The organism is Streptomyces sp. NPDC107522 (genome assembly GCF_055657525.1).
This window is the reverse complement of the sequence record NZ_JBVKAU010000011.1, coordinates 159203-216248: the sequence shown is the minus strand read 5'-3', so window position 1 is coordinate 216248 and position 57046 is coordinate 159203. Positions and strand designations below refer to the sequence as shown.

Below are 57046 nucleotides of genomic sequence, written 5' to 3'. Positions count from 1 at the left end.
GGGGCGGGTGCGCGGGATCCAGTGCTTCGCCGCGAGCGTGCGCCGGGTCAACTGCGGAACCCACGACTCCAGTTCGTCGTAGAGCCGCTCGGACAAAAACGCGTCCCCGAGGGGCGTGATGAGCTGCACGGGCGCGTGCGCGTACGCGTCCGTGCGCGGACGGCGCAGCCGGGCCCGTACGTTGTCGCGGTACAGCCATGCGCCGTGCGCCGCGTCCGTCGGCAGTGACGAGGTCGGGTAGCCGCCGCCGGGCACCTTCTCGAAGCGCTCCAGGAGCCTCGGCCAGCGCTTGCCCAGGGGACCGCGCCAGGCCAGTTCGGGCAGCACGGGTGTGTGCAGCAGATACACGTACCAGGACTTGGCGCCCTGGCCGAGCAGCTGGCCGACCCGGCGCGGCGTGGGGCGCTTGAGGCGCTGGTTGATCCAGTGCCCGAAGTGGTCGAGGGACGGGCCGGACATCGAGGTGAAGGAGGCGATCCGGCCCTCGGTGCGCTTGACGGTCACGAACTCCCAGGACTGCACCGAACCCCAGTCGTGCCCCACCAGATGCACCGGCCGGTCCGGGCTGACCGCGTCCGCGACGGCCAGGAAGTCGTCCGTCAGCTTCTCCAGCGTGAACCCGCCCCGCAGTGGCTTCGGTGCCGTGGACCGGCCGTGGCCCCTGACGTCGTACAGCACGACATGGAAGCGGTCGGCCAGCCGCGGCGCGACCTCGGACCACACCTCCTTGCTGTCCGGATAGCCGTGCACGAGGATCACCGTCGGCTGCCCCGGGTCACCCAGCTCGGCGACGCACAGCTCGACGCCGCCGGTCCGCACCCGGCGCTCACGCGCGCCCTGAAGAGTCACCGGCACCGTCACTTCTCCTCCGCCCAGCGCCGCACATGCGGCAGATCGTCGTCCAGCCAGAAGGCGCTCTCCTCGGGATCCGCGGAGTCGGTGACGACCAGGATCTCCTCGAACTTCGCGCCCGTACCCCGAAAGCCCAGATGTGGTTCGACCGCCCACAGGCCCGGCTGCGGCGGGTGGTCGGAGAAGCGGTACGGCGACCACAGCGGGGACCAGCCCTCGCGGTGACCGTGCAGCGCGTCGCTCGCCAGGCCCTTCAGGGACTGTGTGCCGAACCCGAACACATGCGGTGACCAGCGGCGCTCCTTGACCCGGTCGACCTTGTGCGCGATCACGCCGAAGGGGTAGGCGCGGTGCCGGTTGGCATAGCCCTGGCGGACCATGAGCCGGTCCACGTCCTCGTAGATCTCCCGCAGCGGCCGCCGCTCGCGCACCTCGCGCAGGATCAGCTCCCGGTGCGCCGCCAGGTCGGCCATCAGCTTGTCCTGCACGGGGTTGATGCCGAGCGAGCCCGAGTAGCCGATGTCGGCCGTGCAGCCGTCGTACACAGGGGCCATGTCCAGGATGAACGGCATCCCGGGCTCGAGGCGGCGGCCCGTGGGGAAGAACTGCAGCGGGATGCGGAAGTTCACGAACGCCGTGCGGTCCCCGAACCAGGCGAAGGGCAGGTGGAACCAGTCCCGCACCCCGCGCTCGCGCAGCCACTCGCGCTGCATGCGCGCCGCCTCACGCTCGGTAATGCCCGGCTCCAGCTGCGCCGCGACGGCCTCGGCGCACTCGTACGCCAGGCGCTGGACCGTCCTGAACCCCTGCAACTCCGCGGAGAGTTCGCGTGTCACCGCTGAAGTCATGCCACCGCCCACCTGTCCACACCGACTGCGGTACGTGCCCGTAACTTGACACTGGCGAATGTGACAGTTGTTAGAGGCTGCGTCAATAGGGCTGCCTCGGGCTGTGGACAACCACGCCGATGTGGAAAACCAGGGCCCTCGTTGTTCGACCTCAGGGTGACCCTTAGGGCCCCGTACACCTTGAGTCTGATCCCAAGACAGCTCTGCGGGGTGACGACCGGCGTGGTCCGCGTCACTACCTTCGAAGCGTGACTGTGATCGCGACCGAAAGCCTGAGCAAGCGGTTCCCCAGGGTGACCGCGCTTGACCGGCTCTCCGTGGACGTCGGGCCCGGTGTGACCGGACTCGTCGGAGCCAATGGGGCCGGCAAGTCCACACTGATCAAGATCCTGCTGGGTCTGTCCCCCGCCACCGAGGGCCGTGCCGAAGTGCTCGGACTCGATGTCGCCACCAAGGGCGCCGCCATCCGTGAGCGGGTCGGATACATGCCGGAGCACGACTGCCTGCCGCCCGACGTCTCGGCCACCGAGTTCGTCGTGCACATGGCCCGCATGTCCGGCCTGCCGCCCACCGCCGCGCGCGAGCGCACCGCGGACACGCTGCGCCACGTCGGTCTGTACGAGGAGCGCTACCGCCCTATCGGCGGCTACTCGACCGGCATGAAGCAGCGCGTGAAGCTGGCGCAGGCCCTGGTGCACGACCCTCAGCTGGTCTTCCTGGACGAGCCGACCAACGGCCTCGACCCGGTCGGCCGCGACGAGATGCTCGGCCTGATCCGCCGGATCCACACCGACTTCGGCATCTCGGTCCTGGTCACCTCGCACCTCCTGGGCGAGCTGGAGCGCACCTGCGACCACGTCGTCGTCATCGACGGCGGCAAGCTCCTGCGCTCCAGCTCCACCACCGACTTCACGCAGACCACGACCACGCTCGCGATCGAGGTCACCGACACCGACGAACACCCGGACGGCACCCGCGCGGTGCGCGACGCGCTCCACGCGCGCGGGGTGGACGTCCTCGACGGCAGCGGCGGCCTCCCCGGTGCCGGCCACATCCTGCTGCTCACCGCGCAGGGCGACGAGACGTACGACCTGGTGCGGGACGTGGTCGCCGACCTCGGCCTCGGCCTGGTGCGCATGGAACAGCGCCGGCACCACATCTCCGAGGTCTTCACGGACAGCGAGCAGGGCAGCGAGCAGAGCACCGACGCACAGCGGAAGGAGGCGGTCGGCCATGGCGGTTGAGCACCCCGTAGCGACGACATCGGGTGACCAGACCCGCATCCACAACATCGGCTACCGCACGTACGACGGCCCCCGCCTCGGCCGCTCCTACGCCACCCGCTCCCTCTACTCGCAGTCCCTGCGCGGCGCCTACGGCCTCGGCCGCTCGGTGAAGTCCAAGGTGCTGCCGATGCTCCTGTTCGTGGTGATGTGCGTGCCCGCGGCCATCATGGTCGCCGTCGCGGTCGCCACCAAGGCCAAGGACCTGCCCGTCGACTACACGCGCTACGCGATCATCATGCAGGCCGTGATCAGCCTGTACGTCGCCTCGCAGGCACCCCAGTCCGTCTCCCGCGACCTGCGCTTCAAGACCGTACCGCTGTACTTCTCGCGGCCCATCGAGACCGCCGACTACGTACGCGCGAAGTTCGCGGCGCTCGCCTCCGCCCTGTTCATCCTCACCGCGGCCCCGCTGCTCGTGCTGTATGTGGGCGCGCTGCTGGCCAAGCTGGACTTCGCCGACCAGACCAAGGGATTCGCGCAGGGACTCGTTTCCGTGGCACTGCTCTCCCTGCTCTTCGCCGGCATCGGCCTGGTCATCGCGTCGTTCACCCCGCGCCGCGGCTTCGGCATCGCGGCCGTGATCGCCGTCATGACCATCTCCTACGGCGCGGTCTCCACCCTCCAGGCCATCGCCGACGCGCAGTCCCTCGGCGACGGCGGGGGCAGCAGCGGCGCCATCGCCTGGATCGGCCTGTTCTCGCCGGTCACGCTCATCGACGGGGTGCAGTCCGCGTTCCTCGGCGCGAGCTCCGCGTTCCCCGGCGGGGTCGGCCCCAGCGACGGGGTGGGCGTGGTCTACGTCCTCGCCGTCCTCGGCCTGATCGCCGCGAGCTACGGCCTCCTGATGCGCCGCTACAAGAAGGTGGGAATGTGACCACGCTCCAGATCGACCACGTCTCCCGCTGGTTCGGCAACGTGGTCGCCGTCAACGACATCACCATGACGATCGGCCCCGGCGTCACCGGCCTGCTCGGCCCCAACGGCGCCGGAAAGTCCACCCTCATCAACATGATGGGCGGCTTCCTCGCCCCCTCCACCGGCACCGTCACCCTCGACGGACAACCGGTCTGGCGCAACGAGGCCATCTACAAGCACATCGGCATCGTCCCCGAGCGCGAGGCGATGTACGACTTCCTCACCGGCCGCGAATTCGTCGTCGCCAACGCCGAGTTGCACGGCCTGGGCGCCAAGGCCGCCCAGAAGGCGCTGGCCACGGTCGAGATGGAGTACGCCCAGGACCGCAAGATCTCGACGTACTCCAAGGGCATGCGGCAGCGCGTGAAGATGGCGAGCGCCCTGGTGCACGACCCGTCCCTCCTCCTGCTCGACGAGCCGTTCAACGGCATGGACCCGCGCCAGCGCATGCAGCTCATGGACCTGCTGCGCCGCATGGGCGACGAGGGCCGCACGGTGCTGTTCTCGTCCCACATCCTCGAAGAGGTCGAGCAACTCGCCTGGCACATCGAGGTCGTGGTCGCCGGACGGCACGCGGCCAGCGGCGACTTCCGCAAGATCCGCCGCCTGATGACCGACCGCCCGCACCGCTATCTGGTCCGCTCCAGCGACGACCGCACCCTCGCGGCCGCGCTGATCGCCGACCCGTCGACGTCCGGTATCGAGGTCGATCTGGCCGAGGGCGCGTTGCACATCCAGGCCGTCGACTTCGGCCGCTTCACCGCCCTGCTGCCCAAGGTGGCGCGCGACCACGGCATCCGCCTGCTCACGGTCTCGCCGTCCGACGAATCCCTCGAGTCCGTCTTCTCGTATCTGGTCGCGGCGTAGGAGGCCGAAAGATGTACGACCCCACAGTCGCCCGGCTCACCTACCGGGCCCTGCTCGGCCGTCGCCGGGCCCTCATCCTGGGCGCCCTGCCGCTGCTGCTCATCGCGATCTCCGTGGTGGTGCGCGGGCTGGCCGGAGCCGACGACCAGACCGCGTCCGACCTGCTCGGCGGGCTGGCGCTCGCCACCATGGTGCCGATCATCGGCGTCATCGCGGGCACGGGTGCGATCGGGCCGGAGATCGACGACGGCTCGGTGGTGTACCTGCTGTCCAAGCCGGTGAAACGGCCGACGATCATCTTCACCAAGCTGATCGTGGCGATCGCCGTGACGATGGTGTTCTCGGCGCTGCCCACCTTCATCGCCGGGTACATCCTCAACGGCAACGGCCAGCAGATCGCCGTCGCCTACACGGTGGCTGCGCTGGTCGCCTCCATCGCGTACGCCGCGATCTTCCTGCTGCTCGGCACGGTGTCCCGGCACGCGGTGGTCTTCGGGCTCGTCTACGCACTCGTCTGGGAGGCCCTGTTCGGCTCCCTGGTGGCGGGCGCGCGCACGCTGAGCGTTCAGCAGTGGTCGCTGGCGGTGGCGCAGAAGGTCGCCGGCGGAGACATGGTGACGTCGGACGTCGCACTGCCCACGGCGACGGTGCTGCTGGCGGTGGTCACCGTACTGGCGACCTGGTACGCGGGGCAGAAGCTGCGGTCGCTGACGCTGGCCGGTGAGGAGTAGACGCTGCGCTTACTGACAGGGACTTCACCTCTGTCCGTCCACACTGGGCAAAAGGGGACGCACAGTCAGGAGAGGTACGGCTAGGAGGACGGGGATGGCAGAGGACTGGGACGACCCGGTTCTGGACGAGGACTTCATACGGTCCGCCGAGACGAGCGAGCCGTCTGCCAGGGCCCGTATGCTCGCCGCCCGCTGGCGGCGTGAAGCGCCCGAGCCGCAGCCGTGGCGCTCGGACGAACCGCCTGCCGGCTGGTTCTTCAGCAAGGGGCGCCGACGCAGATGGCGCCGCCGGTAGCAGGCGTTCGCGGCCATTCCCGTTCCCTTTTAACCAGTGGCGTCCAACTCGTCGTACAGGCACAGTGGTTGTGTCCACACCGCCGGACGGTGAGTTCGGCGCCACGTTCTGGGAGAGGAGTTCGACGATGTCCATGCACGGCAGTACGTCGAGCTCCCGACAGGGCAGCCGGCGGCGGGCTCCGGAGTAATCGCTACCCCTCCGTAGAGTCCGCACCGCACGGGGAGCTGCCCGGGGCGGCCGCTTCGAGCACGCGATGTCGCTCTCGCGTGGGCCGCCCACCCGGAGGATTGGCCGAGAGGTAAGGCACCGGTTTGCTAAACCGTGGTCGGGTCTGAAAGCCCGCGCACGTTCGATTCGTGCATCCTCCGCGAGACGTTGCCACTTTGGCTGGCCGTGGTGCAGGGCTTGGAGTTGCTTGAGAAGGCGCCCGGTGCTGCAGGCCGTGCCCACCCGTTCCGCCCTGCGGAACGACTGCCCACGGCGGTAGCCGGCTGCGGCTGCCTGCGGCTGCCTGCGGCTACTGCTACGCGAGCCGCCCGCCGTCTGGCTGTCGCTGCGACAGCCGCCGACCGCAACGCCAGCCGAACAGCCGTCGGCCGAACCACCGGCGTCAGCCCAGCAACCGCTCCAGCACCACCGCGATCCCGTCCTCCTCATTGGAAGACGTCACCTCGTCCGCCACCGCCTTGAGCTCCTCGTGGGCGTTGGCCATCGCCACGCCCCGAGCCGCCCAGGCGAACATCGGGATGTCGTTGGGCATGTCGCCGAAGGCGAGCGTGTCGGCGGCCTTCAGGCCCAGCCGCCGAGCTGCCAGGGAGAGTCCCGTCGCCTTCGACAAGCCCAGCGGCAGCAGTTCCACGATGCCCTCGCCCGCCATCGCCACGGAGACAAAACCGCCCGCTGCCTGGCGGGCGGCCTCGGCCAACTCGTCGTCCGACAGGTCCGGATGCTGTATGTAGATCTTGTTCAGCGGGGCGGCCCACAGATCCGACGCGTCCGTGAACGGCGTCGATGGAAGCGCGCCCGTGACCGCGTAACCGGGGCCGACCATGACCTCGCCGTCCAGGCCGGCGCGGCTCGCCGCCAGGAACAGGGGCCCGACCTCGGCCTCGATCTTGGCCAGGGCCACGCCTGCCAGTTGGCGGTCCAGGGTCACCGCCGTCAGCAGGCGGTGCTCGCCGGCGTCGTACACCTGCGCACCCTGGGCGCACACCGCGAGGCCGTCGTAGCCGAGGTCGTCGAGGATGTGCCGGGTGTACGGGACCGCGCGGCCCGTGACGACGATGTGCGCCGCGCCCGCCACGGTGGCCGCGGCGAGGGCGTCGCGGGTGCGCTGCGAGACCGACTCGTCGGAGCGCAGGAGCGTTCCGTCGAGGTCGGTGGCGATCAGCTTGTACGGAAAGCCCCCGGCAGGGGACCCGGCGTCGGCGGCCTCGCTCACTTGGCCACCGGCTCCAGGACCTCCCGGCCACCCAGGTACGGACGCAGCACCTCGGGGACCCGGACGGAGCCGTCGGCCTGCTGGTGGTTCTCCAGGATCGCCACGATCGTGCGCGGGACGGCGCACAGCGTGCCGTTGAGCGTCGCCAGCGGCTTGACCTGCTTGCCGTCACGGACGCGGATCGACAGGCGGCGGGACTGGAACTCGGTGCAGTCCGAGGTCGACGTCAGCTCGCGGTACTTGCCCTGCGTCGGGATCCACGCCTCGCAGTCGAACTTGCGGGCGGCCGAGGAGCCGAGGTCGGCGGAGGCGACGTCGATGACGCGGAACGGCAGTTCCAGCGACGTCAGCCACTGCTTCTCCCACTCCAGCAGGCGCTGGTGCTCGGCCTGCGAGTCCTCGGGAGCGACGTACGAGAACATCTCGACCTTGTCGAACTGGTGCACGCGGAAGATGCCCCGGGTGTCCTTGCCGTGCGAGCCGGCCTCGCGGCGGAAGCAGGGGGAGAAGCCGGCGTAGCGCAGGGGGAGCTTGTCGGCGTCGAGGATCTCGTCCATGTGGTACGCCGCGAGCGGGACCTCGGAGGTGCCGACCAGGTAAAGGTCGTCCTTGTCGAGGTGGTAGACGTCCTGGGCGGCCTGGCCGAGGAAGCCGGTGCCGGCCATCGACTGGGGGCGGACCAGCGCCGGGGTCAGCATCGGCGTGAAGCCGGCCGCCGTGGCCTGGGCCATCGCCGCGTTGACCAGGGCGAGCTCCAGCAGGGCGCCGACGCCGGTCAGGAAGTAGAAGCGGGAGCCGGACACCTTGGCGCCGCGCTCGACGTCGATCGCGCCGAGGATCGTGCCGAGCTCCAGGTGGTCCTTCGGCTCGAAGCCCTCGGCCGCGAAGTCACGGATCTCGCCGTGCGTCTCCAGCGTGACGAAGTCCTCCTCGCCGCCGACCGGGACGTCGGGGTGCACGAGGTTGCCGAGCTGGAGGAGCAGCTCCTGGGTCTCGGCGTCCGCCGCGTCGCGCTCGGCGTCGGCTGCCTTGACGTCGGCGGCCAGCTGGCTCGCCTTCTTCAGCAGCTCGGCCTTCTCGTCGCCGGAGGCCTTGGGGATGAGCTTGCCGAGCTGCTTCTGCTCGGCGCGGAGCTCGTCGAAGCGGACGCCGGACGACCTGCGCCGCTCGTCGGCAGACAGGAGGGCGTCGACGAGCGCGACGTCCTCTCCACGGGCGCGCTGCGAGGCGCGCACTCGGTCGGGGTCCTCACGGAGCAGGCGAAGGTCAATCACGCGCTCAAGGCTACCGGGGAGGGGTGACACCCCACGACTCGCTATTCCGAACTGCGGCTTACATACCGTTATGGGGGAATTGCGAAACGTGTCAATAAAAAGTGTCTCACTCCCCGGGACGGGGCAGGGCAGCGGCGTCCAGTTGACTCGATTCCCTTGTGGGGAACGGGACTTGGCGTTCGGTTGTCCACAGCGATCCCCAGCCCTCCAAGAGTTATCCACAGGCTGTGTGGATGGACTGTGGACGTCGGAATTGATCACTCCGGAACCCGTCGAGCAAGTCGAGGATTCCCAGGACAAACCCTCCTCACCCCCACTTTCGAGTGGAAAGTGGTCGCCCCAAAGGATTGCTCAAAGGAAAAGAGTGGACGAAGGGTGACTTGCACGATGGTGGACGCCGAAGGGGTCTGGAGACCGATTTGTCGACAGACTCACCGTTGCTTGTCGACTTGTCCCCAGGTCGAGAAGCGGACCTGTGGATAACTTCTGTGGATAACGACAATATGCTGGTAGTACCGGTGGGCAACCGACACCGGACCCCATGGCGAACCGACACCGGAGCCGCTGTCAGAACCGCCCGTCCTGGCACCGCGCCACCCAGTCCGCCGCCGAGACGAACTCGTCGTCCGACGTCCCGGGGCGCGGGGGCTGTACATCGCCCGGCTTCATGTCCGCGCGCGGATACGAGCCCAGGAACCGCACCTCCAGGCAGATCCGCTTCAGCCCCATCAGCGCCTCGGCCACCCGGCGGTCGGAGATGTGCCCCTCGGCGTCGATGCAGAAGCAGTAGTTGCCGATGCCGGCGCCGGTCGGCCGGGACTGCAGCAGCATCAGGTTGATGCCGCGCGTGGCGAACTCGCCCAGGAGGTCGCGCAGGCCACCGGGGTGGTCGTCGCGCTGCCACAGCACGACGGACGTCTTGTCCGCGCCGGTCGGCGCCGCGGGCCGGGCGGGGCGGCCCACCAGCACGAACCGGGTCTGGGCGTTCTCCGCGTCATGGATCCCGGTCTCCAGGGCCTCGAGGCCGTACCGGGCGGCGGCGAACTCACCGGCGAAGGCGGCGTCGTACTGGCCCTCCTGGACCAGACGCGCGGCGTCCGCGTTCGAGGCGGCCGACTCCCAGTGGGCGTCCGGGAGGTTCTTGCGCAGCCAGTTGCGCACCTGCGGTTGGGCGGCCGGGTGGGCGGAGACCGTCTTGATGTCGGTCAGCTTGGTGCCGGGCCTGACCAGCAGTGCGAAGGTGATCGACAGCAACACCTCGCGGTAGATCATCAGCGGCGCGCCCGCGACGAGCTCGTCGAGCGTGGTCGTGATGCCGCCCTCGACGGAGTTCTCGATCGGCACGAACGCGGCCTCGGCCTCGCCGGCGCGCACCGCGTCGAGCGCGGACTGCACGGACACGTAGGGGATCAGCTCCCGGGTCGCGGCCTCGGGAAGCGTGCGCAGGGCGACTTCGGTGAAGGTGCCCTCGGGGCCGAGATAGGCGTAGCTCGCTGGCATGACCTCACCCTAATGGCCGTTGCCGAACACGGCGTACGAATCCCCGGCCCCTCCCGGCTCCGGCCACCCGCGAGGGCGACCTCGGTGTCGTACGGCTGTGCAGCACCCGTACGGCCCTGCCGGTGCCGTCACCCCTCCAGCAACGGCTGCCCCACGTACTCCCCCTCCGCGGCCCCACCCGGCACCGCGAACAACCCGCTCGCCTCGTGCCGGATGAACTTGGACAGCGCGTCGCCCCGGTCGAGCTTGCGCTGGATGGTGACGAAGCCGCGCAGCGGGTCGGCCTGCCAGCAGATGAAGAGCAGCCCGGCGTCGGGCACCCCGTCCGCGTCGATGCCGTCGTGGTACGAGAACGGGCGCCGCAGCATCGCCGCCCCGCCGTTCTGGTCGGGCCGGGTGATGCGCGCGTGGGCGTTGAGGGGGACGACCAGATTCCCGGCCTTGTCCGTCTTCTCCAGGTCCATCTCGGTCGTCTCGCTGCCCCCGGTCAGCGGCGCCCCGTCGGACTTGCGGCGGCCGATGACCTGCTCCTGCTCAGGGAGCGAGAGCTGCTCCCAGTCGTCGAGGAGCATGCGGATGCGGCGTACGACGGCGTAGGAGCCGTTGGCCATCCAGGAGGGGTCCTTCGAGCCGGACGCGGGTACGAAGATCCGCTGGTCGAAGTCGGCGTCCGTCGGCTTCGGATTGCGCGTGCCGTCCATCTGGCCCATGAGGTTGCGAGCCGTCATGGGGTGCGCGGTGGCGCCCGGCGACCGGTTGAAGCCGTTCATCTGCCACCGCACCTTGGCGGCCTGCCCCGCCTCCTTCTGGATCGCGCGCAGGGCATGGAAGGCGACCAGTGCGTCATGGGCGCCGATCTGCACCCACAGGTCGCCGTTGCTGCGTGCCTTGTCCAGTTGGTCGGAGGAGAAGTCGGGGAGCGGGTCCAGGGCGACCGGGCGCTGCTTCTCCAGACCGGTCCGTTCGAAGAAGCTGTGCCCGAAGCCGAAGGTGATGGTCAGCGACGACGGCCCCGCGTCCCGGGCGACATCCGTGTCGTCCTGCTTCATCGCCTCGCCCGCCATCAGCCGCCGAGCCGTCTCCGACCAGCGGCGCATCAGCGCGGCCGCCTCCTTGCGGCCCGCGCCCGCCGCCAGGTCGAAGGCGACGAGGTGGCCGCGCGCCTGGAGCCCCTGGAGGATGCCGGGCTGATGTTTCCCGTGAAACATCACCTGATCGGCGCCCACCGAGGAGAGCGGCGTCGCCTCGCTCGGCCGGGCGGCATATCCCACCGCCCCGCCCGCCGCACCGAGCACCAGCCCGGTGGCACCGGCGGTCCCGAGCAGCCGTCGCCGCGAGATGCCCTCCTTGGCGACGGCGCGTGCCTTGCCGGCGCTCTCCTTTACAGGGGCACCTTCAACCGAGGCGCCTTCGCGAACACCGCCATTAAGGGCCGCCTCGGGAGTTCCCGGCGTTCCGGGGGTCTCAGGAGTACGGGCCTCCGGAATGGACTGGTCAGCCATGGTGAGGTTCAGCCGATCTGCGCGTTCTTGGAGACGGTGGCCTGGTCGATGTCGGAGGTCCGCACGGTCACGGCGATCTTCCACTCGCCCGCCATGGGGATCTGCACCCCGCTCGCCGACCAGTGTCCGGTGGAGATGTGGTCGGGGACGACGGGCAGCGGCCCGATGTCCTGGGACTCGAGGGTGAAGGCGACCTTCACCTCGGGGATGTCGAAGGCGCGGCCATTGGGGCGCTGCACGTAGACGTGCATTTCGTTGCCGCCCACGCGCGCGGGATCGAGGTCGATCCGTACGACGCCCTTGCCGTCCTCGCCGCCGGTGTCGAAGGACATGTCCAGGGTCAGCGCCCCGGCCGACGCGTCGGCGGATGCGGACGCCGTGGCCGCCCTGGCCTCCTCCTCCGTGCGCCCCGGCTCGGTCGACGTCAGCATGGTGGTGACCGCGAGCAGGACGACGGCGACGCCGGCCTCGGCCAGCACCGAGCGGCGCAGTCCGAACCGGTTCGGGTCGGCGTCCCGCTGCTGCTTGCGCCGTGCCGTGTCGATCGCGTCCTGCTGCCGGGCGAGCTGGGCGGCGCGCCGGGAGTCGCCCTGGTCGGGTACGGCGGCCGAGACGCCCCCCTTCTTGCCGGAGGCGGAGGCAGAGGCGGAGGCGGAAGTGCCGGCCCGCGCGACGGCGTGCTCCTTCTCGCTGTCGCCGGCCGCCTTCTCGCCCTCCTGTGCCCCCTTCTCGCTCTCGTCGGCCTCTTTCTCGCCCTCCCGCGCTGGCTTCTCCGTCTCGCAGGCCTCCTTCTCGCCCGCGCCCGCGTCCTTCTCCTCCCGAGCCCTCACCACCGTGTCCGCCAGCCGTGCCGTCCACCGCCGCGAGATCCACGCGATCCCGACCAGCAGCACCACGAGCCCGATCTTCACCAGCAGCAACTGCCCGTACCGCGTGCCGGTGAACGCCGACCACGATCCGAGCTGCCGCCACGACTGGTAGATGCCGGTCGCGACCAGCGCCAGCACGCTGCCGAAGGCGAGGCGCGAGAACCGTCGTACGGCGGAGGCCTCGACCGGTGTGTCCGCGGGCGAGCAGTACAGCGCCACCAGCAGGGCGGTGAGCCCGCCGAGCCAGCCCGCGACGGCCAGCAGGTGAGCGACGTCGACCGGCATCGCGATCCCGGCCTGGAGCCCGGTCGAGGCGTGCTCGGACATCGCCCAGCTGGCGGCGAGCCCCGCCGCAACCACGATCCCGCCGATCGCGAGCCCGAAGGTGAGGTCCCGCTTCTCCTCGTCCTCGCGCTTGTCGTAGGCGCCGAAGAGCACGGCGATGAACAACGCCGCAGCGGCGAGCAGCAGCAGCCGGGACACCAGTGCCGCACCCGTCTTGGTCTGCAGCACCTGCCCGAGCAGGTCCAGGTCGAAGATGTCGCCGACCTTGCCGGTGCTGGTGTACGAGCCGCGCAGGAGCAGCAGCCCGAGCGTGGCGGCGGTCAGGGCCAGCCAGCCGGAGACGACGAGCCGCTGCAGCGCCCGCACTCCCGCCCCGCGCTGCCAGCAGGCGAGCACGAAGGCGGCGCCGCCCACGAGGACGATGAAGCCGGCGTACGACACGTACCGTCCGAAGCCGTATAGCCAGCCGACGACTCCGCCGCCCGCCTCCTGGCCGGAGACCGAGACGGTGGTCTGCGAGGGGGCGCCGATGGAGAAGGTGTAGGCGCCGGCGACCGGATGGCTGTCCTCGGAGACCACCTGGTAGGTGACGGTGTAGGTGCCGTCGGGCAGACCGCTGTGGAGTTTCACGGCGTACGTCGTGCCGCTGACGTTCGCCGGATCGCCGCGGTCGATGCGCTTGCCCTTGGGGTCGAGCACGCGCAGGGAGTCGTCGGACAGGGCGACCTTCTCGGAGAAGGTCAGTGAGACCTGCGTCGGGGCCTTGTCCACCACCGCCCCCTGCCGGGGATCGCTGCCGGTCAGTGCGGCGTGCGCGGAGACCGGCCCGGCACCGGCGAGGAGCAGGCCGGTGGCGGCCAGGAGCAGCAGCACCAGGGTCCGGACGCGCGGCAGCACCAGGGTCCGGACGCGCGGCAGCACCAGGGTCCGGTCGCGCGGGGCGATGGTCTGGGTCAAGGCGATCTCTCCCTCAGTGTCCGGTCTTCGGGTTGTACGTCGCGGACTTCACCGGCATCTCGACGGTGACCGTGCCGGACTCGGCGAAGTGGAGCTTCACGGTCACCTTCTCGCCCTGCTTCGGCTGTCGCTTCAGCTTCTCGAACATCAGATGGCTGCCGCCGCTCTTGAACACGAGTCGACCGTGCGCGGGGACGTCGAGTTCCTTGACCTCCCGCATCGACGAACCCACGGTCTCGTGCGCGGTGACCTCGCCGATGTCGCTGGTGACGGAGGTCAGCTCGTCCTTCGTACCGCCCTTGTTGGTGACCGTCAGGAAGCCGGCCGCCATGGAGTCGGAGACCGGCTGCGGCATGTAGGCGCCGCTGACGGCCAGTTCGGCCCGGGAATCGCCGGAGCCGGAGTCGGAGCCGCAGCCCGCCAGGACGAGGGCTCCGGCCATCACCGCCGTCACCACCGCGGTCCCCGGGGCGAGACGCCTCACGGCTTCTCCCCCTTGATCAGCTTGGGGAGGTCCTGGGTGTAGTCGTCGACCTGGGCGTCCTCGGTGTAGAGGACGTAGCCCTTGTCGGTCTTCGGCGAGAACGCCACGACCTGGGTGCCGTGGGTGGAGACCATCTTGCCGTTCTTGTCCTTGTGCGGCGGCTCGATGCTGATGCCGAGGGTGCGGGCGCCGGCCTGGATGGTGGCGAAGTCGCCGGTCAGGCCGACGACCTCCGGGTCGATGCCCTTGAGCCACTTGCCGAGCGCGGAGGCGGTGTCGCGCTCCGGGTCGGTGGTGACGAACACGACGCGCAGCTCGTCCTGTTCTGCCCTGGGCAGTTGCTTCTTGGCGACGGCGATGTTGCTCATCGTCAGCGGGCAGACGTCGGGGCAGTTGGTGTAGCCGAAGTAGATCAGCGTCGGCCTGCCCTGGGTCTCCTTGCGGAGGTCGTACTTCTTGCCGTTGGTGTCCGTGAGGACCAGGTCCGGCTTCTCGAACGGCTTGTCGAGGACGATGGCGGCCTTGTCCGAGCCGGTGTCCTCGGAGACCACGGAGACGGGCGAGTCGCTGCTGTCGGTGCCGCTGCCGCAGGCGGAGAGGGTCAGGGTGGCGGCGGCGACCAGGGCGGCCGCGGCGAAGGTCTTCTTACGCATAGAAAATGTCCCAGTTGTGAGAGCTCCGGCGCGCACCGGGGGCGTGCCCCGGCGCGCACCGTGAACCTGAGGAGCCGTCAGGCGTCCGCGCGCCGACGGCCGGCGCGTACGCCGTACGCCACGCCCAGTGCGCCGACGACGATGCCGACCACGCCGAGGACGCGGGCGGTGGTGTCGCTGCTGTCGGCGGGCTCGGCGGCGGCGGTCTTGGCGGACGCGGCCTCGGCGTCGTCGGAGTCGGAGGCCTTGTCGGAGGACGACGAGCCGTGGTGCCCGTCCTCGGCGGCGGACAGTGCGAGCACGGGCGCCGGGTTCTCGGGCTCGTCCTGACCCTCCTGCGGCACCTCGATCCAGCGCACGACCTCCTTGTTGTCGTACGTCTGGATCGCCTTGAAGACGAGCTGGTCGGCGTCCTCGGGGAGCTGGCCGATGGAGACGGGGAACTTCTCGAAGTAGCCCGGCTCGATGCCCTTGCCGTCCGCGGTCCAAGTGATCTTGGAGACGGCCTCGGAGATCTTCTCGCCGTGCATCTCGATCGGCTTGTCGAGCTCGGACTTGGTGACGTCGATCTTCCAGCCGGCCATCGGCTCCGGCATCGCGGAGGCCAGCGGATGGTCGGTGGGGAAGGTCACCTCGAGCTTGGTGGTCGAGGCGTTGTCGCGCTCGTTGGGCACCTTGAAGTCGACGACCGCATAGCCGCCCTTGGCTGCCGTGCCCTCCGGCTGCACGCTGACGTGGGCGAACGCGGGGACGGACAGGGCGAGCACGGCCGTACCGGCGAGCGCGCCCGTGGCGGCGATACGAGAGGCCTTCATGTTGAGCACTCCACTGTGAATGAGATGCGGATTCCGGTGGTGAAGAGGAGTACGCGTACGCAGGGGTGCCCGATCAGACGGAAAACGGTGGTCCCCGACCGGAGAACCCGGGTACGCGCGCGTGCCGCACGACAGCGGCCTCCTCTGCTGCACCCGGAGGTGTGGAGTGGTGGTCGCGTCGCGTCAGGCGGCGAGAACGAGGGCGGCGCCGGCCGGTGGGCCGCGCCTGATCACCGTGTGCTGGAGTGCGAGCGTGCGGGGCTCGGGCGGACCGAACCATCCGGCGCACAGGGCGCGCGGGCGCGCATCGGGTGTGCCCGGCAGCCCGGCACGCAGGGCGCACACCAGCGCGAGCGCCGCGCGCAGGGATCGTACGAACGCGCCCTCGGCCACCGAGTGCGCCGACAGGGCGGACATCTCGACGATGCGCAGCAGAGCCAGGTCCCCGCGCCGCAGCAGCCACCCGGCGACGACCGCCGCGAGGACGTGGGCGAGCACCATGGACAGGGACGGCAGCAGCGACGCGGAGGCGTCCGGGCCGGCGGGCATGGCGTCCGCCGACCGGTGCGAGGCGTGCGTTCCCGTGGCCGGTCGGAGCCGCGCCTCCGTCAGGAGACGTTGGGCCTGGGCGGGGCTGATGGCTGCCGCGGCGGTCCCGCAGACGAGCCGCGCGGCCTGCTGGACGAGCGCGGCGTCGGACAGGGAGCCGGACGCGGAGGAGCCTGCGGTGGCCGCCCCGGCACTCGCCCCGTGCTGACCGAGCCCGAACAGCGTGTGCAGGACGGTCTGGCCGACCGCGAGCAGCGCCGCGATCCCGGGCAGCGAACGCTCCCGGCCCGCGAACGGCACCGTGACCAGGAGCACACCCAGAAACCCGACGCCCAGCGTCCACAGCGGGATCGTGGCGCAGGAGCCCAGCGCGTGCCCGACCCCGGCCAGCACGACGCAGACCGCGGCGAACACCGCGGCCCGCAGTATCCGGAGATCTCTCCCGGAGCGCACCTTGCACGGGTGGGGGGCAGTCATGGCGGGCTCATCATCGCACTGGCCCTGTGACCGCCATACGGCAGGTCCGCAAGATGACATACGGGCGGTTCAGGATGTACGGGACGATAGAAGCCGTACAACCGGAAGATCACCTTCTGATGTGGGCCGCCACCACATACACCGATTCCAGCCTGGGCGCATCGACCATATGGGCGGCATCACGTCAATGATGTGCTTACTCCCGGGCACTCGTGGCAATACGTAACGGTATGTCGAGCCGCGGCCAGGAGGCTGGAGCATGAGCATCTGGTGGTCACTCCATCTGCGGCGGGAAGCCGCGAGCGTGCCGCTCGCCCGGCGGTTGCTGATCGGCACCATGGAGACCGCGGGCGTCGATCCGGATGTGTCCTACGACCTCTCCGTCGCCCTCAGCGAGGCCTGCGCGAACGCCGTCGAGCACGGCGGCGAGAACGCCCCCGAAGGTTCCTCCGAGGCGTACCGCGTGACGGCCTACCTGGACGGCGAGAAGTGCCACATCGAGGTCACCGACTCGGGCCCCGGCTTCAATGCCCCACCTCCCGCACCCCGCCCGGTGTCCACCGACGCCGAGCACGGCCGCGGCCTCTGCCTCATCCAGGAACTCGCCGACCACGTCCAGATCGGCAACAAGCCGGGGCGGGGCGGAGCGGTGGTGAGCTTCGACAAGATCCTCAAGTGGCGTGAGGACACACCGCTGGTGGCGGTGTAGCACCGGCGTCGCCGTGTACGGCCGGCACCGCGCTCCGGCTCAACCACCGCAAGCGGAGCGGATCCGGTAGAACCTGCTCAGGTACCGCGCGTGGTAGGACGCGCTGGTGATCCGCACGACCGCCTCGTCGGCCGACCGCAGCGACGACCCGGTCAGGTTGGCACTGCCCGTGTAGACCCGGGGCGTGCTGGCGCCGTTGTAGGAGCCGTCGATCAGCATCAGCTTGTTGTGCGGACGGACGTCGATGCCCGGGCCGTTGGGGATGCGGCAGGCGCGGTGCTGGATGCCGGCGGCGTTCAGGCGGCTGGTGATCGCGGAGTCGGTCTCGGTGTAGATGATGTCGATCCAACAGCCCCGCCCGCGCAGCTGGGCCAGCTTGTCGGCGACCTGGCGGCGCGAGCCGAGGAAGCTGTGCGTCACGATGCGGATGGCGGTTCGGTGGCGCAGCCCGTCCGCGCCCGTGTAGGCGCAGCTGATCTCGTCGAGCACGCCTACGACGGTGTCGGTGGCCGGGTTGTTGTACGAGCTGTCCCCGCGAGGGAAGAAGAAGCCCCGGTAGGTCGAGCCCGTCGGCGTGGAGAAGTACGCGTTGTTGTTGCCGCGTGCCAGGGTGCGGCCGCGCCGGAGCTGCTCGTGGTAGGAGGCGTACCCGCCGTACACGGCGCTGCTCCTGAAGGTGACGGCGTCGTTGAAGGACTCGACCTTGTACCAGTCGGAGAGGTTCGAGGAGGTCTGGAAGACGACCCTCGAGTAGCTGGTGCCGTCGTCGAACGGCCCGATTCTGGAGAAGATGAAGAACTTGTTGTGGTTGTACGCCGGTTGGGGCGGGGCCACGGCCAGACAGCCGCGCCGGACGTCGTCGACGCCGTCACGGTCCTCGAAGCGGTCGTCGCACACGACGATCCAGGAGCGGGCGGCGTCATTGGTTCCCAGCCCTGCCCTGAGGGTCCGGTAGGGCACGTTGGTGTACTCGGGGCCACCGGCGCCGTCCACGTAGGTCGAGTCGTCGACGATGATCCGGACGTTGACGCCGCGCCGGTGGGCGGCGAGCAGCGCGTTCGCGACCTCCTGGTCGTTGAACTCGTACATCGCACCGCGGATCGTCGCCCCGGCCGGCGTCGCGGCGATCAGCCGTACGAGCTGAGTGAAGATCGCCTTCCGCTGCGCCGCGGTGCCCAGCGGGTCGTTGAACACGGGCCCGTTGATGACCGGCTTGGTCAGTGCGGCGGCCGGCGTCGCACCACCGACGAGGAGCGCGGTCACCAGGGACAGGACAGCGGCGACGGCGGGCAGCACCGAACGGAGGAACCGGGCCGGACGTGGGCGTACGCGCGAACGGGTCATCGTCTTCGCTCTCCTGGGCGCGGAAGATCGCGGAAGGGACCAGTTCACTTTGCCCGGGAGGGGCGGAAAGTCTCCGGAAGCTGCGCGTTCGGGGGAACCAGTGGGCTCTACGGGTGATCACCGCACCAACGGGCGGGGCGCGGGGCCGGCGTTGCACCGGACCGCCGGCTCCGGCTTCCTCAGGACTCACAGCTGCAGCGCTTCCTCAGGACTCACAGCCGCAGCGCTTTCCCAGGACTCACAGCCGCAGCACAGCGCCACCCCAAGCTTCTGACGGGTGGCGTCCCTAACTTCCCGGCCGTGACGGGAAACCACAAGGACAAGTCCATCACCCGGCGCCGCGCGATCGCGGTGACCGGCGGAACGGTCGCGGCGGGCGGACTCGCCGTCGCCGGTTACCAGGCGGCCTTCGCCGACACCGCCACGACCACGACCGAGGCGACGGCCGCCACGACCACGACCGAGGCGACGGCCGCCACGACCGCCTCCGAGAGCGCCGGCAGCTGCATGACGCTGATGTCGAGCGTCACCGAAGGCCCCTACTACCTCGACGGCGCCCTGGTGAGAAAGGACATCACCGAGGGCAAGAGCGGCGTCCCGCTGACGCTGCGCCTCACCGTCGTCGACGCCACCGACGGCTGCACCCCGGTCCCCGGCGCGGCCGTGGAGATCTGGCACTGCGACGCCTGGGGCTACTACTCCGGCTACACGACGGCCAACCCGGGTGGCTCCGCGCCCGCCGAGAGCGAGGACGGCTCGACCGCCAACGACAACACCTATCTGCGCGGCTACCAGATCGCCAACGCCAACGGGGTCGTCAAGTTCGAGACGATCTTCCCGGGCTGGTACACCCCGCGCACCTGCCACATCCACCTCAAGGTGCACACGGGCGGCCAGAAGGAGGACGGCACCTACGAGGGCGGCAAGGTCAACTACACCGGCCAGCTGTTCTTCGCCGACGACATCGCCCAGGAGATCTTCACGCTGGAGCCCTACTCGAAGCACTCCGGCAGCTACACCACCCTCGACAACGACATGGTCTACGACGGCGGCGGCGCCTCCAGCGGCCTGCTGACCCTCAAGCCGGTCAAGAAGGCCGACCCGTCCAAGGGCTACAAGGGCTTCCTCACCCTCGGCATCGACCCCGACGCCGAGAACACCGGCGCCGGCAGCGGCGGCGGTGGCGGCGAGGGCGGTACGCCGCCGAGCGACGCGCCGACGGGCACCCCGCCCAGCGACGCCCCGTCGGCCTCGGCGTCCTCGTAGGGGGTACGGCCATGAGCAGCCGCGAGGACGAGGCGCTGGCGCTGGCCGCCGTGACCGCCCTGACCGGGCAGCTGGCCCTAGCGCCCAAGCCGGGCCTGCCCGACCCGCGCGATGTCGGCGCCCGTGCCACCCGCCGGGACCACCGCCTGCTGCGCTGGTCGGCCAAGGCGCTCGCACCGGGCCTTGCGGCGATGGCCGCCGCCGCCCGCCGCACGGGCGAGCCGACGCCCGGGCTCCGTACGGAACTCGGCGCGATCGGAAGGTGCACCGAGCACTCGGTGCACCTCGCGGGCGGCGGTCACCGGGGCGCGCTGTGGGCGCTCGGCCTGCTCGTCGCCGCAGCCGCGCTGGACCCCCGGGCCGGGGCGAGGGACGTCGCCGCGACCGCCAAGCGCATCGCCGCGCACACCGACAAACGCGCCCCGCGCAGGCCCTCCCGGGGCTCCTCGGTGTCCGCGAAGTACGGCGCCGCCGGCGCACGTGGCGAGGCCCGGGCCGGATTCCCGCACATACGGCGGGCGTTGGACGCGCTCGCCTCGGCACGCGCGCGTGGCGCCACGGAGGACCAGGCCCGCCTGGACGCCCTGCTCACCGTGATGTCCACCCTCCAGGACACCGAACTCCTCTACACCGCGGGCCCGATCGGCCTCCGGCACGTCCAGGCGGGCGCCCGCACAGTCCTGGAGGCGGGCGGTACGGCCACCGAGGCGGGCGCAGGGGCCCTGACGGCCCTCGATGCCGACCTGCACGCTCGCGCGTGGAGCCCGCGGGGGAGTGCGGGCCTGCTCGCGGGGGCGCTGTTCCTGGACGCACTGCCCACCACGACACGAGCGCGGCCCACCTGACCACCTCTCGGCCCGGCGACCGGCGCCGCATGCTTGACGGCTCCCGCTGCGGGGCCCTCTCAGCCGATGCCGAGAGGACGACCGCGCTCGGCCTGTCGGGCCTCCGGGCTCTCTTCCTCCCGGCATCGGCGCGCCCCTGCGGCTGCGCGCGCCGCCGGTCCCATGGCGTACGACGCGGCCAGCATCGCCCCGCCCAGCAGCAGCCATCCCGGCGTCCCCCACTCGACGAGGAGAGCCGTCAGCAGGAACGGGCCCAGGGTGCGGGCGACCGTGATGCCGGTCCCGAAGAGGCCCTGGTACTCGCCGACGCGGCCTTCCGGAGCGAGGTCGAACGACAGCTGCCAGGACCCCGCCGACTGCCCCATCTCGGCGACCACTTGAAGCACCGCGCCCACCACCAGGACCCCGACGGCCACCCACAGGGAGGCCCCCGCCGACAACGCGAACACCACGCACGCGGCCAGCATCACCCACCCCGCACGGCGCACCGCGCGCGTGGCGGTTCCGATCCCCGTGACGCGGCGCGCCGCCCTGACCTGGAACAGCATCACCGCACCGGTGTTGAGGACGAACAGCGCGGAGACCAGCCAGGCCGGAGCGTCGGTGCGGCGCGTGATCCACAGCGGCAGGACGAGGCTGAGCAGCGGAAGCCGCAGCAGCAACACGGTGTTCAGCAGCGCGACCACCGCATACGGGCGGTCCCGCAGCACGCCGAGCCCACCCCGCCGCCGACTCGGCACAGGCGTCACGGCGGGCAGCCGGAGCAGCAGCCCCGCGCACACCAGGAAGCTCACCGCGTCCAGCGCGAACACCGTCAGATACGCCGCCCGCGTCCCGGCATGCAGCGCGAGCCCGCCGAGCCCCGCACCCACCGCCAGGCCGGCATTGAGCGTCGACTGCAGATGCGCCAGCAACCCCGTCCGCTCCCCGGCGGACACCAGCCCCGCCAGCAGCGCCTGCCGGGCCGCCGCGAGCCCGGACTGCGCGGCGGCGTAGGCGCACGCGGCCAGCACGAACGGCACGAACCCCTGCACGACCGTGAAGGACGCCACCGCGAGCCCCGTCGCCAGGGCCAGCAGCACCGCCGTACCGCGCGGCCCGCGCCGATCGGCGAGCCGCCCCAACGGCACCCCCACCAGCGAGCCGACCGCCCACCCGATGGTCAGCCCGAGCCCCACGCGCGCGGGGGCGAGGCCGACGACCTGGGTGAAGTAGAGGGCGGACGTCGTGTAGTAGGCGCCGTCGCCCACCGAGTTGCTCAACTGGGCGAGGGCCAGGACGCGTTGCGGGCCGGCGGGCGGGACGGGGGAGTTCGTCATGCCGACGACATTAAGGACGCAGTGGAACCTTCATCAGACCCAATCAACGGCTCTTTTCCTGGCCCAATTCGCTGCCCGACCCGCTCTTTCCCCGGCCCGGTTCAGCCGCTCTCCAGCACCTTCCCCAGCACCGCCAAGGCCTCCGGATACACCCGCTCCCGAGGCGTCCCGTACCCCACGACCAGCCCCTGCGGCCGCCCCTCGCCGCCCGGCGCGTGCCAGTGCTCCCCCAGACAGCCCACCGCGAGCCCGGCCTCCACCGCCCGCGCCAGCACCCGCGCCTCGTCGTCGACCTCGATCAGCGCGTGCAGCCCGGCCGCGATCCCGCGCACGCCCCGACGCGCCCCCAGCCGATCCAGGAGCTGATCCCGGCGCCGCCGGTACCGCAGCCGACAGGCACGCACATGCCGGTCGTAGGCGTGGCTGTCGATCAGCTCGGCGAGCGCCAACTGCCCGATGGACTCGGTGTGATGGTCACTGTGCAGCTTGGCGTCGGCGACGGCGTCGACCAGGTGCGGCGGCAGCACCATCCACCCGAGCCGCAGCGCGGGCCCGAGCGTCTTCGAGGCGGTACCCAGGTACACGACCTGCCCCGGCGCCATCCCTTGCAACGCGCCGACGGGCTGGCGGTCGTAGCGGAACTCCCCGTCGTAGTCGTCCTCGACGATCAGCCCGCCACGCGCGCGTGCCCAGTCACCGAGCTCCCGCCGCCGCTCGGGGTGCAGCGTCACACCGGTCGGGTACTGATGGGCGGGCGTGACGACGACGGCCGCGCAGTCACCCAACTCCTCGGCACAGGCGCCCCTTTCATCGACCCCCATGGGCACGACGACGCCCCCGTTGCGCCGCACCACCTCCCGATGGAACGGCAGCCCCGGGTCCTCCATGGCTACGGCGCCGCCCTCCAGCACACGCGTGAGCAGTGCCAGCCCCTGCACATACCCCGAGGTGATCACGATCCGCTCCGGCGGCGCGATCACCCCACGCGCCCGCCCCAGATACCCGGACAACGCGGTCCGCAGCTCGATCCGCCCACGCGGATCGCCGTAGTCGTACGCCAACGACGGTGCCGTGGCGATGGCCCTGCGCAACGCCCGCAACCAGGCGGCCGTCGGGAACGCCCCCACGTCCGGACTCCCGGGCCGCAGATCGAACCGCGGCTCACGCGCGCGTGCGCAGGCCTCCGGCGCTTCGGGGTCGGAGGTGGGCAGTGAGGCGACGTGGGTCCCCGACCCCTGCCGAGCGCTCAAGTACCCCTCGGCGACGAGCTGGTCGTAGGCGGCCTTCACGGTGTTCCGCGAAATCCCGAGCTCGGAGGCGAGCCGCCGGGTGGCAGGCAACCGCTCCCCGGGAGCAAGCCGCCCGTCCCGCACGGCATCGCGCAGGGCCCTTTCCAGCCCCGTACGGCGCCCCTCAACGGCGGCGAGCTCTATATGCAGGTCCACTACAACTCCCTGAAAGGGGCGCGGGACTGTATCGGTATGCGGCTCCGCCGCGTGGGCGCGACCAGCCACAAACCACCCGCAGACCGCGACGATGGCCGGACACCCCTCCGGTGTCCGGCCATCAACCCAAACGTCAGCCCTTCAGAGAGGCCATCCAGGACTCGACCTCATCCGACCGCCGAGGAAGCGCGGCCGACAGATTCCGGTTCCCATCCTCCGTCACGAGAATGTCGTCCTCGATCCGCACACCGATCCCCCGGTACTCCTCCGGCACCGTCAGGTCGTCGGCCTGGAAGTACAGCCCCGGCTCGACGGTCAGCACCATGCCCGCCTCCAGCGTGCCGTCGACATACGACTCCACGCGCGCGGCCGCACAGTCGTGCACGTCCATCCCGAGCATGTGCCCGGTCCCGTGCAGCGTCCACCGCCGCTGCAGCCCGAGCTCCAGCACCCGCTCCACCGGTCCCTCGACGAGCCCCCATTCGACGAGCCTCTCGGCGAGCACGCGCTGCGCGGCGTCATGGAAGTCCCGGTACTTCGCCCCCGGCTTCACGGCCGCGATACCGGCCTCCTGGGCCTCGTACACGGCGTCGTAGATCTTCTTCTGGATCTCGCTGTACCGGCCGTTGACCGGCAGCGTGCGCGTGACGTCGGCGGTGTAGTACGTGTGCGTCTCGACGCCCGCGTCGAGCAGCAGCAGATCACCGGAGCGCACGGGCCCGTCGTTGCGCACCCAGTGCAGCGTGCAGGCGTGCGGACCGGCCGCGCAGATGGAGCCGTAGCCGACGTCGTTGCCCTCCACGCGCGCGCGGAGGAAGAACGTGCCCTCGATGTAGCGCTCGGAGGTCGCCTCGGCCTTGTCGAGGACCTTCACCACGTCCTCGAAGCCGCGCACGGTCGAGTCGACGGCCTTCTGCAGCTCGCCGATCTCGAAGTCGTCCTTGACCAGCCGGGCCTCGGACAGGAAGACGCGCAGCTCCTCGTCCCGCTCGGCGGTGACCTTGTCGGTCAGCGCGGCCTCGATGCCGGCGTCGTAGCCGCGTACGACGCGCACGGGACCCGTCGCCTCGCGGAGCCTGTCCGTCAGCTCACGCACGTCGGAGGCCGGGATGCCGTACAGCTTCTCCGCCTCGGTGAGCGAATGCCGGCGGCCGACCCACAGCTCGCCCTGGCCGGAGAGCCAGAACTCGCCGTTCTCGCGGTCGGAACGCGGCAGCAGGTAGATCGTCGCCTTGTGACCGTCGGCGACGGGCTCCAGGACGAGCACACCGTCCTCGGTCTGGTTGCCGGTGAGGTACGCGTACTCGACCGACGCCCGGAAGGGGTACTCGGTGTCGTTCGACCGCGTCTTCAGGTTGCCCGCGGGGATCACCAGACGCTCACCCGGGAAGCGCGCCGACAGCGCGGCACGCCGGGCAGCCGTCTCGACGGCCTGGGGGATCGGCCGCAGGTCGTGCAGCTCGGTGTCGGCCCAGCCGGACTTCATGTTCTCGGCAAGCTCGTCGGACACGCCCGGGTACAGGCCGTTCTTGCGCTGCTTGATCGGCTCCTCAGACTCAGCTTCCGGGGTCTCCGGGGTGAGCTCGTCGGCCACGGTCATCCTCCTCGATACGGCACTGGACCCCCTCCATCGTACGGACGTACAGGAGGGAACCCGGGGTCGAAAGGACCGTCACCGAGAGCTGCTATGCCGTGACCACGGAACCCGTTATGGCCGCCTACTCGAACCGAGCCGCCAGCAGCACCACATCCTCCTCGCTGTCCGCCACATCCAGACCGTTCGGCAGCACCGTCCGCAGGACATGCTCGACAACCGCGTCCGGATCGTGCCGCAGGGCCCTCGGCACCCCGGCCGCCGCCGCATGCAGCCGGGCGAAAGCGCGGTCGGTGGCGTCACCGGTGCGGTGCAGCAGCCCGTCGGTGTACAGCAGAACCGTCTCTCCGGCCTCGGCCGTCAGCTCCACGCTCGGCGCCTCCCAGCAGGCCAGCATGCCCAGCGGCGCGGACACGGACGTCTCCACGAACTCGGTGCGCCGCTCGCCGATCAGCAGCGGCGGGGTGTGTCCGGCACCGGCCAGCGTGATCTTGCGCAGGGAGGGCTCGCAGTAGGCGAACAGGGCGGTGGCGGAGCGGGCCGGCTCGGTGAGTCTGAGCAGCAGTTCCAGGTCGGACAGGACCGCGACCGGGTCCTCGCCCTCCATGACGGCGTACGCCCGCAGGCTGGCCCTCAGCCGGCCCATCGCGGCGACCGCGCTGGGCCCGGACCCGGTCACCGAGCCGACGGCCAGGCCGAGCGCGGCGTCCGGCAGCGGCAGCGCGTCGTACCAGTCGCCGCCCCCGCGCGGGCCGGTGCGGTGCCGGGCGGCGAGCTGCACGCCGGCCATGCGGGGCAGCCGGGAGGGGAGCAGTTCCTCGGCCATCGTCCGCATGCACGCGCGCGTGCGCTCGATTTCGAGGAGCCGGGCCAGGTGCTCGGTGGCGTAGCGGGTGTACAGGCCGACGAGGTGGCGTTGGCGTTCGGTGGGTTCGGCGGGCTCGTCGTACAGCCACACGGCGGCGCCGAGGCGGCCGGCGGACTCCGTGGACAGGGGGAGGGCGTAGCTCGCGGCGTAACCGAGGCGTGCGGCCACCTCGCGGTGGCGGGGGTCGAGGCCGTCCTCGGCGAAGAGGTCGGGCTCGGCGATCTCACCGTCGCCGCCCGGGAGGCCGTCGAGGATCCTGCCGTACGACAGGGAGCTGCGTGGCACGGTCTCGATGTGGCCGAGGTCGGCGCGGGCGAGGCCCAGGCCGATGGTCGTGTCCGGTCCCAGTCCGTCGGCCGGTTCCAGGACGACGAGACCGCGCCGGGCACCCACGAGGGCGGCTCCGGCACGCAGCAGCTCCTGGAGGGCTTCGGCGAGTCCGTCCGTACGGGCCAGGCGTTCGGTGAGTTCGTGGAGTGTCGTGAGGTCCGAGACCCAGCCGGCGAGCCGGTCCTGGAGGAGCACTCCCGGTGCGTTCGGTGGGGGGACCGCTGAGCCACCCGAGGCCGGGGACACGGGCGCGACAGTGTGTGCGGGCGAAGGAACCGTTGAATCGATTCCGGCCACTTTCGGAGGGTGAGGGGCGTTCATGGCGTCCGGCTTTCCGACCGGTGCGTATTGCTCAAAAGCATCGCAAACCCCCATGTCATTCTGCGCCGCTAGCAGTGTCTCCACATGTACACGCACTCGTGAGGGGATGTCCAGCATTGTCCTGCCGGGATTCCTGGTGTCCGTGGGTCACAGGAGGACTCCTTGCAGACCTCTTGCGCAAAGGAAAAGTTGGCTTAAAACTGCCTCAGTGAACGGGGTATTGCGGTCGACTGGTTTCGCTCCACGGAGCGTCACAGCGGTCGTGATGGGTACGTACTCGGTGAAGGCCAGGGGTGGTTGACGACCACCCGGAACCTGGTGACGGACCCGGGCGTCTTAGCCACCGACGACCGTGCCCCATCCTCCCGTGGCGGAGGCGAAGAGAAATACGCGCGACAGCAAAACGCCAGACTTCGCCACCCCACGCCACGCCCATGCTTTTGATAGACGCAGTATGGACGAGGCTGCCGCGGAAGCAGCCCACGCTCGGCCCATAGGGGTTTCCCTTGCCCATGGCAGGGGTGTGATGCGCCAACAGGTACGCACAGTGAAGTGATCGACACATGGTGTGATGTGGCCCACGGTGTTGCCAGCGGTGCAACGGAAAGGAACGAGCGCTCATGCGCGAGATCCTCGGAAGGCGACGCAGGCTCCTGCGCAGCGACGGGAAGCCTGAGTTGATCAGCGCGGCCCTGACCTTCGCGACGGAATGGCGCTGGCCGGTACTCCCTGGCGTGACGACGCACCCGCAGGGGCACTCCCGCTGCGGCTGCCCCGACCCGGAGTGCACGGTGCCCGGCGCCCACCCCTTCGACCCCGGCCTCCTCGCGGCCACCACCGACGAGCGCATGGTGCGCTGGTGGTGGGCCAACCGGCCCGCGGCCCCGATCATCCTCGCCACCGGCGGCCAGGCGCCCTGCGCGGTCAGCCTCCCCGCCCTGCCGGCCGCGCACGCCCTCACCGCACTCGACCGCATGGGCATGCGCCTCGGCCCGGTCGTCGCCTCGCCCGCCCGCTGGTCGATCCTGGTCAAGCCGTACTCCATGGAGCAGCTCGGCGAGCTGTTGTACGCCAAGGACTTCGTCCCCGGCTCCCTCCGCTTCCACGGCGAGGGCGGCTACATCGCCCTGCCGCCCTCCGAGACCGGCCAGGGCACCATCAGCTGGCAGCGCGCCCCGCTGCCCGGCTCGGCCTCCCCGTGGGTGCCCGATGTGGAGGCCGTCGTCGACGCCGTGGTTGAGGCCCTCACTCGTACGGGTGTGAGCGCGCCCGAGTTGTAGGGGTGTCCGGCGTGCGCGGAACGGCGCACGTGTGCGTGGTCGTTATCTTCCGGTATATGCCGCGTCACGCTGAGACACGCCGTCCAGGCTCAGGAAACATCCGTTTGTTCGCCCTCATCGGCGTCGTGGTGGGCGCGGTCGCGCTGCCGCTTGCCGTGGCGTCCGCAGGACCGGTGGCCGAGGAGGAACGCGCCCTCGGCCACACGTCGCGCAAGGCCGCGCGTCCTTCCGTACGTCCCTCCCCCGCCGCCGACCCCAAAGGGCCCGCCGCCGAGCCCGACGACTCCCCGCTGCTGCTCGGCCTCGGCCTCGCCACCGCCGCCCGCTGCGGCCCCGAGCTCACTTCCCCTGAGGGCATCGAGGCGCAGACCTGTGTCCTCACCCAGGGCGAGGACACCTGGGCGCGCACCTACTTCCGCAATGCGACCGGCGGCGCGCTGGAATCCGTACTGAGCCTCATGGGGCCCGGTGGGCGCACGGTGCAGATGCGCTGCGCCGGGGGCGTGGAGGACGAGCCGGGGACGTGCGAGACGCCCCGGCAGCGCACGCGGGGGAACCCGGACGCCTACACGGCGGTCGCGGAGTTCGCCGCGCGAGCCGCGAACGGTCCGCTGCTGCTGCGCTCCGCGAGCAACTCCTCGCCGGACAACTCTTAGGCTCGCCGGACAACTCTCAGGCGTCTACGGGCAGTTGACACGTGACGTCGTTCCGTAAAGGGCTGCGCACATGGAAAGACCCGGTTGCTGGCGACGGGGGATGCACCAGCAACCGGGCTAATGGAACGGTAACAAGAGATCGGCGGTTCGCAAATTCGATCCGGGCTTTCCAGTCACGGATTCCCTTGCTCCGCATGGGAGTTGTGAGCGGATTCACCTTTCGGCGACGGCCGGTTCGGCTGAACGGTCGGTCAGCCGAACCCGATCTCCGCGGCCCGCATCAGCTGAGCGTGACCTGCCGGTTGGTCAGTCCGCCGCGCGCGCGGCGCTCGTCCGTGGTGAGCGGAGCGTCCGTGGCCAGGGCCGCGGCGAGGCGCTCGGCGAACTCGGCCGCCGGCTTCTCCACGTCCTCCGCGCCGACCTCGCTCGGCAGGTCCCAGACCGGCACGGTGAGGCCGTGAGCACGGAAGGAACCGACGAGCCGGGTGCCCTCACCGAGGTTCGACCGGCCCGCAGCGTGCAGCCGCGCGAGAGCGTCCAGAAGCTGCTCCTCGGGGTGCGGCATGACCCAGCGCAGGTGGTTCTTCTCCGGGGTCTCGCACCAGTAGGCGGCGTCCACGCCGGTCAGCCGGACGGTCGGGATCGCCGCGGCGTTGGCCCGCTCCAGGGAGGCGGCCACCTCCGGAGTGGCGTTCTCCGCGTCCGGGACCCAGAACTCGAAGCCCGGGTGCACAACTGGCTCGAACGCGCCTTCGGGGTCGAGCAGATCCTGCAGTCGCGGACCGTCGGCCGGGGCGCGGCGGCCCTGGACCGGGGTGCCGGGCTGTGCGACGAGGGCCTGCTGGAGGGTGTCGGCGAGGTCGCGGCTGATGTCGCCCGACGCCGTGTCGTTCTGCAGGCCGAGCAGTACCGAGCCGTCGTCGCGGCGCAGGGCCGGCCAGGCCATCGGCAGGACGGTGGCGAGGGTGACGGACGGGACGCCCTCGGGCAGGCCACCCTTCAGGGGCAGTTCGACGGTGGCGGCGGGAACCAGCTCGCGCAGGGCCACCCAGTCGCACTCGCCCGGAAGCCCCTCGAACGGGCGCTGCACCAGCTCGGTCACCGCGTGCGCGGCGGCCCGGCCGTGACAGGCCTTGTAGCGCCGGCCGCTGCCGCAGGGGCAGGGCTCGCGCGCGCCGACAACCGGAAAGTTCCCATCAGCGCCTGCGGCGCGGGCTCCGTCGCTGATCTGCGGGCGCTTGGCCTTGGTCTGGGCTCGCTTCTTGGCCATCGTGGGTGTCTCCCGGATACGGCTCGTCCTGTACGGGCGCGAGCCTAGCCGTTCAGGCCATGACCGGCGGGAGCCTGTGGACAACCCACGGGTCGTGCCGGGAATTGGGGCGTGCGCTCAATCCAGGTCGTCGAAGGCGTCCGCGAAGTCGAGGGCGGATATCGCACCCACCGGTGGCGCCGCAACGCGCGTAGCGAAGTCGTCGCGGCGGTGCCCGGCGTCCGGATCATGAACGTCGCCGTGGACCACGACCCACACCGTGACCTCCCCGCGGGCGTCGTCCCGCACACCCCAGTCGTCGGCCAGGGCGGTGATGATGTTCAGCCCGCGGCCGCCGTGTGCGGTGACCGAGGGCGTGGCCGGAGCAGGGCGGGTGGGCCCGCCGCCGTCCGTCACCTCCACCGTGAGCCTGCCGCCCGCGTCCACGCGCCATGCGGCCCGGACGTCACCGTCCCCGGACAGGGCGTCGCCCAGCGGCCGACCGTGTTTGCACGCGTTGCTCAAGAGTTCGGAAAGAATCAGTACGGCATCGTCGATGACCGATTCCGCCACGCCACCCCTGCGCAACTGCGAGCGCATACGGTGTCTCGCTTCCCCCACGCCCGCAGGGCCATGGGGTACGGCCATGCTCGACGACGTGGGCACCTCCTGTGCCACCACCAACGCCACCCCCGAGACCTCCTTTGCCCCACGCCACGGTGTGGATGCCCCATTGGCCTGTACCGGAAACCGGCCAATCAATGTCCGGTGACGCACTCGCAACGATCGAATACGCACCGAACGCGCCGGAGCACTCCCTGTAATCGAGATGGCTGGAATTCGACGGTGTGGCCGAGAGTGGAGAATGAGGCTGATGGGGCTCGAGGGTCAATAGGTTGTGCAGGGATTGGTGAGGTTCAGAAGTTTCGGCCTCCGGTTTGCGCGCGCACGCGCGCGTTTCCCTCACCTGTGCGCGCTTGCTCGGAGCACGCGCGCATGTCAGCGGCCGAGCTGGTGCAGCACCGCGCGCGGGCGGTTGGTGATGATGGCGTCGACGCCCAGCTCGACGCAGAGGTCGACGTCCTGGGGCTCGTTCACCGTCCACACGTGCACCTGGTGCCCGGCCCGCTTCAGGCGTTCCACGTACGCCGGGTGGCTGCGCACGATCCGGATCGAGGGCCCGGCGATGTGGACGCCCGCGGGCAGCCGGCCGTCCCGCAGCCTGGGTGAGACGAACTGCATCAGATAGACCGTCGGCAGGGTCGGCGAGGCGGCACGCACGCGATGCAGCGAGCGCGCCGAGAAGCTCATGACGCGCACCGGGGACTCCTCGGCCGAGGCGGGCGCGTCCAGCCCGAACCGCTTCAGCAGGAGCAGCAGCCGCTCCTCGACCTGCCCCGCCCAGCGCGTCGGGTGCTTGGTCTCGATCGCCATCTCCACCCGGCGCCCCGCGTCGGCGACGAGCTCCAGCAGCCGCTCCAGGGTGAGCACGGAGGTGTCCTCGGGGTCCTCCGGCCGGAACTCCCAGTCGGGCTCCTCGCTCCGGTTCTTCCACGAGTCGCGATTCTTCCGGGAGCCGAAGTCCAGGGCGGCCAGCTCGGCGAGCTCCAGGGCCGAGACCGCGCCGCGGCCGTTGGACGTACGGTTGACGCGGCGGTCGTGGACGCACACCAGATGGCCGTCCGCGGTGAGGCGCACATCGCACTCGAGGGCGTCCGCACCGTCCTCGATCGCCTTCTTGTACGCGGCCAGGGTGTGCTCCGGAGCGTCTTCGGAGGCTCCGCGATGGGCGACGACTTGGATCCGGTGCTGCCGTACGTGGGTCACCGCGTCATGGTGCCACCGCACCGGGGTAGTCGTGCGACCGGAGGAGTCCCGGGGGCACCGGGATTGCGCCCGTTTAGTCTCACATGAGCAATATAAGGATTGGCCGTGGACCCACAGCGACCGCTTATGGTGCTCTGACGGCCCGTGGGAAAAGCTGACGGCATACATAAATGGCATGCACAGCTGAAGCGCACCGACCGCCGACAAGTACTGGCAAGCGTGAACGGGCGTGACCGTGCGACCGAAGACAACAGCCGTGGATCGAGGAGAGAAGCTGTGAGCACCGAGAACGAGGGCGCCGCGGTACCCCCGGCCCCGTCCGCACCCCCCGTGCCGGTGGATGCTCCCGCTGCTCCTGCGTCCCAGGAGCGTCCGGCGCCCGAGGGCGATGCCGCCCCGACCGCTCCGCTCCCACCGGTACCGGACAGCGCCCCGGCGAGCTCCAACGGCACCCAGCCGTACGCCGCCCCGGCTGCCTCGAACGGAGCTCAGCCGCCCGCCCCCCAGGGCTCGGCCCCCGACGCCTCCTGGCCGCCCCCGCCGCCGCCCGGCACGCCGCCGTACGCCGGCAGCGGCGCCGCCGCAGGTGGTGCCGGTGCCGGTGCGGGCTCCGGCTGGGGTGCCACGTACCAGCAGCCGGCGCCCAAGTCCGGCCGCGGACGCGGTGGTCTGCTCGCGGCGGTCCTCATCGCCGCGCTGGTCGCGGGCGGCCTGGGCGGTGGCCTCGGCTACACGCTGGCCAAGAACGACGACAACACCTCCTCGACGACCGTCTCCGCCTCCGACAGCGGCGGCTCGTTCAAGCGGGACCCCGGCACCGTCGCGGGGGTGGCCGCCAAGGCGCTGCCCAGCACCGTCACGATCCAGGCCGAGAGCAGCAGCGGCGAGGGCGGCACCGGCACCGGCTTCGTCTTCGACACCGAGGGCCACATCCTCACCAACAACCACGTGGTGGCCGACGCGGTCGACGGCGGCAAGCTCACGGCGACCTTCCCCGACGGCAAGAAGTACGACGCCGAGGTCGTCGGTCACGCGCAGGGCTACGACGTGGCGGTCATCAAGCTCAAGGACGCCCCCTCGGGCCTCAAGCCGCTGACGCTGGGCAACTCCGACAAGGTGGCGGTCGGCGACTCGACGATCGCGATCGGCGCGCCCTTCGGCCTGTCCAACACCGTCACGACGGGCATCATCAGTGCCAAGAACCGGCCCGTGGCCTCCAGCGACGGCAGCGGCAGCAACGCCTCGTACATGAGCGCCCTGCAGACGGACGCCTCGATCAACCCGGGCAACTCCGGCGGCCCGCTGCTGGACGCCCAGGGCAATGTCATCGGCATCAACTCCGCGATCCAGTCCGCCGCCAACGGCCTGGGCGGCACCAGCCAGTCCGGCTCGATCGGCCTCGGCTTCGCCATCCCGATCAACCAGGCCAAGTACGTCGCCGAGCAGCTGATCAAGAACGGCGAGCCGGTCTACGCCAAGATCGGCGCCTCCGTCTCCACGGAGGACACCTCCGACGGCGCCAAGATCGTCGACCAGGGCGCCGGCAGCGCCGACCCGGTCGAACAGGGCGGCCCCGCCGACAAGGCCGGCCTCAAGCCCGGCGACGTCATCACCAAGCTCGACGACACGGTGATCGACTCCGGCCCCACCCTGATCGGCGAGATCTGGACCCACCAGCCCGGCGACAAGGTCACGATCACCTACGAACGGGACGGCAAGTCCCACACGGTCGACCTGACCCTGGGCTCCCGCACCGGCGACAGCTGACGCCACGGGCACGCGCGCGTAGGCCCGGCTCCGCCAATGGCCGAGGGGCACGCGCGCGTGCCCCTCGGGGAAGAGGTGGGGAACCGGGACGCGACGAGACGCGTCCTCCTGGCCGGAAGGCGCCTCTTCACCGAGTCCGCGTCGGTTCCCAGGGCGACGGCGCGGGCGGGCGGCCAGGGAGCTGTTCGTCAGGGCGCGGAGTGCGCGGTGCGCGGCGGGAGTTGCCGATCGGACGGCGGCCGTGGCCATACGTTCGGATGGGCTATCGTGCCTTCTCGATTTCGACTGTTCGCGAATGGGAAGCAGAGCCGCGAATGGGAAGCAGAGAAGGGGACGGTCTCGCGGTGACCGATCTGGGGCGGCTCGTCGCCGGCCGGTACCTGCTGGTGGAGCGGGTGGGCAGCGGCGGCATGGGCACCGTATGGCGTGCCGAGGACAAGCTGCTCGGACGCCAGGTCGCCGTGAAGAAGCTGCGCGTCCCGCCGCATCTGCAGGACGACGAGGTCCGCACGCTCTACGAGCGCACCCGCCGCGAGGCCCGCAGCGCCGCGCGGATCACCCATCCCAACGTGATCGTGGTGCACGACGTGCTCGACGACGAGGGACTGCCGTGCATCGTCATGGAGTACATACCCTCGGTCACGCTGAGCGACGTACTGAAGCGCCGGGGTGCGCTGCCCCTCGAGGAAGCCGCCCGGATCGGCCGGGCCATGACCGCGGCCCTGCGCGCCGCCCACGACGCCGGGGTCCTGCACCGGGACGTCAAACCCGCCAACGTCCTGCTCGGCGACGACGGGCGGATCGTCCTCACCGACTTCGGGATCGCCCTGGAGTCGGGAACGTCCTCGCTGACCAAGCCCGGCGAGCTGATCGGCTCCATCGGCTATCTGGCGCCCGAACGCCTCAAGGGCGCACATCCCGAGACCGGCCCCGCCAGTGACCTGTGGGCCCTGGGGGCGACGCTGTACCAGGCGGTCGAGGGACGGGACCCGTTCCGCCGACACACGCCCATCGAAACCGCGTACGCCATCGCAACGGACCCGTACGACCCACCGCGCAACGCCGGGGACCTGACCCCGGTGATCGAGGGCCTGCTCGTCAAGGATCCCGGTCAGCGCATGGACGTACACGAGGTCGAACGACGCCTGGGCGACCTGACCGGCACACGAACCGCGCGTCTCGATCCACCCACACGGCCGGACCGTGTCGACGACCTGGCGCCCGCCGGCCGTGGGAGCGGCGGCAACCGCGGTCGCACGATGGTGCGGTCGGTCCTCGCGGTGATCCTCGCTGCCTGTCTGGCGGGCGGCGCCGTGTGGTGGTTCAACGGCAGGTCGGATGACCGTCCGAGCACGCGCGCGTCCGGGTCCGAGTCGTCCACGCCGACCACGACCACCAGCCCCACCGTGCCGCCGCTCCCCGACGGATACCGCCTCGTGGAGCCGGACAGCGGCATCTCCGTGCCCGTCCGGGACGACTGGACCAGGAGCACGCTGCCGGGGGGTGAAGTCGCCTACATCGACCCGTCGGAACTGGTGGGCCTGAGGGTCAACGTCATCGAGTTCGCGGGCACCGATCCGCTGCAGCACTGGCGTGAGACGGAGGAGGAACAGACCGCCCGCGACAACCGCAACTACGAACGGGTGCGGATGGCCGAGACGACCTTCCGGGGACGCCCCGCCGGGTACTGGGAGTTCACCTTCGACGGCAGAGCACGCAAGTACCGGGCGGCGGAGCTGGCCTTCGCGAGCGCCGACGGCACCCAGTACGTGATCTACCTCTCCGCCCCGGACGCGCAATGGCACGAGTACCGCCCGGACTTCGACACTGCCGTCAACGGCGTCCGCCTGACCGACAAGGCGTGACGCCAGGGGGCCATCGCCGCCCATCGGGCCCACGAAACCCGCGCAACGCGCGGTGCCGGTACGCTGTACCCGCTCCGCCCCTGGTGGGCCGGGGCGAAGGTGGGTTGCCCGAGCGGCCTAAGGGAACGGTCTTGAAAACCGTCGTGGCGCGAGTCACCGTGGGTTCAAATCCCACACCCACCGCTTGTCAGGCGATGTAAGCGCAGGTGAGAAGGGGCGCCCGGATGTCCGGGCGCCCCTTCTCGCAGTCCCAAGGCGGTGCGTTGCCGGATCGGTTCGCGCGCTGCGGAGCTCGTGGCGCCGGGCCCAGGTGGGGCTCACGACTTCTTCGAGGCAGTGCGCTTGGCGGTTCTTCCGCCGCTGCTGCGGGTTCGCCCGGGACCGGCAGACGATCTCTTCCGCCTGTCCGCGGCCGGCTCCGCGTCTGCCGCCGCCTCGGAGGAGGCTGCCTGGGCGGCCGTTCCGGTCGGCCACGTGAACTCGATCTCCAGCTCGATCTCCCCGTCACTGACTTCGAGCTCGATTTCGCTGCGAAGGTCGGCAGGGATCCGCAAGCTCAGCTTCCAGGGGTCGATTTCCAGTTCGGCGTCCCCGCCCTGCCTGAGCGCTGCCGCGAGCGCCTCCAGCTGATCAGCGGCCTCAAGGCGTGACAGCGAGCGCTTCTGCTCGAGCTTGAGGTCCTTCATGGCGTCTCCGATCCAGCGTGAATATCAGATAACGCTCATTTTGGTACCAATCGCCTGGCCGGACATCTCGCTGAGAGACACCCGTCGACCCGGTCGTGCGCAGGTGCCCCCAACCCCCTTTCGCACTGCGACGGCGGCGACGTCTCAGCGCCCCGGCTCCTGAGCCCGCAGCAGCCGCACCTGCCCGATCTCCGCGGCGTTCTTCATCAGCTCGGCGTTCACCCAGCCGATCATGTGGGCGACGGTGTACTGCGGGTCGTTCGGCCAGGGGAACGGCGCCGTGGCGTCCAGGTCCGTGTCGTCGAGCCGGTCCAGAGCCGCCAGCCAGTCGGCGCGCAGGTCGCGCAGCCAGGTGACGGTCGCCTTCCCGTCACCGGGCCAGGTGACGTCGGTCCGATCCCGTGGCGGGCGGCCCCGCAGATGGTCGGTGGCCACGCTCCACCACCAGCCGATGTGCCAGCTCAGCCAGGCGATCGTCGGCACGGGCACCGGATCGGGCTCGGTCTCCGCCCAGTCCTGGACCCAGGTGCCGTCGGCGGCCTGCCGTACCGTCCAGCAGTGCGGCGCCGGTTCCCACAGGAAATCCTCGGGCCGAAGCCGGTCGAGGTGGTACTCGAACAACGCCCAGGTGACATCGAACTGCCACCGCATCAGCTCAGGTCGGGAAACGCCCATCGGCCGACCCTGGCATACGGGCTCCCCTCCGGGACAAGCCGTTTTTCGCCGCTACGGCCGCCCGGAGCTCGGAGTGCCGCTACAGCTCGTAGTCCCGCGCCAGCTCCTCCCAGGGAACCTCCCGCAGCGCCTCCTCCGCATCACAGCCGGACGGCACGTGCGGGGTGGGCTGGAACCAGATGATCGTGAGGGCGGAGCGGTAGAGGACCGGGTCGTGGTCGCGGTCGAGGGCCGTGGAGCGGAAGGCGCCGACGCAGGCCACCGAGGGCAGCACCTCGACCGGGCCGAAGGCACCCGCGTACTGGTCGGGATACTCGCGCGGCGGCGGGACGAGGTGTACCGGAGTGGAAGGGTGGTCCTGCTCGGCCGCGCGGACCAGGCCCTTGATCTTCATGTCGTTGACCAGCCTGCACGGGTAGCCCTCCAGCATTCCGCCGTACGTCGAGGAGAGCCGCAGCTCGGAGAGGTCGAGGGAGCGGCCGGACGTGAGGACGACGCGGGTCAGCGACATGGTCGGCACTCTAGGGCGGTGGTGCATCGAGCTCCCGTGAATTTCAAGGCCGCGTGACGTGCAAAGGCCACGTGACGTGCAAAGGCCACGTGAAGTGCGAAGACCTGTCGGGCGCCGGCGCCCGTTCAGAGCCGGTGCCCCGTCATCCGCGCCGCCGACCCGATCGTGGCCCGGGCCTCGCGTTCGGTCAGGCCTGTGTTGAGGGCCGCCTCGACGAGGGGCTCGACGAGGGCGGGGCCGATGCCGTCCTCGTAGGCGCGGCAGGCCGCCCAGAACAGGCGGGTGTTGCGCTGGCCTTCGTGGGCGGCGAGCACGAACTGGACGAGTCCCTGGCCGTGGCCGCCGGTCGCCGGGGGCGTGGGGTGGTGCGTGCGGGGTGGAGGGAGCAGAAGGCGCAGGAGGGCGCGCGGGCAGGGCGCGGGGGCGATGTGGGAGGTGCCCGGTGCGGTGCTGTAGACGCCGTGGTCGGTACGGGAGCCGGGGCCGACGAGGTAGCCGCCGGCGCCCCGGATGTCGATGCCGGGCGCGAGGCGGCCCGCAGAGTTGGGGACCACGACGTCGGGCGGGCCGGTCAGCCAGAGGTGGCGGCCGCCGCTCGGGGTCAGGACGACCACCGTGGGCGGAATCGTGAACAGGTGGCGCAGCGCCAGTTCGCGCAGGGCGGCCGAGGAGTCCGTACCGGACTTGGTGTCGAGGTCGATGCCGATCAGATGGTGGGGCGGCAGGCCGCATGCGATGCCGTAGCCCGTTGCCCAGGGGGCGGCCGCGAAGAGTTCGCGGATACGGGCGGGGTCGGTGGAGGCGTCGTAGACGCCGTGCCCGAAGCGGCCGCACTCGCCGTGGCAGGGCGCGGGATCGGGGTCGTCGCGGTGCGGGGAGCGCAGGGCCGGGAGCTTCGTCCGGGACAGGGGGATGACGGCCAGTCCGCGTTCGGCGGCTGACAGGGCGTGTGCGAGGGCCAGCGTCGTGGCCTGCCGGTCGGTGGTGGCCATACCTCTATGTTCGTACGAGTGTTCGAAAAAAGAAAGGGGAAATGGGTGCGCTCCGCCGGGCGACGCGCCGGTCGGCAGGGATTGGCCGGAAGTGAGCAGGAACGCTTCACCGCTTGGGGGACTTGGGGCAGAGCTGCCCGTACTGTCCCGACTCGTCAATGGAAGTGGTGAAAGGGGTTTATCGACTTGTCATCACGCTTGAGGGCGAATAGAGGCTTCCGGGGTGGTTCGCCGGGGATTCGGTGGGCAACTCTGATCTCGCGACGTCGTGCAGGACTCCGGGGCCGTCGGCCAACTGCCTTGGAGCGAGCAGTACTTCATGCACTACCTATGCGTCCGGCTGGGGAGCCTGGGCGCACCTGTTCTGGAGGAACAACATGGCAAGCATCCGTACCGCCCGCGTCATCGCAGCCGTCTCCGCCCTCCCGCTCGCCGCCGCTCTGTTCGCCGGCGTCGCCGCGGCGGACAACGGCGCCATCGCGGACGACGGATCCAGTGCGGCTGTCACGAACACCGCCCAGGGCCTCGTGGGCAGCGGGGTCGGCGGCGACAACTACGGCACCGCGTCCACCACTCAGCAGCAGGCGACCGGCTCCGGCGCCTCGAACCAGAGCAACACCGCCCACGTCAACGGCTCCGCGTTCACGGCCGTCAACCAGGGCAACGACAACGCGGCCGTCAACTTCACGCCGCTCTGGTGGTGAGCTGAGGGGGCCGGTGCCCCGGTGCTCACGCATCGGCCCCCTCGGATGTGTCTCGGGTGTGCTTGTGGGGTGTAACGCGCCTGCGCGGCGGTACTTCGGTGCCGCCGCGCAGGCGTTTTGTGCTGCGGCGCAGGCGCTTTGCCCTAGGCGGGCGGTGTTTTGGTGCTGCCGCAGGCGGCGTGCCGAGGGCCTCTCGGCGACCTTGACAGTGAGCCGTATCTGACGGACAGTCAGAAACCTTCGTGGGCCTCGCCGGCCGCCGCGCTCCGGAACGTTCCCGAAAAGTCGTGGGAGACGAGTGGGAACCGGATCGGCGGCTGCGGTGTACCAGAAGTGTCAGTGCGATGCGCCGTGGGGCGACGAGGCCGGTGAGGACGAGGGGGCGACGATGAGCCACGAGCCGGGAGCGAGCCACGAGATGGCGACGGGCGACACGCTCGAGACGCGACTGAAGGCCTACGAGGGCGAACCGGCCGCGGTCGCCCGCGCGGGCAAGGACCCCGTCAACGCGCCCATGATCCGGCACTGGTGCGAGGCGATGGGCGACACCAACCCGGCGTACTCGGGACCGGACGCCACAGCACCACCCACCATGCTCCAGGCGTGGACCATGGGCGGCCTCTCCGGCCATACGGGACGAGCGCACGCGTACGACGAGCTGCTCGGCCTGCTTGACGAGGCGGGCTACACCTCGGTCGTCGCCACCGACTGCGAGCAGGAGTACCTACGGCCCCTGCGGCCCGGGGACGAGATCACCTTCGACTCGGTGATCGAGTCGGTGTCGGAGAAGAAGACGACCAAGCTCGGCACGGGGTACTTCGTCACGACCCGCATGGACATCCACGTCGGCGCCGACCTCGCCGGCACCCACCGCTTCCGCATCCTCAAGTACGCGCCCATACGCCGGGCAGAGCAGCCGGACCGGCAGCAAAAGCCCCAGCGCCCCCGCCCCGTCGTCAACCGCGACAACGCCGGCTTCTGGGAGGGCGTCCGGCGACGCAGCCTGCTCATCCAGCGCTGCACCGACTGCGGCACGCTGCGCCACCCCTGGCTGCCCGGCTGCAACGCCTGCGGCGGCCTGGACTGGGACACGGTCGAGGCGAGCGGCGAGGGGACGGTCTATTCGTACGTCGTGATGCACCACCCGCCCTTCCCCGCGTTCACGGCACCCGACCATGCCGCTGACACGGCGGGCCCTTACGCGGTCGTGCTGATCGAGCTGACGGAGGGAGTGCGGATGATCAGCAACGTCGTGGGCGTGCCGTACGACAAGGTGCGGATCGGCATGCCCGTACGGCTCGAATTCCAGGTGTACGACGACGAGTTGGTGCTGCCGGTCTTCCGTGTGCGGGAGGAGGTCGCGTGAACGCCGGTGACGAACTGCCCCCGCTGGAGATTCCGATCACCCGCACGCTGATCGTCGCCGGGGCCATCGCCTCACGCGACTACCAGGACGTGCACCACGACCCGGAGTTGGCCCGCGAGAAGGGGTCCCCCGACATCTTCATGAACATCCTGACGACGAACGGCCTGGTCGGCCGCTACATCACCGACCACTTCGGACCGACGGCCGTACTGCGCAGGGTGGCCATACGGCTCGGGGCGCCCAACCACCCCGGCGACACCATGGTGTTGACGGGCACGGTCGAGGACGTCGACGGTGACACGGCGAGGGTCCGCGTGGTCGGCGCGAACGGCCTCGGCAGACATGTGACCGGCACGGTGACGGTCACCGTGCCGGCGGGGCCGGCGATCACCAGGTCGGCGGGGTCGGCGGGGTCGGCGGTCACCGGGCTCCCGGAGGGCACCGGCACTGCGGCGGCGGAGGGGCCGGCATGAGCGTGCACACGCGGGACGCCCTGGCCGGGCGGGCGGCGATCGTCGGTGTCGGGGCCACCGAGTTCTCCAAGGACTCGGGGCGCAGTGAGCTTCGGCTGGCCGTGGAGGCGGTGCGGGCCGCGCTGGACGACGCCGGGCTCACACCGGGGGACGTGGACGGGATGGTGACGTTCACGATGGACACCAGCCCGGAGATCACCGTGGCCCAGGCCTGCGGGATGGGCGAGCTGTCCTTCTTCTCCCGCGTCCACTACGGCGGCGGCGCGGCCTGCGCGACCGTGCAGCAGGCGGCGCTCGCCGTGGCGACGGGGGTCGCGGAGGTGGTGGTCTGCTATCGGGCGTTCAACGAACGGTCGGGGCGGCGCTTCGGCTCGGGAGTGCAGCACCGGGAGCCGTCGGCGGAGGGCGTGGCGCTCGGCTGGTCGCTGCCGTTCGGGCTGCTCACGCCGGCATCGTGGGTGGCGATGGCGGCCCAGCGGTATCTGCACACATACGGACTGACGCCGGAGGTGTTCGGGCATGTGGCGGTGACGGACCGCAAGCACGCGGCGACCAACCCGGCCGCGTACTTCCACGGCAGACCCATCACTCTCGCCGACCACGCGGCCTCGCGCTGGATCGTCGAGCCGCTGCGGCTGCTGGACTGCTGCCAGGAGACGGACGGCGGCCAGGCGCTCGTCGTCACCTCCGTCGACCGGGCCAGGGACCTGCCGCACCCGCCGGCCGTCATAGCGGCGGCGGCCCAGGGCGCCGGCCGGGGCCAGGAGCAGATGACGAGCTTCTACCGGGACGACCTCACCGGCCTGCCGGAGATGGGCGTGGTGGCACGGCAGTTGTGGCGGACGGCGGGGCTGGGGCCGGGGGAGATCGACGTGGGGATCCTGTACGACCACTTCACGCCTTTCGTGCTGATGCAGCTGGAGGAGTTCGGGTTCTGCGGAAAGGGGGAGGCCGGGGACTTCGTGGCCGAGGAGCGGCTGCCGCTCAACACGCACGGGGGGCAGCTCGGGGAGGCGTATCTGCACGGGATGAACGGCATCGCGGAAGGGGTGAGGCAGGTACGGGGGACGTCCGTGAACCAGATACCCGCGGCGGAACGGGTGCTGGTGACGGCCGGTACGGGCGTGCCGACGTCGGGCCTGGTCCTCGCCACCGACACGTGACCGGCCGACCCGCCGGTGCGCGGAGGATGCCGCAGCCCGCCGACGGGTGCCGTCGGCATGCTGCCCGTCGGATGCCGCTGTTCTGTCGCCGACGGATGCCGCCTGGCGTCCGCCGAGGCTTACCGCCTGCCGTCCTGCCGTCCTGCCACCCGCCGAGGCTCACCGCCTGCCGTCCGCCGACGCCCTCCGCTCCGCGCGGCAGAGGGAGGCGCAGCCGTCGGTCGACGTCCCGCCCCGCTGCCCACGGCTGCCCGGTGCGCACGGATGCCCGCTGCCCACAGAGCCTCGGTGCGCACGGATGCCCGCTGCCCACAGAGCCTCGCTGCCCACAGAGCCTCGCTGCCCACAGAGCCTCGCTGCCCACAGAGCCTCTGTGCCCGCGGCTGGCCGCTGCCCCCGGTCGCCCGCTGCCCACGGACGCCCCGGCCTGCGGCCGACGTACGACCCCCAGGGGTAATCCCGCAGTATGCGTCCCCCGCTCGTCCACCTTCAGGAGGTGGAGTCAGCCCCACCCCTACAACCTGAGGCGGACGCTGCTTCGGCACCTGCGGCCGATCCGCTGAAGCAGGGGCCGCTCATAGCGTGGAGCCATGACCACACCCGTCTGCACCAGCGCCTCCGACGCCGCGCCGCGGGCTTTTCCGAACGCGACGTACCCCTCCTTCACGTCGTACGTGCGGGCCCGCCAGCCCGTGCTGCTGCGTACCGCCCGGTCGCTGACCGCGAACCCGAGCGACGCGGAGGACCTGCTGCAGACCGCGCTCACCAAGACCTACGTCGCCTGGGAGCGCATCGAGGACCATCGCGCGCTGGACGGCTATGTGCGCAGGGCGCTGCTGAACACGCGGACGTCACAGTGGCGCAAGCGCAAGGTCGACGAGTTCGCCTGCGACGAGCTGCCCGAGCCGGAGCCCCTGCCCGGCCACGACGACGACCCCGCGGAGAAGCAGGCGCTGCACGACGCCATGTGGCGCGCGATCATGCGGCTGCCGGCGCGGCAGCGGGCGATGGTCGTCCTGCGGTACTACGAGGACCTCAGCGAGGTTCAGACGGCCGAGGTCCTCGGGGTGTCCGTGGGCACGGTGAAGTCGGCGGTGTCGCGTGCGCTGGGCAAGCTGCGTGAGGATCCTGAGCTGGGCCTCGTTCGATAGGCACTTCGACAGGCATCCGGTACCTGCGGCGCCGTCGGCTGGGGTGCCGCCCCCGGGCCGGTTTGTCAACGTGACCTGATCGATCAGCGGCCCCTAGTGACATACCGCGCGGTATGTGAGCAGAATCAGCGCAACCCAGACCACCGCGTAGGCAATGTCGCCCCGGGAGGATGCCGTGCTGAGCACCATGCAGGACGTACCGCTGCTGATCTCGAGGATCCTGACCCATGGGTCGACGATCCACGGCACATCGCAGGTCACCACCTGGACCGGCGAGGCCGAGCCGCACCGCCGTTCCTTCGCCGAGGTCGGTGCCCGTGCGGCCCAGCTGGCGCATGCCCTGCGCGAGGACCTGGGCGTGGCCGGCGACGAGCGGGTCGCGACCCTGATGTGGAACAACGCCGAGCACGTCGAGGCCTACTTCGCCATCCCCTCCATGGGCGCGGTCCTCCACACCCTCAACCTCCGCCTCCCGGCCGAGCAGCTGGCCTGGATCGTGAACCACGCGGCCGACCGGGTCGTCATCGCCAACGGTTCCCTCCTCCCCCTGCTCGCCCCGCTGCTCCCGCACCTCAAGACGGTCGAGCACGTGGTGGTGTCGGGCCCGGGTGACCGTTCCCTGCTCGCGGACGCCTCCGTCCAGGTGCACGAGTACGAGGAACTGATCGCCGGCAAGCCGACGACGTACGACTGGCCGGAGCTGGACGAGCGGCAGGCCGCCTCCATGTGTTACACCTCCGGCACCACGGGCGACCCGAAGGGCGTCGTCTACTCCCACCGTTCGATCTACTTGCACTCCATGCAGGTGAACATGACCCAGTCGATGGGTCTGACCGACGAGGACACCTCGCTCGTCGTGGTCCCGCAGTTCCATGTCAACGCCTGGGGCCTGCCGCACGCGACCTTCATGACCGGCGTCAACATGCTGATGCCGGACCGCTTCCTGCAGCCCGCGCCCCTCGCCGAGATGATCGAGAGTGAGAAGCCGACCCACGCGGCCGCCGTGCCCACCATCTGGCAGGGCCTGCTCGCCGAGCTCACCGCCAAGCCCCGGGACGTCTCCACCCTCGGCCAGGTCACGATCGGCGGCTCGGCCTGTCCGCCCTCGCTCATGCAGGCGTTCGACAAGCTGGGCATGCGGGTCTGCCACGCCTGGGGCATGACGGAGACCTCGCCGCTCGGCACGATCGCCCGTCCGCCGGCCCACGCGGTCGGTACGGAGGAGGAGTTCGCGTACCGCCTCACCCAAGGCCGCTTCCCCGCTTCCGTCGAGGCCCGCCTCACCGGTCCCGGCGGCGAGCGCCTCCCCTGGGACGGCGAGTCGGCCGGTGAGCTGGAGGTGCGCGGCCCCTGGATCGCCGGTGCCTACTACAACGGCCCCGACAGCGAACCCCTGCGCCCCGCCGACAAGTTCAGCGAGGACGGCTGGCTGAAGACCGGCGACGTCGGCACCATCTCCGCCGACGGCTTCCTCACCCTCACCGACCGCGCCAAGGACGTCATCAAGTCCGGCGGCGAGTGGATCTCCTCGGTCGAGCTGGAGAACGCGCTGATGTCCCACCCGGACGTCGCCGAGGCCGCCGTCGTCGCCGTCCCCGACGAGAAGTGGGGCGAGCGCCCGCTGGCCACGGTCGTCCTGAAGGAGGGCGCCACCGCCGACTTCGAGAACCTGCGCGCCTTCCTCGCCGACGAGGGCAAGATCGCCAGGTGGCAGCTCCCGGAGCGCTGGTCGGTCATCCCGGCGGTGCCGAAGACGAGCGTCGGCAAGTTCGACAAGAAGGTGCTGCGCAGGCAGTACGCCGAGGGCGACCTGGACGTCACCCAGCTCTGACACGCATACGGCGGCCGGGACGAGGTGGGTTCGTCCCGGCCGCCGAGTACTTCACTGCGGTACGGCGCCTTCCCGGCCGTACGCCCACCGAGGAACAGCGCCTTCACCGCCGTAGGACTCACTGCCGCCCGGCACCGTCACCGTCGTACGACATCGTCACCGCCGCCCCGCAGTCACCCCCCATCCCACCACCAGCCAGACCCCCGCCACCGCACACACTCCGCCCCACCCCCACTGCCCGAAGGCGAAGCCCGCCAGGGCGGACGCGGTGGCGCCGCCCGCGAAGCCGGCGACGACGTAGGCGCTGTTGGCGGTCGCGGGCGCGGACGTGGTGGTCAGGGCCAGCGTCTGGTTGGCCACGTGAGACGCGACCAGCGCGGCGTGGATGGCGACCGCGGCCACGAAGAGCGCGACCAACACCCGTCCGCCCAGCCAGAACAGCGGCACGGATACGGCGGCGAGCAGATACGCGGACCGTACGACCCTGGCGGCGCCGAAGCGGTCGACCAGGCCGCCCGCGAGCGGGGCAACGACACTCGCCGCCAGTCCGAAGAGGCCGAAGAGCCCGGCGGTCGCGGTCGAGAGGGCGTACGGCTCACCTGTCAGCAGCAGGGCCAGCGAGGTCCACAGGGCGCTCCAGGCGCCGTACATCCCGGCCTGCCGTATGCAAGCGCGCCACAGGTCGGGGGAGCGGCGTACCAGACCCGGCATCGCGGTGAGGCCCGAGAAGAGACCACCGAGGCCGCCGGTGCGGCGGGGGCGTTCGGCAGGCAGGACAGCGGCGGTCAGCAGGCCGAGGACGGCGGTGAGGACGGCCGCGCCCACGAACACCCACCGCCAGCCGAAGGCCTGCCCGGCGAGGCCGCCGAGGACGCGGGCCGCGACGATGCCGGTGAAGAGCCCGGCGATGACGGCGGCGACATGGCGGGCGCGGCGCTCGGCGGGGGCGCGTTCGGCGACGAGCGGGACCAGGAGCTGAGGGACGACGGTCGCGGCGGAGGCGACGAGGACCGCGGCCGCGAGCGCGGTGGTCCCCGTCGCCGCGGCACCCACGGCCAGGGCCGCGGTCGTGGCCAGCGACAGCACGGCGACCAGCGGACGCCGGCTCACGCGGTCGCCGAGCGGGGCGAAGAAGAGCAGGCCGGCGGCGTAGCCGAACTGCGCGATCGAGGCGATCCAGGCCACGGCCGAGGGAGCGGTGCCGAAGTCCTGCGCGATGACCGAGAGCAGCGGCGCCGCGAGGTAGATGTTGGCGGCGGTGACGGCGGAGCACAGGGCGATGAGGGGGAGGAAGAAGCGGGACGTCTCCGTCCGAGGGGCCGACGCCCGGAGACGGGGGGCCGTGGTGGTCGACGGCATGAGCGGAGGCACTCCTTCGAGTCGGCTCTAACAACTAACTGGTTGGTTGGAATACCTCAACAGTCTGCGCCTCTCACGAATTCCGTGTCAACCAAACGGTTGGTTACCTGCCCCGCTACCCTGAACCCATGGCAGTGAGGGACCCCGAGGCCACCAGAGCCCGGATCTTCGACGCGGCGGTCGCCGAGTTCGCCCGCCACGGCATCGCGGGCGCCCGCGTGGACCGCATCGCGGCCGAGGCGAAGGCGAACAAACAGCTCATCTACGCCTACTACGGCAACAAGGCGGAGCTCTTCTCCAAGGTCCTCGGCCGCTGCATGGTCGACCTGGCGGCGGCCGTCCCGGTCGACCCGGACGACATCGAGGGCTGGCTCGACCGGGTGATGGACTACCACGCCGCCCACCCCGAACTGCTGCGCCTCCTCTACTGGGAGGGCATTCAGTACGGCACGACCGAGCTGCCCGACGAGACCGAGCGCCAGGACCACTACGCCCACAAGGTCGCCGCAGTCCGGGACGGTCAGGAGCGCGGCGTCATCACCGACGCGATCCCCGCTCAGGACCTGCTGTTCCTGCTGGTCGCGATGGCCAACTGGGCCACCGTCGTGCCGCAGATGAGCCGCATCCTGGTGGGCGGCGAGGATCCCGACCGCGACCGTCTGCGCGCCTCGATCAAGGAGGCGGCGCGCAGAATCATCGCGCGCTGACGTACGTCACCCGGGCGCTCGGCGTCAGTTGGCCCCGATCCGGGTCAGTTGGTCCCGATCCGTGACAGCAGATCCACGATCCGCGCCTGCACCTCACCACTGGTGGACCGCTCGGCGAGGAACAGGACCGTCTCGCCGGAGGCCAGCCGGGGCAGGTCGGCCTGGTCGACGGCGGCGGTGTAGACGACGAGCGGCGTGCGGTTGAGCTGCCCGTTCGCACGCAGCCAGTCGACGATCCCGGCCCGGCGCCGGTGCACCTGCATCAGGTCCATCACGACCAGGTTCGGCCGGAAGTCACCCGCGAGCGTCACCGCGTCGGCGTCGCTCGCGGCCCGCGCCACCTGCATCCCGCGCCGCTCCAGCGTCGCCGTCAGGGCCAGCGCGATCTCCGCGTGCTCCTCGATGAGCAGGACGCGCGGCGGGTGCTGCTCGGTGTCCCGCGGCGCGAGCGCCTTCAGCAGAACGGCCGGATCGGCGCCGTACGCCGCCTCCCGCGAGGCCTGTCCGAGCCCGGCCGTCACCATCACCGGCACCTCGGCCGCGACGGCGGCCTGCCGCAGCGACTGCAGCGCGGTCCGGGTGATCGGCCCGGTCAGCGGGTCGACGAACAGCGCGGCCGGGAACGCCGCGATCTGCGCGTCGACCTCCTCACGCGAGTGCACGATCACCGGCCGGTAGCCGCGGTCGCTCAGCGCCTGCTGGGTCGTCACGTCCGGCGCCGGCCACACCAGCAGCCGCCGCGGGTTGTCCAGCGGCTCCGGCGGCAGCTCGTCGTCCATCGGCTGCGGGCGCGGGGTGTCGGCGACCTCGATGGCACCGCCCGGCCCGTCCAACGGCTCGGGTCCCTCGGCGGCGTTCTCGTCCGGCGCGCCTATGGCGTACGACCGCCCGGCGCCCTCGGTCATCGGCGCCAGCCGCGACTGCCCGGCCTGCGACGGCTGGGGCTGGCCGCCGAGCGACGGCTGTGCGGGCACGGGCTGCGCCTGCACCGGCTGTGCGGGCACCGGCGTCTCGGCCGGCGGATGCGGCCGCGCCGTCTGCTCCGCCGGGGCGGACGCCCGCGCGGCGGGGTCGGGCGGCGTACCCAGCTTGCGGCGCCGTCCGCCGCCACCGGTCTGGTGCGGGGGAGGCGTGGCCGACGACTGAGGCGGCTGCGGGAGCGCGGGCTGCTGCACCTGCGCCGCCTGCCGAGTGAACGGCACCCCCTGCCCCAACGTCCGCACACTGATCGCCCGACCCTGCGTCGAGTTCGGGTCGACCGGGGCGCCGGGCACACCCGGAGCGCCGGCCTCGGCAGGGAGGGGCTGCGCCGCCCGCTGCTGCGGGGCCGGGGCTGCCGCGGCGGCTTCGGAGGGCAGCGGAGTGCCCGGAGGCGGGGTGCCGGGGGCGGGCTGGGGCTGCGCCGCGTGCGGAGGCTGGGCCTGCTGAGGTGTCTGCGGAGTCGGCGGTACGGGGGTGGCGGCACCGATCGGCGGTACGGGAGCGTCGGCCGCGTGCGGGGGAACGGCGGGCGTGGCAGCGCCGTTCGCCGGTACGGCCGTCCCGGCGCCGGGGGTGGCGTCCGCGGCGGGCCACGGCTGCGGGGCCGGTACGCCCTGCGGCGGCGTGCCCTGCGCGGGGACGCCCTGACCGGGGGTCGCCTCGGCGGGCAGCGTCTGGCCCGGAACCGGCTGCGCGGACGTGACCTGACCGGGCACCGGCTGACCCGGTACCGGCTGCCCAGGAACCGGCTGCGCTGAGGTCGGCTGGCCTGCGACAGCCGGAGCCGCCTGCCCGGGCACGGCCACCTGAAGGCCCTGCCCCGAAGTGCCCTGCACGGGTGCAGCGGCGCCGCCCTGCACGGGCGCACCCTGAGCAGCGGCAGCCTGTGCCGCAACGCCCTGTCCCTGCACGTTCTGCGCCGGAACTCCCTGCGCGGGCGTCCCCGCAGCCTCCGCTGGCTGACCCACGGCCCGTCGGCGACGCCCGGTCGGCGCGCTGGTCGGATGCGGCTGCGGCGGGGTGTGGTCCTCGGCCTGGTCGTGCGGTACGGCGTCGTGCCGGCCCTCGTCGACGAGAACGTCACCGGGAGCGCCGTGCCCCGGAACCGGTGCCTGCCCCGGTCCCTGGGCCTGCGGCTGCTGAGCCTGCACGGGAACCGGAACCTGCCCCGGAACCGGAACCGGTGCCTGCCCCGGAACCGGAACCGGTGCCTGCCCCGGAGCAATCGGCGAAGCCGGAGACACAGCCGTAGCCGCAGGCACCCCAGCCCCAGCCGGAGTTGTACCCGCAGCCGGAGTCGAAGCCGGCTCGGCGCCGCCCTGCCCCTCCGCCCCGGCAGCGGCACCCCGGTCCGCCTCGGCGGGCGGCAGCGCGAACACCTTCCGGGGCCCCGCCTCCTGCGCCTGCGCGGCACCGCGCTCCGCCGCCGAGGCCAGGGCACGCCGACGCCGCCCGGTCGGCTGAGGAGCCTCGCCCGAGTCGGTCGTACCGGCCCCGGAAGGAGGCTGAGCGCCCTCACCGGCGGCAGGCAACGCAGGCGGCAGCGCGTGCTGCTCCCCGCCGTCACGCCGGGCGCGTCGCCCACTGGGCGCGGGCACGCCCTGCGGCGGTACGGTCCCGCCGAGGCCGCTGCCGACGGCCGCGGTCCCTGCCGCATGCTCGGCGGCGGTGACGACGGCCCCCTCGGCGACACTGTCCCCGCCGTCCTCGGCCGGTCGTCCGCGCCGCCGTCCCGTACCGCCGGAGACCTCGCCGCCGCCGTCTCCCGCACCCGGGGGAAGCGCCGTTCCCCGGGGAAGTTCCGTTGCCTGGGGGAGTTCCGCGGCGGCCGCGCGCCTGCGCCGCCGTCCGGTGGGCGCCGCACCCTCGGCCTCCGCGCCGCCCTCGGCCTCGGGAACGTCGCCGCTCTCCAGGAAGGCGTCGACGGAGGACCGCCGGGCCCGTCGCCGACCGCCGCCGGCACTCTGCTCGGCGCCCACGGCGGCACCCTCGGTCCCGTCACCGGCCTCAGCGGTAGCAGGGTCGGAGGCGGCGGGAACGGCCCCGGCCCCACCCCCGATCGGCACCTCGAGGACGTACGCGCTGCCGCTCATCCCGGGCACCTCGTGCGTCTGCAGCACGCCGCCATGAGCCCGCACGATCCCGCGCACGATCGGCTCGTGCACCGGGTCTCCCCCGGCATACGGCCCCCGCACCTCGATCCGTACGACCTCACCGCGCTGCGCCGCCGCGACGACCACGGTGTTGTCCAGGTAACCGCCCGCCGACACGGGCGAGTTGCCGGTCGCGTCGACCCCCGCGACATCCGCCACGAGGTGCGCGAGCGCGGTGGCGAGGCGCTGCGGGTCGACCTCGGCCTCGATGGGCGGCGCGTGCACGGCGAACTGCACCCGCCCCGGTCCGATGAGCTCGACGGCCCCGTCGACACCCGCGGCGACGACGGCGTCCAGCATCACCTTCGTACGCGAGACCTCGTCACTCCCGGCATCGAGCCGCTGGTACCCAAGAACGTTGTCGATCAGCGTGGTGATCCGTGAGTATCCGGCGGACAGGTGGTGCAGCACCTGATTGGCCTCGGGCCACAACTGCCCGGCGTCGTCCGCGGCGAGCGCCGCCAGCTCACGGCGAAGCTCGTCGAGCGGCCCGCGCAGCGAGCGCCCGAGCAGCGTCAGCAACTGCTCGTGCCGGCCCGCGAGCGCCTCGTACCGGTCCTTCTCCCGCTCCCCGAGCGCGGCGTACCGCTCCTCACCGGCGGCGAGTTCCTCCTGGTGCCGCTCCTGCAGCTCCTCGACCTCGGCCACGTGCTTCTGCCGCAGGGCGGTCAGCTCGGAGGCGTGCTCCTCGGCGAGCCGCTCCAGCTCCTCCTCGTGCCGCTGCTCCGCGGCGGCCTTCTCCTCGGCGAGGGTGTCGTAGGGCCGCCGGTCGGTGAAGGTCATCACGGCGCCGACGAGCTGGTCGCCGTCGCGCACGGGCGCGGTCGTCAGGTCGACGGACACCTTGTCCCCGCCCTTGGACCACAGCACCTGACCGCGGACCCGGTGCTTGCGCCCGGAGCGCAGGGTGTCGGCGAGCGGAGACTCCTCGTACGGGAAGGGGGACCCGTCGGCACGGGAGTGCAGCATGAGCGTGTGCAGCTCTCGCCCGCCGAGATCACTGGCCCGATAACCCAGTATCTGAGCGGCGGCCGGGTTGACGAGCACGATCCGCCCGTCGGTGTCGGTCCCGACGACCCCTTCCGAGGCCGCCCGGAGAATCATCTCGGTCTGCCGCTGCGAACGCGCCAGTTCGGCCTCGGTGTCGACGGTCCCGGTCAGATCCCGGACGACGAGCATGAGCAGCTCGTCACCGCTGTACCCGTACCCGTCGTAGGCCTGCTGCCCGTTCTCGAGATTCGCGGACGTGACCTCGACCGGGAACTCCGTCCCGTCCGTCCGCCGGGCCATCATCCGGGTCGGCTTGGTCCGCCCCTGCGGGTCCATGTGGTCGGGCCGCCGCATGGACCCGGGGATGAGCTTGGAGTCGAAGTGCGGCAGCAGATCGAGCAGCCCGCGCCCGACCAGAGCAGTCCCCGGCGCCTCGAAGGTCTCCAGGGCGATGGTGTTGGCGTTGACGACGGTCCCATTGGCGTTGACCAGCAGCAACGCATCGGGAAGCGCGTCGAGTATGGCTGCGAGGCGAGCAGCGCCTCGGGATGGCCTGCTGCTCACGAGACGCTTCCTCCCTGTTACCGCACCTTGCCGACCGCTCGGGCCATCTTGCCAACCGGCCCGCAGCGTGTCACGCGAGGGAGTCTAAGGGCTGGGGTTGCGCTCGCGACGCCGGATGAGAGCGAGGTCGCACGACGAAGTGACCCAGAACGTATGACCGCCTGTGCGGAAGTCCTGCCCGCGGTCCTGCCCGCTTCCTTCCAGCACCCTTCCGGCTTCGCGAGACCTTCGCGGGACATTTACGGAGCCGCTGCTTCCCCCTTGGAAAGCCTGTACGAAAGCTGTACGGCCGACGTACCGGAGCCCCTGCTTCACGCTCCCGCGAGGGAGGGCGACGGGGGGGCCGGGACCGGTCACACCACGACCGCCCCTCCGGCACAGGACCTCACTACACGACAACCGCTCCGGCATACGACCGCCCCGCCAGCCTCGATCGCCCCTCCTGCCACGGCCGTCCTCCGGCCTACGGCCGCCCCTGCGGCCGCAGATCGGGAAGAACGGGCACGAGCCGGTCCCACCGGCCGATCTGGCACCCGTCACTGCGGTCGTACCTGGCGTCGACGGGACGCCCGGCCCAGGTCCCGGTGACATGAGCGGTGGCCGGCCCGCCGTACTGCATGGTGCAGAAGCTGCCGTCCGGTACGGGAGCGAAGGCGTCCTTGCCCCACCGGGTGCCGCGATCGAGCGCGGCGCAGGCATCGGCGGCGTCGGGGTGGTCGCCACCGCCGGGGTGGCAGTACAGCTCGTAGGTCCCGTCCGCAGCGTCGCCGGCCTCGCGGACGGTGATGGTGAGGTGGTCGCCGGAGCGGCCGGGGCCGTGGCTGGACGGGAGCGTCAGGGGGAAAGGGAGGGGCGTGGCCTGGGCGGACGCGGAGGCGGGCGCGACGGAGGTGGAGCCGACGGCGACGAGGGATCCGGCGGCGACGAAGAGGAGCCGCCGCAGGCGCCCGGCCGAGGCGGAACGATTGACCTGCAACATGACCTGACCAACGCCGCCAGGCCCCCCGACGTTGCGCCGCGCGCAGCACGCCGGGAAGGGCTTTGCCCTGTGGCCTCCCTGCCTAGTACCGTGGACGTCGATTGGTGACACCCCGCTCGACTGTGTCATCATCTGCACGCACCAATCGCGCTCGCGCGAGCGGCTGTGCTGGAGGCGTCGCCTAGTCCGGTCTATGGCGCCGCACTGCTAATGCGGTTTGGGCCTTAAAGCCCATCGAGGGTTCAAATCCCTCCGCCTCCGCGCTCGATCACGAAGCCCCGGTCCACTGGACCGGGGCTTCGTCGTTTCCAGGCCCCTGGCGTTCCGCCTCCCAGGGCCATTTCTGCAGGTCACAAGGGGTATGGCAAACGGATTTCACATGGCGGCGCCGGTCATGTAATGTTCTTCCTGTCGCCGCGAGCGGGCCGGAAGGGCCGGGAGCGGAGGGAAAACAGAACAAGCACTCGTAGCTTAACGGATAGAGCATCTGACTACGGATCAGAAGGTTGCAGGTTCGAATCCTGCCGAGTGCACATAGGTCAGAGGCCCCGGAGAGATCCGGGGCCTCTGGCGTTTCCGGGGGCGTACGGCGGTGAAGATCTCCGAGGGTGTACGGCGGTGAGGGTCGGGGAAAGCGTGTCGCCGCCGGCTGCGGCAGGACCGTACCGTCGTCCGCATGAAGCTGTTGTCCGTCAATGTCGGCAAGCCTCGGCCCAACGCCTGGAAGAAGCTCAGCGCGACGGGCATCCCAAGGGCACCGGAGCCGTGAGGACCTCGACGGGTGGGAGGCCGAGCTGGGTCGGCCGCTGGCCAACGGTGTCTTCGGGGAGAACCTCACGACGCTGGGGCTCGGCGTCAACGGCGCGCTGATCGGGGAGCGTTGGCGCGTCGGGGCCGACGTGGTGCTGGAGGTGTCGTGCGCGCGGATCCCGTGCGCGACGTTCCAGGGGTGGCTGGACCGGGACGGCTGGATCAAGCAGTTCACGCGGGCCGCCGTGCCGGGGGCCTATCTGCGGGTGATCGAGCCCGGTGACATCCGTGCCGGTGACCCGGTCGAGATCGTCCACCGGCCCGCTCACGACGTGACGGTCGCCCTCAGCTTTCGTGCGATGACACTCGAACCGGACCTGCTCCCGCGCCTGTCGGCCGCCGAGGCACTGCCGGAGGAGATCAGGGAGCTGGTTCACAGGCGTACGGCCGGACCGGACACGCACCTCGGCCCGTAACCCGTACCCGCAACCCCGCCTGCCTGCCCGCCCGCCTGTAGCCCCGCCCCCTACAACCCCGCCCTCACAACTCCTGGTCCCCGAACGCCAGCGCGTCCAGATTCCCGTCGAAGTCATCGCCCAGACCGGCCACGGTCAGGAACATCCGCTCCAGCGGGCCGGCCGACTCCGCATCCGCCCCCGCCCCCTGCCGCACCGTCTCCGGCGTCTGCAGGGCCTGTTCCGTCCAGATGCACTTGCCCGTCGGTGTGTACCGCGTCCCCCACCGCTGCGACAGTGCCGTGACCAGCTGAAGTCCCCGGCCCCCCTCGTCCGTCTCCGTCGCCCGGCGTATGCGCGGCATCGTCAGGCTGCCGTCGAAGACCTCGCAGATCAGGTCGGCGCCATGAAGCAGACGGAGACGCAGAGGCCCCCTCGCATGCCGGATGACGTTCCCGACGAGCTCGCTCGCCAGCAACTCGGTCGTGGGGGTCAGGGCGTCGAGGTCCCAGGCCGCGAGCTGGTCGCGGATCAGGGCGCGGGCCTGTCCCGCTGCTCTGGGGTCGTCGGGGAGGGGCCAGGAGGCGATGCGGGAGGTGGGCAGTGCGTGGAGGCGGGCCAGGAGGAAGGCGGCGTCGTCGGCCGCCTGGTGGTGGGAGGGGAGCAGGGTGGAGGTGATCCGCTCGCAGAGGTGCTCCAGGTCGGCCGCCGTGCCGTCGGCGTGTGAGGTGCGCAGGACGTCCGCGAGCGCGGCCATGCCCTCGTCCATCTCGCGCTTCGACGACTCCACCAGGCCGTCGGTGTAGAGGACCAGCAGACTGCCCTCGGGGACCGGGATCTCTGTCGTCTCGAAAGGGGGTTCCGCCGCGCCCAGGGGTGGGTCGGCCGACAGGTGCGGGAACGTCACCGTGCCGTCCGGGTGCAACAGGGCCGGGGGCGGGTGGCCCGCCCTGGATATGGAGCAGACGCGGGTCGTGGAGTCGTACAACGCGTACAGGCATGTCACGTACGACTCCTCGCCCATGGCGCCGACGATGTCGTTGAGGTGGCTCATGATCTCGTCGGGCGGCAGTTCGAGGTCGGCCAGGGTGTGGACGGCCGTGCGCAGGCGGCCCATGGTGGCTGCCTCCGGGAGGCCGTGGCCCATGACGTCGCCGACGACCAGGGCCACCTGGCCGCCCGAGAGCGGGATGATGTCGTACCAGTCGCCGCCCACGTCCATGCCCTGGCCCGCCGGGAGGTAGCGGGCCGCGGCCGTGCAGGCGGGGAGGGCGGGCAGGTCGCGGGGGAGCAGGCTGCGCTGGAGTTCGCGGGACCGGGTGTGTTCGGCGTCGAAGAGGCGGGCCCGTTCCAGGGCCTGGGCGACCAGGGCGCTGGTCGCGGTGAGGAGGGTGCGCTCTTCGTCGGTGAGGCGGCGCGGGTGGTCGAAGGTGACCGCGCAGATGCCGAAGGTGTGGCCCGAGGCCGTGAGGGGGAGGAGCGCCCAGGCCTGCTTGCCGGCTCGGGCGGGCAGGTCGGCCATCTCGGGGTAGCGGGCGGCGAACTCCTGCCGGGAGGACATGAACAGCGGAGCGCCGGCCAGTATCGCGTCCCACAGGGGGCTGGGCTGCGTACGCTCGCGGCCGTCGAGTACGGCGAGAATGTCGTCCGGGTAGCCGACGGAGCCGACGGTGTGCAGCCGGTCGCCCTCCACTGTCTGCACCACCAGGCCGGTCGCCTCGAACGGCGGCAGCACCCTGCGGGCGACCGCGTCGACCACGTCCTTCGAGGTCGTCGCCTTGGCGAGCGCCGCCGTCAACTCTGCTATGCGCGTGGCCCGTTCGGACGCCGCCCGCTCGGCGGAGCGGCGCTCCTCCTCCAGCCGTCGCTTCTCGGTGACGTCGGTGAAGTAGATCGTCCGGCCGTCGGGGCCGGGGACGAGGCGGAGATGGCACAGGCGGCCGTTCGGCAGCCGTACGTCGAAGCTGACCGACTTCTCCGCGGCGGCGGCCTGCCGGCAGCGGATCTCCAGGCCGGGCACCTGCTCGGCGGCGGGCAGGTCCCACAGCAGACGGCCGAACAGCTCCTTCTCGGAGAAGCCCAGGGTGCGCTCGGCCTCCACGTTGGCGAAGGTGATCCGCCAGTCGTCGTCCATCGCCAGGAAGCCGTCGCTCATGTGGCGCAGGGCCCGGCCGAGCGCGTCCCGGGCGGACCGGGGCTCGTTGCTCTCCCAGCCCACGCCGATCATCCGGTGGGGCTCGCCGCCCTCGTCGTACGTCGCCCTGGCGCGGGCCTGGGTCCAGCCCCAGGTGCCGTCGAGTTTGCGTACCCGGTACTCGGCCTCGAAGACGCCGCCGGTGCGGATCGCGCGGTCCGCCGCGGCCAGCGTCGGCGCGAGGTCGTCGGGGTGGACGCAGCGCATCCAGTCGTCGACCTTGCCGGTGAAGTCCTCCGGCCGGGTGCCGTACAGCTCCAGGGCCGCCTCGTCCCAGATCAGTTCGCCGGTGCGGATGTTCCAGTCCCAGGAGCCGACGCTGACCTCCTTCAGCGCCCGGCGCAGGCGCTCGCCGTTGCGCTCCGGCCGGTCGGGCCGTGAGGGACCGGTCGGCGGCGGGGCCTGGACCATGCGGTCCTCGGTCCAGGCGATGACGGCACGCAGGAACTCCCAGTGTTCGCGGGAAGGTTCGCCCTGGTCGCCCATCAGGACGCTGAGTGCGCCGGTGGTGCGGTTGTTGCTGTACATCGGCAGCGCGGCCAGGCCGGTGCCGGGCCAGGCGGCGTCCGGTGCGCCGACCGCGCCGGCCGGGCTCAGCGGGACCCAGACGCCGTTCCCCTCGTGCAGCGCGCGGGCCGGGGCCGGCGGGCCCTCCTGGTCGATGATCTCCCAGCTGCGAGTGAGGGCGGGAGGGAGCCCGGCCGTCGACACCAGGCGCAGCGCGGACATCGGGCCCCGCAGATGGATCATGCCGCCGAGCGCGCCCAGTTCGCCCACCGCGTGCTGCAGGGCCAGCCGGAAGACCTCGCTCTCCGCGACACCGGGGGCCACCGTGCCGAGCAGTGCCAGCCGAGCGTTCATGTCGCGGACTTTACCGTTCCAGACTCAACCGAACCGATGCTTCGCAAGATCCTTACGCCCCTCCCCCGGCGGCTCGACGGGACGTCAACCACCAGTATTCACAGTCGAGTTGGAACGCCGAGTCGGCGTACGGCGTTGAAGTCCACGGCGTGGCATCACCCCGTATCCCCCTACCCGCTGAGGAGCGGCATGGACATCGGCGTCTTCATCCCC

47 protein-coding genes, 4 tRNA genes and 1 pseudogene (2 of these 52 cut by a window edge) are annotated in these 57046 nt (G+C 71.2%); 25 read left to right on the top strand and 27 right to left on the bottom strand.

What is annotated here, in order from left to right; translation table 11 throughout:
• Both ACZ7L6_RS30450 and ACZ7L6_RS30445 read right to left on the bottom strand, forming a co-directional pair.
• On the bottom strand, positions 1-849 hold the start of the coding sequence (locus ACZ7L6_RS30450) for an SDR family oxidoreductase (RefSeq protein WP_471929443.1). 909 nt of this gene lie to the left of the window's left edge; 849 of the gene's 1758 nt are visible here — the first part of the coding sequence; it begins with the start codon at positions 847-849; its stop codon lies beyond the left edge, outside the window.
• An 8-nt stretch (positions 850-857) separates the two neighbouring features.
• Positions 858-1700 (bottom strand): M24 family metallopeptidase, encoded by an 843-nt coding sequence (locus ACZ7L6_RS30445; protein ID WP_471929370.1) that lies wholly within the window; start codon positions 1698-1700, stop codon positions 858-860.
• Between the two features lie 254 nt (positions 1701-1954).
• Here ACZ7L6_RS30445 and ACZ7L6_RS30440 point away from each other — a divergent pair, with 254 nt between their 5' ends.
• From ACZ7L6_RS30440 to ACZ7L6_RS30415, 6 genes are all read left to right on the top strand, one after another.
• Positions 1955-2944, top strand: a complete 990-nt coding sequence (locus ACZ7L6_RS30440) for an ABC transporter ATP-binding protein (RefSeq protein WP_471929441.1) — start codon at positions 1955-1957, stop codon at positions 2942-2944.
• Positions 2934-3860, top strand: coding sequence for an ABC transporter permease (locus tag ACZ7L6_RS30435; protein WP_471929368.1), 927 nt, complete (start codon positions 2934-2936; stop codon positions 3858-3860). The genes ACZ7L6_RS30440 and ACZ7L6_RS30435 overlap by 11 nt, the downstream gene beginning before the upstream one ends.
• A complete protein-coding gene (locus ACZ7L6_RS30430; protein WP_471929366.1) occupies positions 3857-4768 on the top strand; it encodes an ABC transporter ATP-binding protein in 912 nt (303 codons plus the stop codon). Before ACZ7L6_RS30435 ends, ACZ7L6_RS30430 begins: the two co-directional genes overlap by 4 nt.
• An 11-nt stretch (positions 4769-4779) precedes the next feature.
• Positions 4780-5499, top strand: coding sequence for an ABC transporter permease subunit (locus ACZ7L6_RS30425; protein WP_471929364.1), 720 nt, complete (start codon positions 4780-4782; stop codon positions 5497-5499).
• A gap of 94 nt (positions 5500-5593) precedes the next feature.
• A complete protein-coding gene (locus ACZ7L6_RS30420) occupies positions 5594-5794 on the top strand; it encodes an SGM_3592 family protein (protein ID WP_471929362.1) in 201 nt (66 codons plus the stop codon).
• A gap of 284 nt (positions 5795-6078) precedes the next feature.
• Positions 6079-6165: transfer RNA gene (locus ACZ7L6_RS30415), tRNA-Ser, on the top strand.
• 242 nt (positions 6166-6407) lie between these two features.
• On the opposite strand, the gene ACZ7L6_RS30410 is transcribed toward ACZ7L6_RS30415, so the two are convergent.
• The 9 genes from ACZ7L6_RS30410 to ACZ7L6_RS30370 all read right to left on the bottom strand — a co-directional run bounded on the left by ACZ7L6_RS30410 (position 6408) and on the right by ACZ7L6_RS30370 (position 16603).
• On the bottom strand, positions 6408-7238 hold the full coding sequence (locus ACZ7L6_RS30410; RefSeq protein WP_471929360.1) for an HAD family hydrolase: 831 nt from the start codon (positions 7236-7238) through the stop codon (positions 6408-6410).
• Entirely contained in the window at positions 7235-8512 is a 1278-nt protein-coding gene (gene serS, locus ACZ7L6_RS30405; RefSeq protein WP_471929358.1) for a serine--tRNA ligase, read from the bottom strand. Before serS ends, ACZ7L6_RS30410 begins: the two co-directional genes overlap by 4 nt.
• Before the next feature lie 567 nt (positions 8513-9079).
• Positions 9080-10012: a prephenate dehydratase gene (gene pheA, locus ACZ7L6_RS30400; protein WP_471929356.1), complete on the bottom strand. Its 933-nt coding sequence runs from the start codon at positions 10010-10012 to the stop codon at positions 9080-9082.
• A gap of 128 nt (positions 10013-10140) precedes the next feature.
• A complete protein-coding gene (gene efeB, locus ACZ7L6_RS30395) occupies positions 10141-11514 on the bottom strand; it encodes an iron uptake transporter deferrochelatase/peroxidase subunit (protein ID WP_471929354.1) in 1374 nt (457 codons plus the stop codon).
• 8 nt (positions 11515-11522) lie between these two features.
• Positions 11523-13625, bottom strand: a complete 2103-nt coding sequence (locus tag ACZ7L6_RS30390) for a copper resistance CopC/CopD family protein (RefSeq protein ID WP_471929352.1) — start codon at positions 13623-13625, stop codon at positions 11523-11525.
• 13 nt (positions 13626-13638) lie between these two features.
• Entirely contained in the window at positions 13639-14067 is a 429-nt protein-coding gene (locus ACZ7L6_RS30385) for a copper chaperone PCu(A)C (RefSeq protein ID WP_471929439.1), read from the bottom strand.
• Between the two features lie 38 nt (positions 14068-14105).
• Positions 14106-14762 (bottom strand): SCO family protein, encoded by a 657-nt coding sequence (locus ACZ7L6_RS30380; protein ID WP_471929350.1) that lies wholly within the window; start codon positions 14760-14762, stop codon positions 14106-14108.
• A gap of 77 nt (positions 14763-14839) precedes the next feature.
• Complete coding sequence (locus tag ACZ7L6_RS30375; protein WP_471929348.1) at positions 14840-15577, bottom strand: YcnI family copper-binding membrane protein; 738 nt, start codon at positions 15575-15577, stop codon at positions 14840-14842.
• A gap of 183 nt (positions 15578-15760) precedes the next feature.
• On the bottom strand, positions 15761-16603 hold the full coding sequence (locus tag ACZ7L6_RS30370; RefSeq protein WP_471929346.1) for a hypothetical protein: 843 nt from the start codon (positions 16601-16603) through the stop codon (positions 15761-15763).
• Positions 16604-16862: 259 nt separating this feature from the next.
• Here ACZ7L6_RS30370 and ACZ7L6_RS30365 point away from each other — a divergent pair, with 259 nt between their 5' ends.
• Entirely contained in the window at positions 16863-17312 is a 450-nt protein-coding gene (locus tag ACZ7L6_RS30365) for an ATP-binding protein (RefSeq protein ID WP_471929344.1), read from the top strand.
• A gap of 39 nt (positions 17313-17351) precedes the next feature.
• Here the strand turns inward: ACZ7L6_RS30365 and ACZ7L6_RS30360 are convergent, their stop codons facing one another.
• The gene (locus ACZ7L6_RS30360) at positions 17352-18656 is read right to left on the bottom strand and encodes a phospholipase D-like domain-containing protein (RefSeq protein ID WP_471929342.1); all 1305 of its coding nucleotides are present in this window, start codon (positions 18654-18656) and stop codon (positions 17352-17354) included.
• Positions 18657-18956: 300 nt separating this feature from the next.
• On the opposite strand from ACZ7L6_RS30360, the gene ACZ7L6_RS30355 reads away from it, so the two are divergent.
• Both ACZ7L6_RS30355 and ACZ7L6_RS30350 read left to right on the top strand, forming a co-directional pair.
• Positions 18957-19922, top strand: a complete 966-nt coding sequence (locus ACZ7L6_RS30355; protein ID WP_471929340.1) for an intradiol ring-cleavage dioxygenase — start codon at positions 18957-18959, stop codon at positions 19920-19922.
• 11 nt (positions 19923-19933) lie between these two features.
• A complete protein-coding gene (locus ACZ7L6_RS30350) occupies positions 19934-20767 on the top strand; it encodes a triphosphoribosyl-dephospho-CoA synthase (protein ID WP_471929338.1) in 834 nt (277 codons plus the stop codon).
• A gap of 59 nt (positions 20768-20826) precedes the next feature.
• Here ACZ7L6_RS30350 and ACZ7L6_RS30345 read toward each other — a convergent pair whose 3' ends face one another.
• The 4 genes from ACZ7L6_RS30345 to ACZ7L6_RS30330 all read right to left on the bottom strand — a co-directional run bounded on the left by ACZ7L6_RS30345 (position 20827) and on the right by ACZ7L6_RS30330 (position 26761).
• Positions 20827-22086 (bottom strand): MFS transporter, encoded by a 1260-nt coding sequence (locus ACZ7L6_RS30345; protein ID WP_471929336.1) that lies wholly within the window; start codon positions 22084-22086, stop codon positions 20827-20829.
• A gap of 101 nt (positions 22087-22187) precedes the next feature.
• A complete protein-coding gene (pdxR, locus tag ACZ7L6_RS30340) occupies positions 22188-23531 on the bottom strand; it encodes a MocR-like pyridoxine biosynthesis transcription factor PdxR (RefSeq protein WP_471929334.1) in 1344 nt (447 codons plus the stop codon).
• A gap of 133 nt (positions 23532-23664) precedes the next feature.
• Positions 23665-25131, bottom strand: coding sequence for an aminopeptidase P family protein (locus tag ACZ7L6_RS30335; RefSeq protein WP_471929332.1), 1467 nt, complete (start codon positions 25129-25131; stop codon positions 23665-23667).
• 118 nt (positions 25132-25249) lie between these two features.
• Entirely contained in the window at positions 25250-26761 is a 1512-nt protein-coding gene (locus tag ACZ7L6_RS30330; protein WP_471929330.1) for a PP2C family protein-serine/threonine phosphatase, read from the bottom strand.
• 503 nt (positions 26762-27264) lie between these two features.
• On the opposite strand from ACZ7L6_RS30330, the gene ACZ7L6_RS30325 reads away from it, so the two are divergent.
• On the top strand, positions 27265-27924 hold the full coding sequence (locus ACZ7L6_RS30325) for a bifunctional DNA primase/polymerase (RefSeq protein WP_471929328.1): 660 nt from the start codon (positions 27265-27267) through the stop codon (positions 27922-27924).
• A gap of 56 nt (positions 27925-27980) precedes the next feature.
• Complete coding sequence (locus ACZ7L6_RS30320) at positions 27981-28580, top strand: hypothetical protein (protein ID WP_471929326.1); 600 nt, start codon at positions 27981-27983, stop codon at positions 28578-28580.
• A 280-nt stretch (positions 28581-28860) separates the two neighbouring features.
• Here the strand turns inward: ACZ7L6_RS30320 and ACZ7L6_RS30315 are convergent, their stop codons facing one another.
• The 3 genes from ACZ7L6_RS30315 to ACZ7L6_RS30305 form a co-directional block, all read right to left on the bottom strand.
• The gene (locus ACZ7L6_RS30315) at positions 28861-29850 is read right to left on the bottom strand and encodes a DUF5926 family protein (RefSeq protein WP_471929324.1); all 990 of its coding nucleotides are present in this window, start codon (positions 29848-29850) and stop codon (positions 28861-28863) included.
• A gap of 117 nt (positions 29851-29967) precedes the next feature.
• Positions 29968-30606, bottom strand: coding sequence for an ATP-binding protein (locus ACZ7L6_RS30310; protein ID WP_471929322.1), 639 nt, complete (start codon positions 30604-30606; stop codon positions 29968-29970).
• A 222-nt stretch (positions 30607-30828) separates the two neighbouring features.
• A complete protein-coding gene (locus ACZ7L6_RS30305) occupies positions 30829-31656 on the bottom strand; it encodes a glycerophosphodiester phosphodiesterase (RefSeq protein ID WP_471929320.1) in 828 nt (275 codons plus the stop codon).
• 276 nt (positions 31657-31932) lie between these two features.
• On the opposite strand from ACZ7L6_RS30305, the gene ACZ7L6_RS30300 reads away from it, so the two are divergent.
• The 3 genes from ACZ7L6_RS30300 (at position 31933) to ACZ7L6_RS30290 (ending at position 35471) form a co-directional block, all read left to right on the top strand.
• Entirely contained in the window at positions 31933-33423 is a 1491-nt protein-coding gene (locus ACZ7L6_RS30300; RefSeq protein WP_471929318.1) for a S1C family serine protease, read from the top strand.
• 314 nt (positions 33424-33737) lie between these two features.
• Positions 33738-35288, top strand: coding sequence for a serine/threonine-protein kinase (locus ACZ7L6_RS30295; RefSeq protein WP_471929316.1), 1551 nt, complete (start codon positions 33738-33740; stop codon positions 35286-35288).
• A 98-nt stretch (positions 35289-35386) separates the two neighbouring features.
• Positions 35387-35471: transfer RNA gene (locus ACZ7L6_RS30290), tRNA-Ser, on the top strand.
• 134 nt (positions 35472-35605) lie between these two features.
• Here the strand turns inward: ACZ7L6_RS30290 and ACZ7L6_RS30285 are convergent.
• The 4 genes from ACZ7L6_RS30285 to ACZ7L6_RS30270 all read right to left on the bottom strand — a co-directional run bounded on the left by ACZ7L6_RS30285 (position 35606) and on the right by ACZ7L6_RS30270 (position 38152).
• Positions 35606-35974, bottom strand: a complete 369-nt coding sequence (locus ACZ7L6_RS30285; RefSeq protein ID WP_471929314.1) for an amphi-Trp domain-containing protein — start codon at positions 35972-35974, stop codon at positions 35606-35608.
• A gap of 144 nt (positions 35975-36118) precedes the next feature.
• A complete protein-coding gene (locus ACZ7L6_RS30280) occupies positions 36119-36649 on the bottom strand; it encodes a DinB family protein (protein WP_471929312.1) in 531 nt (176 codons plus the stop codon).
• 79 nt (positions 36650-36728) lie between these two features.
• The gene (locus tag ACZ7L6_RS30275; protein WP_471929310.1) at positions 36729-37160 is read right to left on the bottom strand and encodes a hypothetical protein; all 432 of its coding nucleotides are present in this window, start codon (positions 37158-37160) and stop codon (positions 36729-36731) included.
• A 125-nt stretch (positions 37161-37285) separates the two neighbouring features.
• Positions 37286-38152, bottom strand: a complete 867-nt coding sequence (locus ACZ7L6_RS30270) for a bifunctional DNA primase/polymerase (protein WP_471929308.1) — start codon at positions 38150-38152, stop codon at positions 37286-37288.
• 377 nt (positions 38153-38529) lie between these two features.
• Here ACZ7L6_RS30270 and ACZ7L6_RS30265 point away from each other — a divergent pair, with 377 nt between their 5' ends.
• The 6 genes from ACZ7L6_RS30265 to ACZ7L6_RS30240 all read left to right on the top strand — a co-directional run bounded on the left by ACZ7L6_RS30265 (position 38530) and on the right by ACZ7L6_RS30240 (position 44840).
• Complete coding sequence (locus ACZ7L6_RS30265) at positions 38530-38856, top strand: hypothetical protein (RefSeq protein WP_471929306.1); 327 nt, start codon at positions 38530-38532, stop codon at positions 38854-38856.
• 388 nt (positions 38857-39244) lie between these two features.
• Positions 39245-40222, top strand: a complete 978-nt coding sequence (locus tag ACZ7L6_RS30260) for a bifunctional MaoC family dehydratase N-terminal/OB-fold nucleic acid binding domain-containing protein (protein WP_471929304.1) — start codon at positions 39245-39247, stop codon at positions 40220-40222.
• Positions 40219-40695 carry a MaoC family dehydratase gene (locus ACZ7L6_RS30255; RefSeq protein ID WP_471929302.1) on the top strand — a complete coding sequence of 159 codons (477 nt, stop codon included), beginning with the start codon at positions 40219-40221 and terminating at the stop codon, positions 40693-40695. Before ACZ7L6_RS30260 ends, ACZ7L6_RS30255 begins: the two co-directional genes overlap by 4 nt.
• A complete protein-coding gene (locus tag ACZ7L6_RS30250; RefSeq protein ID WP_471929300.1) occupies positions 40692-41858 on the top strand; it encodes a lipid-transfer protein in 1167 nt (388 codons plus the stop codon). The genes ACZ7L6_RS30255 and ACZ7L6_RS30250 overlap by 4 nt, the downstream gene beginning before the upstream one ends.
• A 590-nt stretch (positions 41859-42448) precedes the next feature.
• Positions 42449-43009, top strand: a complete 561-nt coding sequence (locus ACZ7L6_RS30245; protein WP_471929298.1) for a SigE family RNA polymerase sigma factor — start codon at positions 42449-42451, stop codon at positions 43007-43009.
• A 154-nt stretch (positions 43010-43163) separates the two neighbouring features.
• Positions 43164-44840 carry a long-chain fatty acid--CoA ligase gene (locus tag ACZ7L6_RS30240; RefSeq protein ID WP_471929296.1) on the top strand — a complete coding sequence of 559 codons (1677 nt, stop codon included), beginning with the start codon at positions 43164-43166 and terminating at the stop codon, positions 44838-44840.
• Between the two features lie 156 nt (positions 44841-44996).
• On the opposite strand, the gene ACZ7L6_RS30235 is transcribed toward ACZ7L6_RS30240, so the two are convergent.
• Positions 44997-46199: an MFS transporter gene (locus tag ACZ7L6_RS30235; protein WP_471929294.1), complete on the bottom strand. Its 1203-nt coding sequence runs from the start codon at positions 46197-46199 to the stop codon at positions 44997-44999.
• A gap of 128 nt (positions 46200-46327) precedes the next feature.
• On the opposite strand from ACZ7L6_RS30235, the gene ACZ7L6_RS30230 reads away from it, so the two are divergent.
• Positions 46328-46906: a TetR/AcrR family transcriptional regulator gene (locus tag ACZ7L6_RS30230; RefSeq protein ID WP_471929292.1), complete on the top strand. Its 579-nt coding sequence runs from the start codon at positions 46328-46330 to the stop codon at positions 46904-46906.
• Between the two features lie 44 nt (positions 46907-46950).
• On the opposite strand, the gene ACZ7L6_RS30225 is transcribed toward ACZ7L6_RS30230, so the two are convergent.
• Both ACZ7L6_RS30225 and ACZ7L6_RS30220 read right to left on the bottom strand, forming a co-directional pair.
• Positions 46951-51594 (bottom strand): hybrid sensor histidine kinase/response regulator, encoded by a 4644-nt coding sequence (locus ACZ7L6_RS30225; RefSeq protein ID WP_471929290.1) that lies wholly within the window; start codon positions 51592-51594, stop codon positions 46951-46953.
• A 463-nt stretch (positions 51595-52057) separates the two neighbouring features.
• Complete coding sequence (locus ACZ7L6_RS30220; protein ID WP_471929288.1) at positions 52058-52573, bottom strand: SSI family serine proteinase inhibitor; 516 nt, start codon at positions 52571-52573, stop codon at positions 52058-52060.
• A 170-nt stretch (positions 52574-52743) separates the two neighbouring features.
• Here ACZ7L6_RS30220 and ACZ7L6_RS30215 point away from each other — a divergent pair.
• The 3 genes and pseudogenes from ACZ7L6_RS30215 (at position 52744) to ACZ7L6_RS30205 (ending at position 53799) form a co-directional block, all read left to right on the top strand.
• A tRNA-Ser gene (locus tag ACZ7L6_RS30215) sits at positions 52744-52834 on the top strand.
• Positions 52835-53033: 199 nt separating this feature from the next.
• A tRNA-Arg gene (locus ACZ7L6_RS30210) sits at positions 53034-53106 on the top strand.
• A 143-nt stretch (positions 53107-53249) separates the two neighbouring features.
• Positions 53250-53799 (top strand): annotated as a pseudogene (locus ACZ7L6_RS30205) (MOSC domain-containing protein).
• A gap of 64 nt (positions 53800-53863) precedes the next feature.
• Here the strand turns inward: ACZ7L6_RS30205 and ACZ7L6_RS30200 are convergent.
• Positions 53864-56833, bottom strand: a complete 2970-nt coding sequence (locus ACZ7L6_RS30200; RefSeq protein WP_471929286.1) for a SpoIIE family protein phosphatase — start codon at positions 56831-56833, stop codon at positions 53864-53866.
• A gap of 189 nt (positions 56834-57022) precedes the next feature.
• On the opposite strand from ACZ7L6_RS30200, the gene rutA reads away from it, so the two are divergent.
• Positions 57023-57046, top strand: the start of a protein-coding gene (gene rutA, locus ACZ7L6_RS30195) for a pyrimidine utilization protein A (protein ID WP_471929284.1). The gene runs 1044 nt beyond the window's last position; only the first 24 of its 1068 coding nucleotides appear in the window; the start codon lies at positions 57023-57025; its stop codon lies beyond the right edge, outside the window.

Excerpts from the sequence above, each read along its gene's own strand:
- ACZ7L6_RS30280 (WP_471929312.1), bottom strand. The coding sequence starts at position 36,649 with ATGGGCGTTTCCCGACCTGAGCTGATGCGGTGGCAGTTCGATGTCACC.
- efeB (WP_471929354.1), bottom strand. The coding sequence starts at position 11,514 with ATGGCTGACCAGTCCATTCCGGAGGCCCGTACTCCTGAGACCCCCGGA.
- ACZ7L6_RS30445 (WP_471929370.1), bottom strand. The coding sequence starts at position 1,700 with ATGACTTCAGCGGTGACACGCGAACTCTCCGCGGAGTTGCAGGGGTTC.
- ACZ7L6_RS30275 (WP_471929310.1), bottom strand. The coding sequence starts at position 37,160 with ATGTCGCTGACCCGCGTCGTCCTCACGTCCGGCCGCTCCCTCGACCTC.
- ACZ7L6_RS30435 (WP_471929368.1), top strand. The coding sequence starts at position 2,934 with ATGGCGGTTGAGCACCCCGTAGCGACGACATCGGGTGACCAGACCCGC.
- ACZ7L6_RS30380 (WP_471929350.1), bottom strand. The coding sequence starts at position 14,762 with ATGCGTAAGAAGACCTTCGCCGCGGCCGCCCTGGTCGCCGCCGCCACC.
- ACZ7L6_RS30285 (WP_471929314.1), bottom strand. The coding sequence starts at position 35,974 with ATGAAGGACCTCAAGCTCGAGCAGAAGCGCTCGCTGTCACGCCTTGAG.
- ACZ7L6_RS30315 (WP_471929324.1), bottom strand. The coding sequence starts at position 29,850 with ATGGCCAAGAAGCGAGCCCAGACCAAGGCCAAGCGCCCGCAGATCAGC.
- ACZ7L6_RS30330 (WP_471929330.1), bottom strand. The coding sequence starts at position 26,761 with ATGCTGGACATCCCCTCACGAGTGCGTGTACATGTGGAGACACTGCTA.
- ACZ7L6_RS30385 (WP_471929439.1), bottom strand. The coding sequence starts at position 14,067 with ATGGCCGGAGCCCTCGTCCTGGCGGGCTGCGGCTCCGACTCCGGCTCC.
- ACZ7L6_RS30265 (WP_471929306.1), top strand. The coding sequence starts at position 38,530 with ATGGCAAGCATCCGTACCGCCCGCGTCATCGCAGCCGTCTCCGCCCTC.
- ACZ7L6_RS30250 (WP_471929300.1), top strand. The coding sequence starts at position 40,692 with ATGAGCGTGCACACGCGGGACGCCCTGGCCGGGCGGGCGGCGATCGTC.
- ACZ7L6_RS30425 (WP_471929364.1), top strand. The coding sequence starts at position 4,780 with ATGTACGACCCCACAGTCGCCCGGCTCACCTACCGGGCCCTGCTCGGC.
- ACZ7L6_RS30345 (WP_471929336.1), bottom strand. The coding sequence starts at position 22,086 with ATGACGAACTCCCCCGTCCCGCCCGCCGGCCCGCAACGCGTCCTGGCC.
- ACZ7L6_RS30350 (WP_471929338.1), top strand. The coding sequence starts at position 19,934 with ATGAGCAGCCGCGAGGACGAGGCGCTGGCGCTGGCCGCCGTGACCGCC.
- ACZ7L6_RS30360 (WP_471929342.1), bottom strand. The coding sequence starts at position 18,656 with ATGACCCGTTCGCGCGTACGCCCACGTCCGGCCCGGTTCCTCCGTTCG.
- ACZ7L6_RS30325 (WP_471929328.1), top strand. The coding sequence starts at position 27,265 with ATGCGCGAGATCCTCGGAAGGCGACGCAGGCTCCTGCGCAGCGACGGG.
- ACZ7L6_RS30375 (WP_471929348.1), bottom strand. The coding sequence starts at position 15,577 with ATGAAGGCCTCTCGTATCGCCGCCACGGGCGCGCTCGCCGGTACGGCC.
- ACZ7L6_RS30370 (WP_471929346.1), bottom strand. The coding sequence starts at position 16,603 with ATGACTGCCCCCCACCCGTGCAAGGTGCGCTCCGGGAGAGATCTCCGG.
- ACZ7L6_RS30270 (WP_471929308.1), bottom strand. The coding sequence starts at position 38,152 with ATGGCCACCACCGACCGGCAGGCCACGACGCTGGCCCTCGCACACGCC.
- pheA (WP_471929356.1), bottom strand. The coding sequence starts at position 10,012 with ATGCCAGCGAGCTACGCCTATCTCGGCCCCGAGGGCACCTTCACCGAA.
- ACZ7L6_RS30335 (WP_471929332.1), bottom strand. The coding sequence starts at position 25,131 with ATGACCGTGGCCGACGAGCTCACCCCGGAGACCCCGGAAGCTGAGTCT.
- ACZ7L6_RS30260 (WP_471929304.1), top strand. The coding sequence starts at position 39,245 with ATGAGCCACGAGCCGGGAGCGAGCCACGAGATGGCGACGGGCGACACG.
- ACZ7L6_RS30200 (WP_471929286.1), bottom strand. The coding sequence starts at position 56,833 with ATGAACGCTCGGCTGGCACTGCTCGGCACGGTGGCCCCCGGTGTCGCG.
- ACZ7L6_RS30295 (WP_471929316.1), top strand. The coding sequence starts at position 33,738 with ATGGGAAGCAGAGAAGGGGACGGTCTCGCGGTGACCGATCTGGGGCGG.
- ACZ7L6_RS30230 (WP_471929292.1), top strand. The coding sequence starts at position 46,328 with ATGGCAGTGAGGGACCCCGAGGCCACCAGAGCCCGGATCTTCGACGCG.
- ACZ7L6_RS30220 (WP_471929288.1), bottom strand. The coding sequence starts at position 52,573 with ATGTTGCAGGTCAATCGTTCCGCCTCGGCCGGGCGCCTGCGGCGGCTC.
- ACZ7L6_RS30245 (WP_471929298.1), top strand. The coding sequence starts at position 42,449 with ATGACCACACCCGTCTGCACCAGCGCCTCCGACGCCGCGCCGCGGGCT.
- ACZ7L6_RS30320 (WP_471929326.1), top strand. The coding sequence starts at position 27,981 with ATGCCGCGTCACGCTGAGACACGCCGTCCAGGCTCAGGAAACATCCGT.
- ACZ7L6_RS30240 (WP_471929296.1), top strand. The coding sequence starts at position 43,164 with ATGTCGCCCCGGGAGGATGCCGTGCTGAGCACCATGCAGGACGTACCG.
- ACZ7L6_RS30365 (WP_471929344.1), top strand. The coding sequence starts at position 16,863 with ATGAGCATCTGGTGGTCACTCCATCTGCGGCGGGAAGCCGCGAGCGTG.
- ACZ7L6_RS30235 (WP_471929294.1), bottom strand. The coding sequence starts at position 46,199 with ATGCCGTCGACCACCACGGCCCCCCGTCTCCGGGCGTCGGCCCCTCGG.
- ACZ7L6_RS30420 (WP_471929362.1), top strand. The coding sequence starts at position 5,594 with ATGGCAGAGGACTGGGACGACCCGGTTCTGGACGAGGACTTCATACGG.